General features: G+C 71.2%; 57 protein-coding genes, 1 tRNA gene and 2 riboswitches (1 of these 60 running past the window's edge). Of the genes, 21 read left to right on the top strand and 37 right to left on the bottom strand.

The features are described from left to right. A protein-coding gene (locus ACF08F_RS14245) for a hypothetical protein (RefSeq protein WP_392298776.1) crosses the window boundary here: on the top strand, nt 1-36 show its 3' portion. Its footprint begins 264 nt before the window's first position; only the last 36 of its 300 coding nucleotides appear in the window; its start codon lies beyond the left edge, outside the window; it ends in the stop codon at nt 34-36. A 62-nt stretch (nt 37-98) separates the two neighbouring features. On the opposite strand, the gene ACF08F_RS14240 is transcribed toward ACF08F_RS14245, so the two are convergent. From ACF08F_RS14240 to ACF08F_RS14225, 4 genes are read right to left on the bottom strand one after another with little or no spacing between them, the layout of a single operon-like run. Continuing rightward, a complete protein-coding gene (locus ACF08F_RS14240; protein WP_392298775.1) occupies nt 99-1,367 on the bottom strand; it encodes a DUF445 domain-containing protein in 1,269 nt (422 codons plus the stop codon). A 22-nt stretch (nt 1,368-1,389) separates the two neighbouring features. Beyond that, nucleotides 1,390-2,370: an ATP-binding cassette domain-containing protein gene (locus tag ACF08F_RS14235; protein ID WP_392298774.1), complete on the bottom strand. Its 981-nt coding sequence runs from the start codon at nt 2,368-2,370 to the stop codon at nt 1,390-1,392. 4 nt (nt 2,371-2,374) lie between these two features. After that, entirely contained in the window at nt 2,375-3,235 is an 861-nt protein-coding gene (locus ACF08F_RS14230) for an ABC transporter permease (protein WP_392298773.1), read from the bottom strand. Then, the gene (locus ACF08F_RS14225) at nt 3,228-4,031 is read right to left on the bottom strand and encodes an ABC transporter permease (protein WP_392299106.1); all 804 of its coding nucleotides are present in this window, start codon (nt 4,029-4,031) and stop codon (nt 3,228-3,230) included. The genes ACF08F_RS14230 and ACF08F_RS14225 overlap by 8 nt, the downstream gene beginning before the upstream one ends. 193 nt (nt 4,032-4,224) lie before the next feature. Here ACF08F_RS14225 and ACF08F_RS14220 point away from each other — a divergent pair, with 193 nt between their 5' ends. Next, nucleotides 4,225-6,579 (top strand): transglycosylase domain-containing protein, encoded by a 2,355-nt coding sequence (locus tag ACF08F_RS14220; protein ID WP_392298772.1) that lies wholly within the window; start codon nt 4,225-4,227, stop codon nt 6,577-6,579. Here ACF08F_RS14220 and ACF08F_RS14215 read toward each other — a convergent pair. From ACF08F_RS14215 to ACF08F_RS14205, 3 genes are all read right to left on the bottom strand, one after another. Beyond that, nucleotides 6,573-6,893: a multidrug efflux SMR transporter gene (locus tag ACF08F_RS14215; RefSeq protein ID WP_028811654.1), complete on the bottom strand. Its 321-nt coding sequence runs from the start codon at nt 6,891-6,893 to the stop codon at nt 6,573-6,575. The genes ACF08F_RS14220 and ACF08F_RS14215 overlap by 7 nt on opposite strands. Nucleotides 6,894-6,926: 33 nt before the next feature. Further along, nucleotides 6,927-7,004, bottom strand: a riboswitch (guanidine-III (ykkC-III) riboswitch). A gap of 42 nt (nt 7,005-7,046) precedes the next feature. Beyond that, a complete protein-coding gene (locus tag ACF08F_RS14210) occupies nt 7,047-7,385 on the bottom strand; it encodes a co-chaperone GroES (RefSeq protein ID WP_017237090.1) in 339 nt (112 codons plus the stop codon). Nucleotides 7,386-7,431: 46 nt separating this feature from the next. Next, nucleotides 7,432-7,752, bottom strand: a complete 321-nt coding sequence (locus ACF08F_RS14205; RefSeq protein ID WP_392298771.1) for a DUF3618 domain-containing protein — start codon at nt 7,750-7,752, stop codon at nt 7,432-7,434. Between the two features lie 142 nt (nt 7,753-7,894). On the opposite strand from ACF08F_RS14205, the gene bcp reads away from it, so the two are divergent. The 3 genes from bcp to ACF08F_RS14190 all read left to right on the top strand — a co-directional run bounded on the left by bcp (nt 7,895) and on the right by ACF08F_RS14190 (nt 9,228). Continuing rightward, nucleotides 7,895-8,368, top strand: coding sequence for a thioredoxin-dependent thiol peroxidase (bcp, locus tag ACF08F_RS14200; protein ID WP_189503648.1), 474 nt, complete (start codon nt 7,895-7,897; stop codon nt 8,366-8,368). A gap of 223 nt (nt 8,369-8,591) precedes the next feature. Then, nucleotides 8,592-9,143, top strand: a complete 552-nt coding sequence (locus ACF08F_RS14195; protein ID WP_392298770.1) for an HNH endonuclease — start codon at nt 8,592-8,594, stop codon at nt 9,141-9,143. Nucleotides 9,144-9,155: 12 nt separating this feature from the next. Then, a tRNA-Leu gene (locus ACF08F_RS14190) sits at nt 9,156-9,228 on the top strand. Nucleotides 9,229-9,281: 53 nt separating this feature from the next. Here ACF08F_RS14190 and rdgB read toward each other — a convergent pair. The 4 genes from rdgB to ACF08F_RS14170 form a co-directional block, all read right to left on the bottom strand. Beyond that, nucleotides 9,282-9,890 carry an RdgB/HAM1 family non-canonical purine NTP pyrophosphatase gene (gene rdgB / locus ACF08F_RS14185; RefSeq protein WP_392298769.1) on the bottom strand — a complete coding sequence of 203 codons (609 nt, stop codon included), beginning with the start codon at nt 9,888-9,890 and terminating at the stop codon, nt 9,282-9,284. 8 nt (nt 9,891-9,898) lie between these two features. Continuing rightward, the gene (locus ACF08F_RS14180) at nt 9,899-10,306 is read right to left on the bottom strand and encodes a hypothetical protein (RefSeq protein ID WP_392298768.1); all 408 of its coding nucleotides are present in this window, start codon (nt 10,304-10,306) and stop codon (nt 9,899-9,901) included. Nucleotides 10,307-10,377: 71 nt separating this feature from the next. Further along, nucleotides 10,378-11,109, bottom strand: a complete 732-nt coding sequence (gene rph / locus ACF08F_RS14175) for a ribonuclease PH (RefSeq protein WP_384564170.1) — start codon at nt 11,107-11,109, stop codon at nt 10,378-10,380. Nucleotides 11,110-11,235: 126 nt separating this feature from the next. Next, nucleotides 11,236-11,508, bottom strand: coding sequence for a glucose PTS transporter subunit EIIB (locus ACF08F_RS14170; protein ID WP_392299105.1), 273 nt, complete (start codon nt 11,506-11,508; stop codon nt 11,236-11,238). Nucleotides 11,509-11,705: 197 nt separating this feature from the next. Between ACF08F_RS14170 and ACF08F_RS14165 the strand changes: the two genes are divergently transcribed. The 5 genes from ACF08F_RS14165 (at nt 11,706) to ACF08F_RS14145 (ending at nt 18,586) form a co-directional block, all read left to right on the top strand. Next, nucleotides 11,706-13,004: a PTS transporter subunit EIIC gene (locus ACF08F_RS14165; RefSeq protein WP_392298767.1), complete on the top strand. Its 1,299-nt coding sequence runs from the start codon at nt 11,706-11,708 to the stop codon at nt 13,002-13,004. A gap of 286 nt (nt 13,005-13,290) precedes the next feature. After that, a complete protein-coding gene (locus ACF08F_RS14160; protein WP_150269855.1) occupies nt 13,291-14,556 on the top strand; it encodes a PTS transporter subunit EIIC in 1,266 nt (421 codons plus the stop codon). Nucleotides 14,557-14,809: 253 nt separating this feature from the next. Further along, a complete protein-coding gene (locus tag ACF08F_RS14155) occupies nt 14,810-15,004 on the top strand; it encodes a hypothetical protein (protein WP_150269853.1) in 195 nt (64 codons plus the stop codon). A 112-nt stretch (nt 15,005-15,116) separates the two neighbouring features. Next, nucleotides 15,117-17,273 (top strand): peptidase domain-containing ABC transporter, encoded by a 2,157-nt coding sequence (locus ACF08F_RS14150; protein WP_392298766.1) that lies wholly within the window; start codon nt 15,117-15,119, stop codon nt 17,271-17,273. Further along, nucleotides 17,270-18,586: a glycosyltransferase gene (locus ACF08F_RS14145; protein ID WP_392298765.1), complete on the top strand. Its 1,317-nt coding sequence runs from the start codon at nt 17,270-17,272 to the stop codon at nt 18,584-18,586. The genes ACF08F_RS14150 and ACF08F_RS14145 overlap by 4 nt, the downstream gene beginning before the upstream one ends. Here the strand turns inward: ACF08F_RS14145 and ACF08F_RS14140 are convergent. Then, the gene (locus tag ACF08F_RS14140) at nt 18,574-19,326 is read right to left on the bottom strand and encodes an MBL fold metallo-hydrolase (protein WP_392298764.1); all 753 of its coding nucleotides are present in this window, start codon (nt 19,324-19,326) and stop codon (nt 18,574-18,576) included. The genes ACF08F_RS14145 and ACF08F_RS14140 overlap by 13 nt on opposite strands. Nucleotides 19,327-19,529: 203 nt before the next feature. Here ACF08F_RS14140 and ACF08F_RS14135 point away from each other — a divergent pair, with 203 nt between their 5' ends. Beyond that, a complete protein-coding gene (locus tag ACF08F_RS14135; RefSeq protein ID WP_392298763.1) occupies nt 19,530-20,003 on the top strand; it encodes a type II toxin-antitoxin system PemK/MazF family toxin in 474 nt (157 codons plus the stop codon). 15 nt (nt 20,004-20,018) lie between these two features. Here ACF08F_RS14135 and ACF08F_RS14130 read toward each other — a convergent pair whose 3' ends face one another. From ACF08F_RS14130 to clpS, 10 genes are all read right to left on the bottom strand, one after another. Then, complete coding sequence (locus tag ACF08F_RS14130) at nt 20,019-20,969, bottom strand: PLP-dependent cysteine synthase family protein (RefSeq protein ID WP_392298762.1); 951 nt, start codon at nt 20,967-20,969, stop codon at nt 20,019-20,021. A gap of 5 nt (nt 20,970-20,974) precedes the next feature. Next, nucleotides 20,975-21,253 (bottom strand): MoaD/ThiS family protein, encoded by a 279-nt coding sequence (locus ACF08F_RS14125; RefSeq protein ID WP_392298761.1) that lies wholly within the window; start codon nt 21,251-21,253, stop codon nt 20,975-20,977. A 90-nt stretch (nt 21,254-21,343) separates the two neighbouring features. Then, nucleotides 21,344-21,460 carry a putative leader peptide gene (locus tag ACF08F_RS14120; RefSeq protein ID WP_317852193.1) on the bottom strand — a complete coding sequence of 39 codons (117 nt, stop codon included), beginning with the start codon at nt 21,458-21,460 and terminating at the stop codon, nt 21,344-21,346. A gap of 44 nt (nt 21,461-21,504) precedes the next feature. After that, nucleotides 21,505-22,290 (bottom strand): ABC transporter ATP-binding protein, encoded by a 786-nt coding sequence (locus tag ACF08F_RS14115; RefSeq protein ID WP_392298760.1) that lies wholly within the window; start codon nt 22,288-22,290, stop codon nt 21,505-21,507. After that, nucleotides 22,287-23,261 (bottom strand): FecCD family ABC transporter permease, encoded by a 975-nt coding sequence (locus ACF08F_RS14110; RefSeq protein WP_392299104.1) that lies wholly within the window; start codon nt 23,259-23,261, stop codon nt 22,287-22,289. The genes ACF08F_RS14115 and ACF08F_RS14110 overlap by 4 nt, the downstream gene beginning before the upstream one ends. Before the next feature lie 92 nt (nt 23,262-23,353). Further along, nucleotides 23,354-24,334, bottom strand: coding sequence for an ABC transporter substrate-binding protein (locus ACF08F_RS14105; protein ID WP_392298759.1), 981 nt, complete (start codon nt 24,332-24,334; stop codon nt 23,354-23,356). 39 nt (nt 24,335-24,373) lie between these two features. Continuing rightward, a riboswitch (cobalamin riboswitch) is annotated at nt 24,374-24,506 on the bottom strand. Nucleotides 24,507-24,521: 15 nt separating this feature from the next. Next, nucleotides 24,522-24,950, bottom strand: a complete 429-nt coding sequence (locus ACF08F_RS14100; RefSeq protein WP_392298758.1) for a Mov34/MPN/PAD-1 family protein — start codon at nt 24,948-24,950, stop codon at nt 24,522-24,524. Between the two features lie 76 nt (nt 24,951-25,026). Continuing rightward, nucleotides 25,027-26,463, bottom strand: coding sequence for an amino acid permease (locus tag ACF08F_RS14095; protein WP_392298757.1), 1,437 nt, complete (start codon nt 26,461-26,463; stop codon nt 25,027-25,029). A gap of 362 nt (nt 26,464-26,825) precedes the next feature. Continuing rightward, a complete protein-coding gene (locus ACF08F_RS14090) occupies nt 26,826-27,407 on the bottom strand; it encodes a DUF2017 domain-containing protein (protein WP_392298756.1) in 582 nt (193 codons plus the stop codon). Beyond that, the gene (gene clpS, locus ACF08F_RS14085; RefSeq protein WP_055643244.1) at nt 27,407-27,712 is read right to left on the bottom strand and encodes an ATP-dependent Clp protease adapter ClpS; all 306 of its coding nucleotides are present in this window, start codon (nt 27,710-27,712) and stop codon (nt 27,407-27,409) included. The genes ACF08F_RS14090 and clpS overlap by 1 nt, the downstream gene beginning before the upstream one ends. Nucleotides 27,713-27,813: 101 nt before the next feature. Here clpS and ACF08F_RS14080 point away from each other — a divergent pair, with 101 nt between their 5' ends. Together ACF08F_RS14080 and ACF08F_RS14075 are read left to right on the top strand one after the other, a co-directional pair. Continuing rightward, entirely contained in the window at nt 27,814-29,142 is a 1,329-nt protein-coding gene (locus ACF08F_RS14080; RefSeq protein ID WP_392298755.1) for a nicotinate phosphoribosyltransferase, read from the top strand. A 112-nt stretch (nt 29,143-29,254) separates the two neighbouring features. Next, nucleotides 29,255-29,851: an isochorismatase family protein gene (locus ACF08F_RS14075; protein WP_392298754.1), complete on the top strand. Its 597-nt coding sequence runs from the start codon at nt 29,255-29,257 to the stop codon at nt 29,849-29,851. Between the two features lie 128 nt (nt 29,852-29,979). Here ACF08F_RS14075 and ACF08F_RS14070 read toward each other — a convergent pair whose 3' ends face one another. After that, on the bottom strand, nt 29,980-30,291 hold the full coding sequence (locus ACF08F_RS14070) for a hypothetical protein (protein ID WP_189503603.1): 312 nt from the start codon (nt 30,289-30,291) through the stop codon (nt 29,980-29,982). Between the two features lie 123 nt (nt 30,292-30,414). Continuing rightward, nucleotides 30,415-32,823, bottom strand: coding sequence for an immune inhibitor A domain-containing protein (locus ACF08F_RS14065; protein ID WP_392298753.1), 2,409 nt, complete (start codon nt 32,821-32,823; stop codon nt 30,415-30,417). Between the two features lie 381 nt (nt 32,824-33,204). On the opposite strand from ACF08F_RS14065, the gene ACF08F_RS14060 reads away from it, so the two are divergent. Beyond that, a complete protein-coding gene (locus ACF08F_RS14060; protein ID WP_392298752.1) occupies nt 33,205-33,504 on the top strand; it encodes a hypothetical protein in 300 nt (99 codons plus the stop codon). A gap of 9 nt (nt 33,505-33,513) precedes the next feature. Here ACF08F_RS14060 and ACF08F_RS14055 read toward each other — a convergent pair whose 3' ends face one another. Both ACF08F_RS14055 and ACF08F_RS14050 read right to left on the bottom strand, forming a co-directional pair. Next, nucleotides 33,514-34,275 carry an RDD family protein gene (locus ACF08F_RS14055; protein WP_392298751.1) on the bottom strand — a complete coding sequence of 254 codons (762 nt, stop codon included), beginning with the start codon at nt 34,273-34,275 and terminating at the stop codon, nt 33,514-33,516. A gap of 122 nt (nt 34,276-34,397) precedes the next feature. After that, nucleotides 34,398-35,993, bottom strand: coding sequence for an RDD family protein (locus tag ACF08F_RS14050; protein ID WP_392298750.1), 1,596 nt, complete (start codon nt 35,991-35,993; stop codon nt 34,398-34,400). A gap of 366 nt (nt 35,994-36,359) precedes the next feature. Here ACF08F_RS14050 and ACF08F_RS14045 point away from each other — a divergent pair, with 366 nt between their 5' ends. Continuing rightward, nucleotides 36,360-36,851: an SsgA family sporulation/cell division regulator gene (locus ACF08F_RS14045; protein WP_392298749.1), complete on the top strand. Its 492-nt coding sequence runs from the start codon at nt 36,360-36,362 to the stop codon at nt 36,849-36,851. Between the two features lie 89 nt (nt 36,852-36,940). On the opposite strand, the gene ACF08F_RS14040 is transcribed toward ACF08F_RS14045, so the two are convergent. After that, nucleotides 36,941-38,308 carry an FAD-binding oxidoreductase gene (locus ACF08F_RS14040; protein ID WP_392298748.1) on the bottom strand — a complete coding sequence of 456 codons (1,368 nt, stop codon included), beginning with the start codon at nt 38,306-38,308 and terminating at the stop codon, nt 36,941-36,943. Between the two features lie 98 nt (nt 38,309-38,406). Between ACF08F_RS14040 and ACF08F_RS14035 the strand changes: the two genes are divergently transcribed. Continuing rightward, the gene (locus tag ACF08F_RS14035; RefSeq protein ID WP_392298747.1) at nt 38,407-40,029 is read left to right on the top strand and encodes a tetratricopeptide repeat protein; all 1,623 of its coding nucleotides are present in this window, start codon (nt 38,407-38,409) and stop codon (nt 40,027-40,029) included. Nucleotides 40,030-40,141: 112 nt separating this feature from the next. Here ACF08F_RS14035 and hppD read toward each other — a convergent pair whose 3' ends face one another. Beyond that, nucleotides 40,142-41,287, bottom strand: coding sequence for a 4-hydroxyphenylpyruvate dioxygenase (gene hppD, locus ACF08F_RS14030; RefSeq protein ID WP_392298746.1), 1,146 nt, complete (start codon nt 41,285-41,287; stop codon nt 40,142-40,144). 121 nt (nt 41,288-41,408) lie between these two features. On the opposite strand from hppD, the gene ACF08F_RS14025 reads away from it, so the two are divergent. The 4 genes from ACF08F_RS14025 (at nt 41,409) to ACF08F_RS14010 (ending at nt 44,314) form a co-directional block, all read left to right on the top strand. Next, nucleotides 41,409-41,876 (top strand): Lrp/AsnC family transcriptional regulator, encoded by a 468-nt coding sequence (locus ACF08F_RS14025; RefSeq protein ID WP_390486898.1) that lies wholly within the window; start codon nt 41,409-41,411, stop codon nt 41,874-41,876. Between the two features lie 215 nt (nt 41,877-42,091). Then, nucleotides 42,092-42,673, top strand: coding sequence for an ArsR/SmtB family transcription factor (locus ACF08F_RS14020; RefSeq protein ID WP_392298745.1), 582 nt, complete (start codon nt 42,092-42,094; stop codon nt 42,671-42,673). Nucleotides 42,674-42,743: 70 nt separating this feature from the next. Continuing rightward, on the top strand, nt 42,744-42,938 hold the full coding sequence (locus ACF08F_RS14015) for a hypothetical protein (RefSeq protein WP_392298744.1): 195 nt from the start codon (nt 42,744-42,746) through the stop codon (nt 42,936-42,938). After that, nucleotides 42,935-44,314 carry an MFS transporter gene (locus ACF08F_RS14010; protein ID WP_392298743.1) on the top strand — a complete coding sequence of 460 codons (1,380 nt, stop codon included), beginning with the start codon at nt 42,935-42,937 and terminating at the stop codon, nt 44,312-44,314. The genes ACF08F_RS14015 and ACF08F_RS14010 overlap by 4 nt, the downstream gene beginning before the upstream one ends. Here ACF08F_RS14010 and ACF08F_RS14005 read toward each other — a convergent pair. Further along, nucleotides 44,247-45,029 carry a PDZ domain-containing protein gene (locus ACF08F_RS14005; protein WP_392298742.1) on the bottom strand — a complete coding sequence of 261 codons (783 nt, stop codon included), beginning with the start codon at nt 45,027-45,029 and terminating at the stop codon, nt 44,247-44,249. The two genes, ACF08F_RS14010 and ACF08F_RS14005, sit on opposite strands and share 68 nt — an antisense overlap. A 9-nt stretch (nt 45,030-45,038) precedes the next feature. Next, complete coding sequence (locus ACF08F_RS14000; RefSeq protein WP_392298741.1) at nt 45,039-46,178, bottom strand: alpha/beta hydrolase family protein; 1,140 nt, start codon at nt 46,176-46,178, stop codon at nt 45,039-45,041. Between the two features lie 86 nt (nt 46,179-46,264). Between ACF08F_RS14000 and ACF08F_RS13995 the strand changes: the two genes are divergently transcribed. Then, nucleotides 46,265-47,275, top strand: a complete 1,011-nt coding sequence (locus ACF08F_RS13995; RefSeq protein ID WP_392298740.1) for an ArsR/SmtB family transcription factor — start codon at nt 46,265-46,267, stop codon at nt 47,273-47,275. Nucleotides 47,276-47,355: 80 nt separating this feature from the next. Here ACF08F_RS13995 and ACF08F_RS13990 read toward each other — a convergent pair whose 3' ends face one another. The 7 genes from ACF08F_RS13990 to ACF08F_RS13960 all read right to left on the bottom strand — a co-directional run bounded on the left by ACF08F_RS13990 (nt 47,356) and on the right by ACF08F_RS13960 (nt 54,646). Next, nucleotides 47,356-47,997, bottom strand: coding sequence for an IclR family transcriptional regulator (locus tag ACF08F_RS13990; RefSeq protein ID WP_017237054.1), 642 nt, complete (start codon nt 47,995-47,997; stop codon nt 47,356-47,358). A 515-nt stretch (nt 47,998-48,512) separates the two neighbouring features. Continuing rightward, on the bottom strand, nt 48,513-50,306 hold the full coding sequence (locus ACF08F_RS13985) for a DEAD/DEAH box helicase (RefSeq protein WP_392299103.1): 1,794 nt from the start codon (nt 50,304-50,306) through the stop codon (nt 48,513-48,515). A 120-nt stretch (nt 50,307-50,426) separates the two neighbouring features. Next, nucleotides 50,427-50,798, bottom strand: a complete 372-nt coding sequence (locus tag ACF08F_RS13980) for a type II toxin-antitoxin system death-on-curing family toxin (RefSeq protein WP_392298739.1) — start codon at nt 50,796-50,798, stop codon at nt 50,427-50,429. Further along, entirely contained in the window at nt 50,795-50,992 is a 198-nt protein-coding gene (locus ACF08F_RS13975) for an Arc family DNA-binding protein (RefSeq protein WP_392298738.1), read from the bottom strand. Before ACF08F_RS13975 ends, ACF08F_RS13980 begins: the two co-directional genes overlap by 4 nt. Nucleotides 50,993-51,025: 33 nt before the next feature. After that, nucleotides 51,026-52,522, bottom strand: a complete 1,497-nt coding sequence (locus ACF08F_RS13970; RefSeq protein ID WP_392298737.1) for an MFS transporter — start codon at nt 52,520-52,522, stop codon at nt 51,026-51,028. Between the two features lie 203 nt (nt 52,523-52,725). Continuing rightward, complete coding sequence (locus tag ACF08F_RS13965) at nt 52,726-53,511, bottom strand: ABC transporter permease (protein ID WP_392298736.1); 786 nt, start codon at nt 53,509-53,511, stop codon at nt 52,726-52,728. Between the two features lie 160 nt (nt 53,512-53,671). Further along, nucleotides 53,672-54,646, bottom strand: coding sequence for an ATP-binding cassette domain-containing protein (locus ACF08F_RS13960; RefSeq protein WP_392298735.1), 975 nt, complete (start codon nt 54,644-54,646; stop codon nt 53,672-53,674). Nucleotides 54,647-54,866: the final 220 nt, after the last annotated feature.

Raw genomic sequence — 54,866 nt, 5'->3', positions numbered from 1 at the left:
GCCGCCGCCTCCTGGGCCGTCACCCGCGGGAAGTAGAGGCCCCCGGCACGCGAGCCCCGGGCCCGGCGACCCCCTGCACGCGTGCCCCGACCCTCCGTTCAGCCGCCCAGCGCGTGGCTGAACGTGTAGATCAGGAGGCCCGCCAGGGCGCCCACCACCGTGCCGTTGATGCGGATGAACTGGAGGTCGCGGCCGATGTTGGCCTCGATCTTCTTCGAGGTCTGGGTGGCGTCCCAGCCGGCGACCGTGTCCGTGATCAGGGACGTGATCTCGTGGCGGTACGTCGTGACCACGTAGGCCGCCGCGTCCTCCGCCCAGCCCTCGACCTTCTCCTGGAGGCGGGTGTCCGTCGCCAGGCGGTTGCCCAGGGACATCAGTGAGGCGCGGGCGCGCAGGCGGAGCTGGCTGCGGTCGTCCTCGGCCGCCGCGATGATGAGGTTGCGGATCGAGGACCAGGCCGAGGCGATGATGTCCTGGATCTCCGGGCGGGCCAGCAGGTCCGACTTCAGGCGCTCGACGCGGGCCCTCGTGTCCGTGTCGCCCTGGAGGTCGGTCGCGAAGTCCGTCAGGAAGCGGTCGATCGCGCCGCGCGCCGGGTGCGACGGCATGTCCCGCATCTCCGTCACGAAGCGGAGGAGCTCCTTGTAGACACGCTCACCGATGCGCTTGTCCACGAACCGCGGCGTCCAGCCCGGCGCGCCGCCCTGCACCGCGTCCATGACGGACTCGCCGTGGGTGATCAGCCAGTCGTGCGCGCGGGTGCAGACCAGGTCCACCGCCCGGCGGTGCGCCCCGTCCGAGACGATCTTCTCCAGGGTCTTGCCCAGGCCCGGCGCGATCTCCGCCGACTCCGCCCGGCGGGTGATCGCCTCGCCCACGACCGCCTGCACGTCGGAGTCCCGCAGGACCGTCAGCGCGCCGCGCAGCGCCGTCGACGCCTCCGCCGTGACCCGGTCCGCGTGGGCCGGGTCGGCGAGCCACGACCCGAGGCGGCGCCCGATGCCGAAGGCCGCCAGCCGGCCCCGTACGACGTCCGCCGAGAGGAAGTTCTCGCCGACGAACGAGCCCAGCGAGGCACCCAGCTGGTCCTTCTTCGTCGGGATGATCGCCGTGTGCGGGATCGGCAGGCCCAGGGGGTGCTTGAAGAGTGCCGTCACCGCGAACCAGTCCGCGAGCGCGCCGACCATGCCCGCCTCCGCCGCGGCGGCGACGTAACCCGTCCAGGCACCCCAGCCCGCGTTCTCCGCCCAGGTCGCAAGGGCGTAGATCACGGCCACCCCGACGAGCAGCGACGTCGCCAGCGCCTTCATGCGCCGGACGCCTCTGCTCTTCTCCTCGTCAGCCGCCGTGTACGAGAAACTCACCAATGGACTCGACCTCCTACGTCCCTTACATCAGGGACTCCCGGCGCTCGTCCCGAGTTCCCCCGTACATCTTCGCGATCACCGCCTCGATGTCCGGCTCCCGCACCGAGAGGTCGACGAGGGGATACGCGGCGGCCACGGCCGCGACCAGCGGAGCCGCCGAGGCGGAGGCCGGGAACGCCAGGTACTGGCGGGGGCCCTCCGACCGTACGAAGCGGGCGCCGGGCACGTCCTCGATCGGCGGCAGCTCCCGCTCCAGGTCCACCACCAGGAGCCGTTCGCTCTCGCCCACCGCGTGCAGTCCGGCGAGCTTGCCGTCGTACATCAGCTTGCCGTGGTCGATCACCATCACCCGCGAGCACAGCTGCTCGATGTCCGTCAGGTCGTGGGTGGTCAGCAGGACCGTGGTGCCCCGGGAGGCGTTCAGGTCCCGCAGGAACTCCCGCACCCTCGCCTTCGACACGACGTCCAGGCCGATCGTCGGCTCGTCCAGGTACAGCACCTCCGGGTCGTGGAGCAGCGCCGCCGCGATGTCGCCGCGCATCCGCTGGCCGAGGGAGAGCTGGCGGACCGGGACGTCGAGCAGTTCCCCGAGGTCGAGGAGCTCGACGCACCGGTCGAGGTTCTCGCGGAAGCGGGCGTCGGGGATCCGGTACATGCGGTGCACCAGGCGGTACGAGTCCTTCAGCGGCAGGTCCCACCAGAGCGTGGTGCGCTGGCCGAAGACCACGCCGATCCGCCGGGCCAGCCGGGTGCGCTCCCGCGCCGGGTCGATGCCCGCGACCCGCAGCCGGCCGCCGCTGGGGGTGAGGATGCCGGTCAGCATCTTGATCGTGGTCGACTTCCCGGCGCCGTTCGGGCCGATGTAGCCGACCATCTCCCCGCGCTCGATGCCGAAGCTGATGCCGTCGACCGCCCTGACCTCGCGTTTCGACCGCTTCAGCAGGCCCTCCTTGCGGCGGATCGTGAAGGTCTTCTCCAGTGATTCGAGTGCGATGAAGGGCACGGCCTCAGCTTCCTGTCGATCGGTACGAACGGATTCCGGCCCGCCACGCGATCCCCGCCACCGCGCAGCAGGCCGCGGCCACGAGCGGCGAGGCGAACGCCGCCCAGCCCGGCACGCCCGCCGGGGCCGGCCGGTCGAGGAGGTACAGCGCGGGCAGCCAGTTCACGAACGCCAGCGGCACGACGTACACGACCCCCCGCACCAGCTCCTGCGCGAAGATCGTCGGCGGGTACTGGAGCAGCGTGTTCCCGCCGTACGTGAACGAGTTCGTGACCTCGGCCGCGTCCTGCATCCAGAACTGGGCGGACGCCCCCAGCACCATCACCGCCGCGAAGATCACCGCCCCGCTGACCAGCGCCACCGGCAGGAGCAGCACCTTCAGCGGTGTCCACGCCACGTCCAGCAGGACCAGCGCCCACACCAGGACGAACACGCCCTGCGCCACCCGCCCGAACCGGCGCAGCGCGAACTTGTCCGCCGCGACCTGCGCGAGGAGCGGCGCGGGGCGCATCAGGAACGTGTCGAGCGAGCCTTCCCTGACCCGCCTCCCCATCCGCTGGAGCGAGCCCATCGTCAGGTCCGCGAGCCCGAACGACGTGCCCGTCGTCCCGTACAGCAGCGCGACCTCCGCGAAGGAGAAGCCGCCCAGACCCCGCACCTGACCGAACATCAGCAGGATGACGACGAAGTCGAAGAAGGTGACGCAGAAGCTGGTGACCAGGGTCAGCGCGAAGGATGCGCGGTACGTCATCGTCGACCGGATCCACATCCCCGCGACCATCCGGTACGTACGCCAGGAGTCCCCGCCCGTACGGAGCCGGTGCGTACGCCGGGGCTCCCCGGTCGTACGGAGCGTCTCAGCCACCCTGCACCACCACCTTCCGCGTCGCCGCCGCCTGCACGGCCCGTCCCGCCCCGAACAGCACCAGCGCCCAGCAGGCCTGGAAGGCGTACGCCCCCGCGAGCTCGCGTCCGCCCTGGTACTTCCCCAGGTAGACGTCGGCCGGCACCTGGAGCAGCGAAGCCCACGGCAGGACCCGCGCCAGCTCGCCCAGCGCGCCCGGGAAGACGGTCAGCGGGAGCAGCATCCCCGAGAAGAACAGGCCGCCCAGCCAGGCCACCTGTACGACGCCCTGCCCGTCGAGCAGCCAGAACGCGCTCATCGCCACGAGGTACCAGATCGCGAAACTGACCGTCGAGCCGAGCACCACCGCCACCAGGAACGCGAGCCACGCCCCGGGGCCCGACGGCAGGGTGAAGCCGAACCAGAGCGCGCCGATCGCCATCGGGACGACCCCGCGGCCGAGCAACTGGTAGGCCGAACGGCCGAGGTTGGCCGAGAACCACCAGGCCTGGAGGTCGGCGGGGCGGTAGAGGTCGACCGCGATGTCCCCGGTCCTGATCCGCTCGATCAGCTCGTCCTCGAAGCCGCCGCCCATCAGCCCGCAGACGGTGATCAGCGCCTGGCCGATCCACACGTAGGCGAGGGCGTCGTCCATGGAGTAGCCGCCGAGCTGCGGCCGCTCGTCCCAGAGGGCGATGTACGTGTACGACAGGATGAAGCCGAAGACGGTGTTGGTGAACACCCCCGCCGCCGTCGCCACCCGGTAGGTGGCATGGCGCCGGAAGCCACCCGCGGCCACCGTCGCGTACAGCCGCAGCATGCGTGTCCTTCCTCTCCGCGGCCGGCGCGCCGGTAAGCGCCGAAAAATGCCGAAGCGCACGACCTTAGCGACGCCCGCCGCACACGGCGAGCGATTTTTTCGTCACCGCATGTGATCCAGCCCTGTCGATTCGTGTCGGTTTCGGGTCGTATTCCGGAGTTTCGTCGCTTTCCAGGCAATATGAGGTGCCATGCCCCCTTCCTCCGGTACGAGCGACACCCCTCGGCCATCCCTCCCGGGCTGGGAGCCGAGGGACCCCACCCTCTCCGCTCCGCCACCACCCGCGCGGAAGCGTCCCCCGCGCGCCCGGCGCCTCCGCCGCGTCCTGCGGACGCTGTTCGGCCTCGGGCTCCTCGGCGCGCTGCTCCTCGGCGGGGCCTTCGTCGCGGGATACCTCCTCGTGGAGATCCCGCCGGCCAACGCCGCCGCCCTCGCCCAGTCCAACGTCTACCTCTACCGCGACGGCAGCCCCATCGCCCGGGACGGCGAGGTCAACCGGGAGAACGTCCGGCTCGACCAGGTCCCCCTGGGCGTCCGCCGGGCCGTCCTCGCCGCGGAGGACCGCGACTTCCACACCTCGCGCGCCGTCGACCCCAAGGCGATGGTCCGCGCCGCCTGGAACACCGTCACCGGCAAGGGCCGCCAGTCCGGCTCCACGATCACCCAGCAGTACGTCAAGAACTACTACCTCGGCCAGGAGCAGACCCTCAGCCGCAAGGCCAAGGAGTTCTTCATCGCGATCAAGCTGGGCCGTGAGAAGACCGAGGAGGAGATCCTCCAGGGCTACCTGAACACCAGCTACTTCGGCCGGAACGCGTACGGGATCCAGGCCGCCGCCCGCGCCTACTACGGCAAGGACGTCGAGCGGCTCGACACCGCCGAGGGCGCGTACCTCGCCTCCCTCCTCAAGGCCCCCAGCGCCTACGACGTCACCACCCACCCCGAGAACCGGGGCAAGGCCGTCGCCCGCTGGAACTACGTCCTCGACGGCATGGTCGGAGAGGGCTGGCTCGCCCGCGCCGAACGCGCCGCCGCCCGCTTCCCGATCCCCCAGACCGCCCGCCCGGCCACCGGCCTCTCCGGGCAGCGCGGCTATCTCGTCCAGGCCGTCGAGGAGTACCTGACCGGCCACGGCGTCCTCGACGAGAAGACCCTCGCGGGCGGCGGGTTCCGGATCACCACCACCCTGGACCGCACCAAGCAGGAGACGCTCGCCCAGGCCGTCGAGGACCAGGTCATCTCCCGGCTCGACCCGGACCGCGACCCCGCCGACCGCTACGTACGGGTCGGGGCGGCCGCCGTGGACCCGGCGACCGGCAAGGTCCTCGCGATGTACGGCGGCATCGACTACACCCAGCAGTACGTCAACAACGCCACGCGCCGCGACTACCAGGTCGGCTCCACCTTCAAGCCCTTCGTCTTCACGGCCGCCGTGCAGAGCGGGGCGCAGACGCAGCACGGCCTGCCGATCACCCCCTACACCCTGTACGACGGGACCAACCGGCGCCCGGTGGAGGGCTGGAACGGCGTCCCGTACGAGCCGGCCAACGAGGACGACGCCAGCTACGGGGAGATCCCCGTCGGGGAGGCCACCGACCTGTCGGTGAACGCCGTGTACGCCCAGATGGCCGTGGACGTGGGCCCCGCGCACGTCCGGCGGACCGCCGTCGCCCTCGGCGTGCCCGGCTCCACCCCCGACCTCACCGCCTCCCCCTCGATCGCCCTCGGCCCGGCCACGGCCAGCGTCCTCGACATGGCCTCGGCCTACGCCACGCTCGCCGCACACGGCCGGCACGGCACCCACACGCTCGTCGAGGCCGTCACGAAGGGCGGCCGGTCGGTCGACCTGCCGTCCCGGCCGGCCCGGCAGGCGGTCAGCCGGGAGGCCGCCGACACGACCACCTCGATCCTGCGGAGCGTCGTCGAAGCGGGTACGGGCACGGCGGCACAGGCCGCGGGACGGCCGGCGGCGGGCAAGACGGGCACGGCGGAGGACGACAAGGCCGCCTGGTTCGCGGGCTTCACGCCGGAGCTCGCGACGGTCGTCGCGCTGATGGGCCAGGACCCCGAGTCGGGGCGGCAGGAGCCGCTGTACGGGGCGCTCGGGCAACCCCGGATCAACGGCGGCGGGGAGCCGGCCGAGATCTGGGCCCAGTTCACCCGGGACGCGCTGGCGGGGACACCCCCGCGCGACTTCGACCTCCGGCTGATGCCGGGGGTGGAGGAGATGCCGGCGGTGCCGCCGATGCCGGACGGCCCGGAGAGCCAGGAGGGCCAGGAGGGCCAGGAGGGCCAGGACGGCCGGGAGAACCAGGACGGCCGGGAGAACCAGGTCGGTCAGGCCGGCCAGGAGGACCAGGACCGTCGGGACCGCCAGGAGGGTCAGGACGGTCGGGAGCCCCGGGACGGTCAGGACGGTCGGGAGCCCCGAGACGGTCAGGAGCGCCGGGACGACCGGCTCGGGGATCCGTACCTCACGGGCGAGGCAGGGCCGGGGGCCGAGCTGTCCCGCAGCCCCCTGCCCCCACCCGTACGGGGTCAGTGACCGGAGGTCGCCTTCAGACCCACCACGGCGACCAGCAGCAGACAGACGAAGAAGATCCGGGCGGCGGTCGCCGGCTCACCGAGCACGACCATGCCGAGCACCGCCGCACCGGCCGCGCCGATGCCGACCCACACGCCGTACGCGGTGCCGATCGGCAGCGTCTTGGCGGCGTGCGAGAGCAGCAGCATGGAGGCGACGATCCCGGCGCCGGTGAACACGCTGGGCCAGAGCCGCGTGAAGCCGTCGGTGTACTTCATACCGATCGACCAGCCGACTTCGAGCAGACCCGCGACGACGAGAAGAACCCAGGCCATGACGACGACACCTCCGCAAGACGGAACAACAGGGGTGCGTCGTCTTGTCGTGTGTCCCGGTACGGCGCGTCTCGTCGGGTGTCACCCAGGCTAGCAAAGAACGGGCAAAGGCCCTGGTGACGACGGTCACCAGGGCCCTGGGGAAGCCTTCGGCTACAGATACAGCCCGGTCGAGTCGGTCGCGCCCTGGAAGCGGTCGGCGGCCACCGCGTGCAGGTCCCGCTCCCGCATCAGTACGTACGCGACACCCCGCACCTCGACCTCGGCGCGGTCCTCGGGGTCGTACAGCACCCGGTCGCCGATCTCGACGGTACGGACGTTCTGGCCGACCGCGACCACCTCGGCCCAGGACAGGCGACGGCCGACGGCGGCGGTCGCCGGGATCAGGATGCCGCCGCCGGAGCGCCGCTCGCCCTCGGGGGAGTCGGTGCGGACCAGGACCCGGTCGTGGAGCATCCGGATGGGCAGCTTGTCGTGCGTGTTCTCGCTCACGGTCCGAACCTACCTGCCCGGGCGTGTCGCCCGTGGCAGGGAGGGGTCATCCCTTGTGCTTACGGGACGAGGAAACGATCAGCCCGAGTACCGCGACGGCGACGACCGCCACCGGCACGACCCGCTCCAGGCGGGGCGCGCCGTCCTCGTGGGTGAAGCGGGCCTTCACGTCGGAGACGACCCGGTTGACCGCGACGAAGGCCCGGCCGACGGTCTCGTCGACCGTCGAGGCGACCTTGGCCTTGGCGTCCCCGATGATCGTCTTGGGGTGCACCCGAATGCCGATCTCGTCGAGAGTGACGGCGAGCTGCTCGCGCCGGCGGACGATGTCCGCCTCGATCTGCGCAGGGGTCCTGGCGTCCGACACCGCGCTGCCTCCGTAGTCGTGTATCCGGTCGTTGACGGACAGTGTGTCAGCTCCACCCCCCGTGAGCCGCGTCCGCCCCCCATTGGGCGTCCGCCATTAGGCTCTGGACGCGTACGCGAACACTCCCGAGGAAGAGCGAGCCATGAGCGAGCGACTGCAGCCCGGCGACACCGCCCCCGCCTTCACCCTGCCCGACGCGGACGGCAACGAGGTCTCCCTCGCGGACCACAAGGGCCGCAAGGTCATCGTCTACTTCTACCCGGCGGCCCTCACCCCCGGCTGCACGAAGCAGGCCTGCGACTTCACCGACAACCTGGACCTGCTGGCGGGCGCGGGCTACGACGTCATCGGCGTCTCGCCCGACAAGCCGGAGAAGCTGGCGAAGTTCCGCGAGAAGGAGAACCTCAAGGTCACGCTGGTCGGCGACCCGGAGAAGTCGACCCTGGAGGCGTACGGCGCCTTCGGCGAGAAGAAGCTCTACGGCAAGGTCGTGACGGGCGTGATCCGCTCCACGGTCGTGGTCGACGAGAACGGCAAGGTCGAGCACGCCTTCTACAACGTGAAGGCGACGGGCCACGTGGCCAAGATCATCCGAGACCTGGGCGTCGAGGCCTGACGCCTCCTCCCCCGGAACGGCCCGCACCCCCGAGAGGACGGTGCGGGCCGTTCCGTTTTCCGGTGGTGACCGTCCGATATTCGGCTCGTTACTCCGTACGAGGCCACGAACGGGTGGCCGGATCGGAGGGGGTCCGACGAGGACGAGCGCGTTTACGGAGGAGCGGCTCAAAGCGGCGGCGCGAGGAGCGCGGACGCTGACGGAGGCGCTGGAGCGGCTGGGGGTGGACCCGAAGAGCTCGACGCGAAGGTACGTGCGGGAGCGGATGCAGAAGCTGGGCGTGGACATCTCGCACTTCGAGCGGGAGGGGACACGTTGGACGCGTGAGGTCCTGACGCAGGCCGTAGCCGCCTCGACGAACATGTGCGACGTACTGCGGTGGCTCGGGGTGGACGTCGTAGGAGGTCAGCACACGCACATCAGCCGCCGGATCAAGGCGTACGACATCGACACCTCGCACTTCCGCGCACCGTCCCAGCGGGGAAGGTCCCGGCGCCCCCGGACACCCGAGACCCTGCTCGTCGAGCAGACCGGCCCACAGACCCGGCGTATCCCGAGCGACCGCCTCACATGGGCGATGAAGGAATCGGGAGTACGGATCCAGTGCGCAGCATGCGGTACGGACGCCCAGTGGCGCGGCCGACCACTCCCGCTGGAGGTCGACCACATCGACGGCAACTGGCGAAACAACCGCATCGAGAACCTGCGGTTCCTCTGCCCCAACTGCCATGCGACGACTGACACCTGGTGTCGGGGAGGACGGCAGGTAAAGTAAGGGATCGTGTACGCGCCCGTACGCCAAGGGCTGAGCGGCGATCTTTAGGTGGTCGTGTCTGTCGGTTCGAATCCGACCGGGCGTACCGTACGACGGCCCAGCGGACAGAGCGCCGCTGGGCCGTTCGCATGCAGCCCCTCAGCCCAGCAGCTCCTGCACCACCGGCACCAGTGCGCGGAACGCCTTGCCGCGGTGGCTGATGGCGTTCTTCTCCGCCGGGGTCAGCTCCGCGCAGGTGACCTCGTGGCCCTCCGGCTGGAGGATCGGGTCGTAGCCGAAGCCGTTCGTGCCCGTGGGGGCGTGGCGGAGGGTGCCGCTCATGCGGCCTTCGACGACGCGTTCCGTGCCGTCCGGGAGGGCCAGGGCCGCCGCGCAGGCGAAGTGGGCGGCGCGGTGCTCGTCGGCGATGTCGCCGAGCTGGGCCAGGAGCAGGTCCAGATTGGCCCGGTCGTCGCCGTGGGCGCCGGCCCAGCGGGCCGAGAAGATGCCGGGGGCGCCGTTCAGGACGTCGACGCAGAGGCCGGAGTCGTCGGCGACGGCCGGGAGGCCGGTGGCCTGGGCGAGGGCGTGCGCCTTGAGGAGGGCGTTCTCGGCGAAGGTGACGCCGGTTTCCTTGACGTCGGGGATCTCCGGGTACGCGTCCGCGCCGACGAGTTCCAGGTCGAGACCTGCGTCGGCGAGGATCGCATGGAGTTCGGTGATCTTGCCCGCGTTGCGGGTGGCGAGGATCAGGCGCTGTCGGGTCATGCCCCCGATTATCCCGGGGTGCAGACCTTGGCGACCTCGCTCGCCCCGTCGGTGATCGGCTGGATGTCCGGGGTGGTGTCGCCGTTCTTGACCGCCGTACGGACGGACTCGACGCCCTTGGTGAGGTCGTCGACCGCCTTGGCGAGGTCGGCGTTGTCCGTGGTGTCCTTGAGGTTGCCGAGCTCGGTGGAGATCGAGTTGAGGGACTCCTCGATCTGCGTCGGGTCGTTGGAGGCGTTGGAGACGGCCTGTTCGAGCTTGCTCACGGACGTGGCTATCGCGTCGGCGGTCTTGACGCAGTCCATGGCGGTGTCGAGGGCTCCGCAGCCGCTCAGGACGGTGGTGAGTGCGGCGGCCGTGGCCACGGCGAGTGCGAGACGGCGCTTCAAGGCGGGTCCTCCCCCAGATACGTACATGCGGACGAACGACGGACGGGCGGGCGCACGGAGCTTATCCGTCCGTCCGCCCGTCATGACGCAGCCAGGTGTCAGAGGGTTCCTTCGAGGGCCTTGCGCTGGATCTCCGCGAGCTCGGCGCAGCCGCCGGAGGCCAGGTCGAGGAGGGCGTTGAGCTCCTTGCGGTCGAAGGGCTCGGCCTCGGCGGTGCCCTGGACCTCGACGAAGCGGCCGTCGCCGGTGCAGACGACGTTCATGTCGGTGTCGGCGCGGACGTCCTCCTCGTAGCAGAGGTCGAGGAGGGGGACGCCGTCGACGATGCCGACGGAGACGGCGGCGACGGTGCCGACGAGGGGCTTGCGGCCGGCCTTGACGAGCTTCTTGCCCTGGGCCCAGGCGACGGCGTCCGCGAGGGCGACGTAGGCGCCGGTGATGGCGGCGGTGCGGGTGCCGCCGTCGGCCTGGAGGACGTCGCAGTCGAGGACGACGGTGTTCTCGCCGAGGGCCTTGTAGTCGATGACGGCGCGCAGCGAGCGGCCGATGAGGCGGGAGATCTCGTGCGTACGGCCGCCGATCTTGCCGCGGACGGACTCGCGGTCGCCGCGGGTGTTGGTGGCCCGGGGCAGCATGGAGTACTCGCCGGTGACCCAGCCTTCGCCGCTGCCCTTGCGCCAGCGCGGGACGCCTTCGGTGACGGAGGCGGTGCAGAAGACCTTGGTGTCGCCGAAGGAGATGAGGACGGAGCCCTCGGCGTGCTTGCTCCAACCGCGTTCGATGGTGACGGGGCGGAGCTGTTCGGGGGTACGGCCGTCGATGCGAGACATGGGACGAGCCTAGCCGTAGCGGTGGTGGGCGGGGGCCTGGCGACCGGTTCCTGGTGAGGGGTCGTTCCGGGTGTGACGAAGGGCCCGTTCCCCTGCCGGAACGGGCCCTTCAGCTGATGCGGCTGCTTACATCATGTCTTCGATGTCGGCGGCGATCGGGTCGGCGTCGGTGCCGATGACGACCTGGATCGCGGTGCCCATCTTGACGACGCCGTGGGCGCCGGCGGCCTTGAGGGCGGCCTCGTCGACCTTGGACGGGTCCACGACCTCGGTGCGCAGGCGGGTGATGCAGCCTTCGACCTCTTCGATGTTGTCGATGCCGCCGAGCCCGGCGACGATCTTCTCAGCCTTGGTGGCCATGTGTTTCTCCCTGTCCGTTCTGTTCGCGCGAGCGCGAATCTCGGCGCACCGATGGTCCGCTTTGTCACGGTAACCCACGGTTGGCCCAACTTCGCGAGCGTGTGCCGCCGTTCTGCCGAATGATGACGATCACCGGCGGCCTGTCCTCAGCGGGCTCCCGGGAGCCTACCGCAAGTGGTCTACACCAGTGTGCAACGAGATGCGGACCCGGCTTGTTCCGGGCAGGGAGGTCGCCGATGAGTACCGACAGCGCCGCGGCAGCGCCGAAGAAGTCCGTGTGGGGCGGACTCTTCCAGGGCCTGCAGAAGATGGGGCGCAGCCTCCAGCTCCCCATCGCCGTGCTGCCGGCGGCGGGCATCATCAACCGGCTCGGCCAGCCGGACGTGTTCGGCGCCGAGGGCCTCGGCTGGGACAACGTCGCCAAGGTGATGGCGGGCGCGGGCGGTGCTCTTCTCGACGGCAGTCTCGGCCTGCCGCTGCTGTTCTGCATCGGCGTCTCGATCGGCATGGCGAAGAAGGCGGACGGCTCGACCGCGCTCGCGGCCGTCGTCGGCTTCCTCGTCTACTACACGGTGCTGCGCCAGTTCCCGAAGGACTGCCCCACGGGTACGCAGGACATCGGCGGCGGCTGCCTCGGCGCGGACGACTCCTTCGCCGGCTACACGTACCAGAACCCCGGTGTCTTCGGCGGCATCGTCATGGGCCTGCTCACCGCGTACCTCTGGCAGCGGTACCACCGGACGAAGCTGGTGGACTGGCTGGGCTTCTTCAACGGCCGCCGGCTCGTCCCGATCATCATGACGTTCGTGGCGATCGCGTTCGCGGCGCTCTGCCTGTGGATCTGGCCGCCGATCGGTGACGCCCTGGAGAGCTTCAGCGACTGGCTGGTCGGGCTCGGCTCGTGGGGTTCGGGCATCTTCGGCCTGGCGAACCGGGCGCTGCTCGTCATCGGCCTGCACCAGTTCCTGAACGTGCCCATCTGGTTCCAGTTCGGGACGTACGAGAAGCCGGACGGGACGGTGGTCCACGGCGACATCCCGATGTTCCTGGCGGGCGACCCGAACGCCGGCCAGTTCCTGACGGGCTTCTTCCCGATCATGATGTTCGCGCTCCCGGCCGCCGCGCTGGCGATCACCCACTGCGCCAAGCCGCACCGGCGCAAGGAGGTCGGCGGCATGATGCTGTCGGTCGCGCTGACCTCGTTCGTCACCGGTATCACCGAGCCGATCGAGTACTCGTTCCTCTTCATCGCCCCGGTGCTGTACGCGATCCACGCCGTGCTCACGGGTGTGTCGATGGCCGTGACGTGGGCGTTCGGTGTGAAGGACGGCTTCAGCTTCTCGGCCGGTCTGATCGACTACGTGATCAACTGGAACCTCGCGACGAAGCCGTGGCTGATCATTCCGATCGGTCTCGTCTTCGCGGCCGTGTACTACGCGATCTTCCGGTTCGCGATCACCAGGTTCGACCTCCCGACGCCCGGCCGCGAGCCGGACGAGGTGGGGGACGAGATGGAGCGGGAGAACGTGAAGTGACCGCGCGAGCACCCTTCGGAGGGTGACCGATCCGGGGCTTTCGCCCCCCTCGTAAGGCCTGCGGAAGGCCCCTGGACCTGACGGTCCGGGGGCCTTTTGTCGTGGTTTCCGGGCTATGGCTGAGCGCACAGAATTTGCAGGTTCCTTATCTAAGTCTCACGTGCTAAAACTGGTCTACACCATTCACTGGTGTAGACCACGCGGTCCAGACCACCGCGTTCCACGAGACGTCGCCTCCCCCCGTGTTCACAGCCCTGGCGGCGCCTTGCCTTACTGGAGGAAGTTGATGAGTACGGCCACCGCCCAGGCCGCCGCTCCCGCGAAGAAGCGCGGATCCGGCCTGTTCCAGGGCCTGCAGAAGGTCGGTCGCAGCCTGCAGCTGCCGATCGCCGTTCTGCCGGCCGCGGGTATCTTGCTCCGTCTCGGCCAGCCCGACGTCTTCGGCGCGGAAGGTCTCGGCTGGGACAAGGTCGCCGCCGTCTTCGCCACGGCGGGCGACGCGGTCTTCGCCAACATGCCGCTGCTGTTCTGCGTCGGCATCGCGATCGGCTTCGCGAAGAAGGCCGACGGCTCGACCGCGCTCGCCGCGCTGGTCGGCTTCCTGGTCTACAAGAACGTGCTCACCGCGTTCCCGACCTCCGAGGCCGTCGTCAACACGACCGCGAACAAGGGTGTCGACGTCGCCGCGACGTACAACGACCCCAAGGTCTTCGGCGGCATCATCATGGGCCTGCTCGCCGCGGTCATATGGCAGCGGTACCACCGCACCAAGCTCGTCGACTGGCTCGGCTTCTTCAACGGCCGCCGTCTCGTCCCGATCATCATGGCCTTCGTCGGCACCATCATGGGTGTCGTCTTCGGCCTCCTCTGGGAGCCCATCGGTGGCGTGATCACCGACTTCGGCAACTGGATGACCGGTCTCGGCGCGCTCGGCTCCGGCATCTTCGGCGCCATCAACCGTGGTCTGCTCCCGGTCGGCATGCACCAGTTCGTGAACACCGTCGCCTGGCAGGAGATCGGTTCCTTCACCGACTCCACCGGTGCCGTCTGGCACGGCGACCTGCCGCGCTTCTTCCACGGCGACCCGACCGCCGGCCAGTTCATGTCCGGCTTCTTCCCGATCATGATGTTCGCGCTCCCGGCCGTCGCCCTGGCGATCACCCACTGCGCCCGCCCCGAGCGCCGCAAGGTCGTCGGCGGCATGATGTTCTCGCTCGCCCTGACCTCGTTCGTCACGGGCATCACCGAGCCCATCGAGTTCGCGTTCATGTTCCTGGCGCCGCTGCTGTACGTGATCCACGCGGTGCTCACCGCCGCCTCGATGGTCATCACCTCGGCCCTCGGCGTGCACCACGGCTTCACCTTCTCCGCCGGCGCGCTGGACTACTTCCTGAACTGGACGTACGCCTCCAAGCCGTGGCTGATCATCCCGATCGGCCTCGCGTTCGCGGCGATCTACTACGTGGTCTTCCGCTTCGCGATCACCAAGTTCAACATCATGACCCCGGGCCGCGAGCCCGAGGAGGAGATCGAGGACCTCACCAAGGCGTGAGCCCTCCCGCCTGACGAAACGTCGGCCTTCAGGACCTGATCGTGGTCCTGGAGGCCGACTTTCTTTTTCGGGGTGCATGCCCGAGTCACGGCCCGGGAATTGCCGCCGGGGCGACCTGACAAACTCACCGACAAGATCACGCACATTCCTTCCCCGCTTCATAGGATTAGACCAATCGAAGCCGGGGGAAACCGCTCGGCGCACCATCCCGACGGGCATGACCGGCCCGTCACGACCAGGAAAAGAGAAGCACATGAGCCTCTCCACGCTGCGCGAGATGAACTTCACGACCATGTCCGACAGCGAGACCGACGCCGTTTCCGGCGGCCGCCTCTCCAAGGCGCAGTGCGCCGCGATCTGGGCCAACGCCCAGGCCAACATGCTGGGTTACGGCTGTGGCGGCAGCTACACGGACTACATGGCCATCTACAACCGTGAGTGCCGGTAGCAGACAACGCTGCCGGTAATCACCTGGCAGCACCACGAACGGCGGCGCCTCCTCTCCGGGAAGGAATCCCGGAGGCCGAGGCGCCGCCGATCCGCATCCCAGGGGGCGCACAATGAAATGGCAGGCCTATCACACGCATCAGGAAGGTGATACGGACTGCGGCCCGGCCTGTGTGCGCACGGTCCTGCGGAGACACGGAATACACGTGGATTCCGCGATCCTTCGGGAATCCGTGGGTCTCGGCGAAGGCGGTGCGAGCCTCTTCCGGCTCCAGCAGGTGCTCGACGACTACGGTGTCGCCTCCCAGGCCTTCCGGCTGACCGTGAGCGAGCTGCACCAGGCCGTCACGCTGGCGGGGCCCGCCGTGGCCCTGACGACGGACGAGGGCCTCTCCCACTTCGTCGTCGTCCAAGAGGCCCTGGCCAACGGCGACTTCGTCATCAGCGACCCGTGGTTCTACCGGCCCAGGACCGTGACCGCCGACGAGCTGTCGCAGACCTTCTCCGGTGAGACCCTCGTCTCCGAGACCCCCTCGACCGACGTCGGCCGGTGGGGGCGCTTCCGGCATTCCTGGAAGCAGAGCGTCTTCGTGAACGAGATGCGGGAGAACCGGCGGACGATCACCGGCGTCATCGCCCTGACGCTCCTCGTGGCCGCGCTCTCGATCTCCAGCAGCATATATCTCCAGGTTTCCGTCGACAGATTCCTGCAGTCGGACAGCATCAGCGCCCTCACGTTCACCTCCCTGGCTTTCGTGGGAATGGTGCTGGCCGCCGGAGCTCTCCAATACATACGCGGGCTCATCATCGTCAGGTTCGGGCAACGCGTACAGAGGAACCTGTCCGAGCGCTACGTGGAGAAACTCCTCCGCCTCCCGGTCCGCTTCTACTCGGGCCGCAGAACCGGAGACCTGGCAAGTCGGCTCGATGACGTCCAGGGAATCCAGACACTCCTGACCTCCACCACGATCGGCGTATCGGTGGACATGGCCGTCGTGCTCATCGTCGGCGGCTACCTCGCTTGGTCGAGCCTGCCCCTCTTCGGCATCCTCATGAGTTCCGCATTCATCACGGTCGTGGCCTCCTGGAGTCTCTACCGCGGCATTCGGGAGACATCCGAGGAGGCATTGCAGCGCGATGCCACGCTCAAATCCGAACTGATCAACGTCCTCAATCACCACGAGGTCGTGATCTCCCACGGAAAGCGCGCTTTCGCGGCCCGGCGGATCTCCGACACCTTGTCACGGCGTATCGAATCCGAGACGAGACTGGGGCGCCTCGACAACCTCTCCGCCACGATCCGGCTGGTGACCCACGGCTGCTTCGCCGTCACCGTGACCTGGATCGGACTCCTCGAGGCCCGGAGCGGCCGGATCTCGCTGGGACAGGTCCTCAGCTTCATCTCGCTGTCCGGCTACTTCCTCACGTCGCTGGTGAACATCTCCACCCTGCAGACCACGATCCAGCGGAGCTCCGCCGCGATCGGCCGCTATCGGGACATCATGACCCAGCGTGAGCCCGTCGCCGTCCCGTCTCCCGCGGGCGCCCACGCACGTCCGGACGGCGCGCCCGTGCAGCCGGACCTCCCGCACGAAGCGCCCTCCGCCCTCTCGGCGCGAGGCCTCACGTTCTCGTACCCGGGCTCTGCGCGCCGCGTCGTCGAGGACGTCTCCGTGTCCGTCCCCGCCGGGTGCTCGGTGCATCTGGCCGGGGACAACGCCTCGGGAAAGAGCACCCTCCTGAAGCTCCTGGCAGGCCTGCACACGGCGGACGCCGGGACGGTCTTCCTCGGTGGTGTGCCGCTCGAAAGCCTCGATCCCGACACCGTCCCTCGCAGGGTCCTCTACCTGCCCGAGATCCCGTTGATCGTCAACGCGACCGTCCGGGAGAACCTGACGCTGGGAGCGCACCACTCCCAGGACGAGATCGATCGGGCCTGCGCCGTGGCCCATGCGACATCCGTCGTCGACTCCCTCGACAAGGGCTACGACGAGGTCCTGCGGGAGGACGGCACCCGCCTGTCGCGAGGCCAGCAGCAGAAGCTCGCCCTGGCACGCGCCGTGCTGATCCGCCCCGACGTCTTCCTGTTCGACGAAAGCTTCAGCGGCATCGACCAGGACGCCTTCGTCCAGATCTGGGACTCCCTGGCCACGACGGGAGCCACGCGCGTCCTGGTGGCTCATCGGGAGGTCGACGACCTGCGGTGCGACCTGACCGTGCGCCTGGAAGGCGCCCCCGACCGCGCCGCACTGACGAAGGAACCCGCATGAAGTTCTCCGATGTCCTCGACCAGGCCTGGGCCGAGGATTCCGGCTCACCGACCGCACTCGGGCGGGACCTGCGGCTCGTCCGGGCGTCCGCCCCGGAACTGCTCGCGCTGGACGTCCCGGCCGGCTCGTACGGCGAGCTCGCCGGTTCCTATCGGCCGGAGCAGGCGGCAGGCGCCGTCACCGCCGTCGTACTCACACACGACGAGGAGCGGGTGATCGGTGCGTGTCTGCGCGCCCTGACCGACGACTGCGACCGCCTCCTGCTCGTCGACGCCGAGTCCGAGGACTCGACGCTGCTCACCGCGAGGTCGGCCGTCGCCCACGTGGAACACGTCACCCGCGCATGGACCGATGACTTCGCCGCACAGCGCAACGCGGCGTTCGCGCAGGCCCGCCCGGGCGGCTGGCTCGCCCATGTGGACGCGGACGAGACCCTGTCGGAGGAGAGCAGGGGACGGCTGCGGGCCGTCCTGTCGGCTCTGGACCACGTCCTGCCCGGCGTGGACCTGGTGGTGTCCCCGCGCATTCTCGACACGAGTCGGGAATGCCATACGGACACCCGGCGGATCGTCCGCTCCGACTCGGCCCTGCGGTTCAGAGGGCGCCTCCACGAGCGGCTGTACGACGCACACGGCGGCCGGCCCCCGTCCGTCGAGGTCGACGTGGTCTTCCACCACACCGGCTACGAGCCTGAGGTGATCGAGCGCAGGGGCAAACGGGAGAAGTACGCACGGCTCGTCGAGCTGTGTCTGGCAGAGGAACCGTCGAACCCGAAGTGGCACTTCTACGCGGTGCGCGACGGCCTCGTGGGGCGTAAGCCCGGTCCCGACGAAGCCCTCGCGCTGTTCCGGAGGCTCCGGGAAGCACACGCCCTGTACGACCGGGTTCCGCTGTCCGACTACGAGGCGGAGCGCTGGACGGACAGCCTGGTGCTCCGGTGCGAGCTGGCCCTGGGGTTCGGCGGCGGCAGCGAGATCGCGGAGCTCGCGCCTCTCCTGCACGCGCGGGGACGCCTCCTCGAAGCCTCGTACTACCAGGCGTTCGCCGAGTTCAGTGCGCTGCTCAACCGTTCCTCGCGGCTGCTGGACCAGCTCTCCGAGGCAAGCCGCGACCCGCTCCCGGGCCACCGGCAGCTGGTGGGCCGCAGCTACGACCTCCAGGCCCTGCTGGCACTGACGTGCGGCCGCTACGACGAGGTGTCCCCGCTGTTGGACGAAGCCCGGTCCTGCCAGGCCGGATCGCTCACGACGGCCACCCTGGAATCCCTGGCGGACCGGTTGCCGAGCTGGCGGGACCTTCCTCAGACCTCGTAGACCGCGCCCGGTCTCGCCAGCTCCGACGGGCCCGTGTAGACCTCGCGGGCGTCCGCCAGGTTCTGCTCGCCGTCCGTCCACGGGGGGATGTGGGTGAGGACCAGGCGCCCTACGCCGGCCCGGGCCGCCTGGGCGCCCGCCTCCCGGCCGTTGAGGTGGAGGGCCGGGATGTCCTCCTTGCCGTGGGTGAAGGAGGCCTCGCAGAGGAAGAGGTCCGTGCCGTCGGCGAGCTCGTGGAGCGCCTCGCACACGCCGGTGTCCCCGGAGTAGGTGAGGGAGCGGCCGCCGTGCTCGACGCGGATGCCGTACGCCTCGACCGGGTGGCACACCTTCTCCGTGCGGACCGTGAACGGGCCGAGCTCGAAGGTGGACGACTTCAGCGTGTGGAAGTCGAAGACCTCGCTCATCGAGGTCGGCGAGGGGGTGTCCGCGTACGCCGTGGTCAGGCGCTGCTCGGCACCCTCCGGCGCGTAGACGGGGAGCGCGTCGCAGCGTCCGCCCTCGTGCCGGTAGTAGCGGGCGACGAAATACCCGCACATGTCGATGCAGTGGTCCGCGTGCAGATGGCTGAGGAAGATCGCGTCGAGGTCGTACAGACCGATGTGTCGTTGCAGCTCGCCGAGGGCGCCGTTGCCCATGTCGAGGAGCAACCGGAAGCCGTCGGCCTCGACGAGGTAGCTCGAACAGGCCGAATCCGCGGACGGAAACGACCCGGAGCAACCGACGACGGTGAGCTTCATGGAGCGTGAACCTCCGTGGACGGGTGCGGAAAGCGCGCTGAGGGAGGGGGAGGCTGTGCGGTCTGTCGAGCGTAAGGCGCACCCGGGCCTGTCGCTCCTTCGTGGCGGCCCGTTGTGGGCGAACTCACGGGCTCTGTCACCGGTTCGGATGGATGGCGGGGCGTCACGGCGGAGTGAGGCGCGCGCCGGTACCGTCTTGAGGTATGGACACGTCATGGTGGCCCGCGCTGGCCGCGGTCGTGGTGATCGCGCTGGTCGCGGTGGTCGCCGACGGGCGGAAGCGTTCCTCGCGCCGCCCTCAGGGGAGGCCCTCGGGCCGGACCAGGCCGCCCGGTCGGCCCACCGGGCCGCGGAAGGCTCCGTCGCGGCTGCCGCGGGCGGGTGAGATCTGGTGGGCGGACGTGCCCTTCGAGGACGGGCCCGGGTCGAAGGACCGGCCCTGTCTCGTGCTCACGGTACGGGGGGACAGCGCGCTCGTCGCCAAGATCACCAGCAAGTACCACGACGAGCGGCCGGGGGTGATCGCGCTGCCGCCGGGGGCGGTGGGCGACGCGCAGGGGCGGCCGAGCTTCCTGGAGACGGACGAGCTGCGGGACGTGCCGGTGACGGGCTTCCGCCGGAGAGCGGGAACGGCGGACCCGGTCGTGTGGGACCAGGTCCGCCATCTGGCGCGCTGAGGGAGCCGTGGAGGCTCAAGCCCAGAGCTGGCCCTGGACCGTTTCGATCGCCTCTTCCGTCGTCGCGGCCGTGTAGAGGCCGGTCGACAGGTACTTCCAGCCGCCGTCGGCGACGACGAAGGCGATGTCGGCGCTCTCGCCGGCCTTCAGCGCCTTGTTGCCGACGCCGATGGCCGCGTGGAGCGCGGCCCCCGTGGAGACGCCCGCGAAGATGCCCTCCTGCTGGAGGAGTTCGCGGGTGCGGGTGACGGCGTCCGCGGAGCCGACGGAGAAGCGGGTGGTGAGGACGGAGGCGTCGTACAGCTCGGGGACGAAGCCCTCGTCGAGGTTGCGCAGGCCGTAGACGAGGTCGTCGTAGCGCGGCTCGGCGGCGACGATCTTGACGTCGGGCTTGTGCTCGCGGAGGTAGCGGCCGACGCCCATGAGCGTGCCCGTCGTGCCGAGGCCGGCGACGAAGTGGGTGATCGAGGGGAGGTCGGCGAGGATCTCCGGGCCGGTGGTGGCGTAGTGGGCGCCCGCGTTGTCCGGGTTGCCGTACTGGTAGAGCATCACCCAGGACGGGTTCTCGGCGGAGAGCTCCTTGGCCACGCGTACCGCTGTGTTCGATCCGCCCGCCGCGGGGGACGAGACGATCTCCGCGCCCCACATGGCGAGCAGCTGGCGACGCTCCTCGCTGGTGTTCTCGGGCATGACGCAGACGATGCGGTAGCCCTTGAGCTTGGCGGCCATGGCGAGCGAGATGCCCGTGTTGCCGCTGGTCGGCTCCAGGATGGTGCAGCCGGGCGTGAGCCGGCCGTCCTTCTCCGCCTGCTCGATCATGTGGAGCGCGGGGCGGTCCTTGACCGAGCCGGTCGGGTTGCGGTCCTCCAGCTTCGCCCAGATCCGGACGGAGTCCGAGGGCGAGAGCCGGGGGAGGCGGACGAGCGGCGTGTTGCCGACCGCCGCCAGCGAGGAGTCGTAGCGCATGTGGATCAGACCATGCCGCCGGCGACGGCCGGCAGGATCGTGACGCTGTCGCCGTCGGAGAGCTTGGTGTCGATGCCGTCGAGGAAGCGGACGTCCTCGTCGTTCAGGTAGACGTTGACGAAGCGGCGGAGCTTGCCGCCGTCCACGATGCGGGCCTCGATGCCGTTGTGGCGGGTCTCCAGGTCGGCGAAGAGGGCGGCGAGGGTGTCACCGCTGCCCTCGACGGCCTTCTCGCCGTCGGTGTAGGTGCGGAGGATGGTCGGGATGCGGACCTCGATGGCCATGACGTGGGCTCCTGTCGGAAGTGGCGTGGTGGGCGCGCTGCTGGGGCCCCGCGCGGAGGGGGGTCGTACGGAAGGCGCTCGGCCGGTAGCTCAGAGCGCAGCGCGGGACGTACACATCGCGCTGGCGAGGCGGCACAGGTCGACGTGCAGGCGTGCCACGAGCAGGGGTGTGCCCGGAGTCTCTTCGCTCACGTCGTGGGAAACCATGGGCTCATCGTATCGATTCCCGGTCCGGGTTCCGGAATGTGATCTCACATGGTGGATAGTTTCTGACCGCCCACCGGACTGTGCAGGTAGACGACGGTCGGGCTGCCGGTCCTGGGGTGCGGGATGACCTCGGCATCGACCCCGTAGACGGCGGCGAGGAGCTCGGGGGTGAGGACCTCGGCGGGGGTGCCTCCGGTGACGACCCGGCCCTCCACCATGACGTAGAGGCGGTCGCAGTAGGCCGCCGCGAGGTTGAGGTCGTGCAGGGCGAGCAGGTTGGTGGTGCCCAGGGTGCGGACGAGGGCGAGGACGTCGAGCTGGTGGCGGATGTCCAGGTGGTTGGTGGGCTCGTCGAGGACGAGGAGGGCCGGGTCCTGGACGAGGGCGCGGGCGACCAGGGCGCGCTGGCGCTCGCCGCCGGAGAGGGTGGGGAAGGGGCGGTCGGCGAGCTCCGTGAGGCCGACGCGGGCGAGGGCGGTGTCGGCGCGCTCCCGGTCGGCGCCGGTGTCGCCCTCCCAGAAGCGCTTGTGCGGGGAGCGGCCGAGGGCGACCAGTTCGCGGACGGTGAGTTCGAACTCGGTGCCGCTGTCCTGCGGGACGGTGGCGACGCGGCGGGCGCGGGCCTTGGGGCCGAGGGCGTGGAGGTCGTCGCCGTCGAGCGCGGCGTGTCCGGCGGTGGCGGTGAGGGTCCCGTAGACGCAGCGCAGGAGGGTGGTCTTGCCGCTGCCGTTGGGGCCGATGAGGCCGACGGTCTCGCCGCTGCGGACGGTGAGGTCGGCGGAGCGGAGGCGTCTTCCGTACGAGAGTCCGTGGAGCCGCAGCTCGGTCACAGGGGTGCTCCTTCGGGGCGGCGGCGCATCAGCCACAGGAAGAACGGGCCGCCGATGAGTGCGGTGAGGACGCCGACGGGGATGTCCTGGGGCGCGGCAACGGTCCGGGCGGCGAGGTCGGCGAGGACGAGGGCGAGCGCCCCGCCGAGGGCGGCGACCGGGAGGAGGCGGCGGTGCGGGGCGCCGACGGCGAGCCGGGCGGCGTGCGGGGCCATGAGTCCGACGAAGCCGACGGCTCCGCTGGCCGCGACCATGACGGCGGTGACGAGGGAGGCGAGGACGAAGACGGCGGCGCGGAAGCGGGCGGTGTCCAGGCCGAGGACGGTGGCGCCCTCCTCGCCGACGAGCAGCAGGTCGAGCGGGCGGGCGAGGGCGACGAGAGCGCCGACGCCGAGGACGAGGACGGCGGCGGGCAGGAGGAGGGTGTCCCAGCGGGCGCTGCCGAGGCCGCCGAGGGACCAGTACAGCGCCTCCTGGAACTGCTCGGGCCGGCCGGCGACGACGAGGAGCAGGGTGGCGAGGGCGGAGAGCACGTACGAGACGGCGACCCCGGCGAGGACGAGCCGGGCGCCGGTCAGGGTCCCGCCGCGGCGCGCGAGCCCGTAGACGAGGACGAGGGCGAGGAGCGCGCCGGCGAAGGCCGCGCCGGGCAGGGCGATCGTGGTGGTCACCCCTCCCCCGATGCCGAGGACCAGCACGAGGACGGCTCCGGCGGAGGCGCCGGAGGAGATCCCGAGGAGGAAGGGGTCGGCGAGCCGGTTGTCGACGAGGGCCTGGAGGACGGTGCCGACGACGGCGAGCCCGGCGCCGACGACGACGCCGAGCAGGACCCGGGGCAGCCGGACGTCGAGCACGATCGTCCGGTACGGGGAGGGGGCCGCCCGCCCGGTCAGGGCGTCGAGCACCTGGCCGGGCGGGATGCGGACGGAGCCGAGGGCGAGCGAGGCGATGCCGGCGAGGGCCAGGGCCAGGGCGAGTCCGGCGACGACGAGGACGTACCGCGAGGTCCCGGAGGCGGGTGCGCTCCTCTCCGTCGGTGTCCCGGCCCTGTCGAGGACCGTGCTCACCGGGCCGGGTGGAGCTGGGCGGCGAGCTTGTCGACGGCGGCGGGGACCCGGACGCCGAGGACGGTGTCGGAGAGCGGCATGACGGCGAACCGGCGGTTCTTGATCGCGGGGACGTCCTTCAGGACGGGGTCGTCGAGGAGCCGCTTCTTCTTCTGCTCGACGGTGGTGGTGCCGTAGTCGTAGATGACGATGACCTCGGGCCGGCGGTCGACGACCTGTTCCCAGGTGGCGTCGCCGAAGGCCTTGTCGAGGTCGGAGAAGACGTTCTTGCCGCCCGCCCGGGTGATGAGCTCGTTGCCGATGCCCTTGCCGCCCGCCGTGAACGCGGTCTTGTCTCCGCTGTCGTAGACGAAGACGGAGACCGGCGGGGTGCCCTTGAGGCGCTTCTCGGTGGCGGCGAGGGTGGTACGGGCCTCTCGGGTCCATGCCTCGGCGCGGGCGCCGACGTCGAAGGTCCGGCCGATCTCGCGGACTTCGCGGTAGAGGTCGTCGACCGAGGTCGAACCGGACGGGCAGTACTCGATGTTGAGGCGGGTGGAGATGCCGGACTTCTTGAGGTCGTCGCGGCCGCGGCCGTCCTTGGCGTCGAAGGCGGAGGCGTAACCGCCGTAGACGAAGTCGGGGTTCGCGGCGAGGAGGGCCTCCTTGGAGGGGTACTCCTTCGCGAGGACGGGGACGGAGTCGTAGGCCTGCTTGTAGGCGGGGAGGACCTCGTCGTCGAGGTAGGCGGTGCCGACCAGCGACTTCTCCAGGTCGAGGGCGAGCATCACCTCGGTGACGTGCTGGTTCATGGTGACCACGCGCTTCGGCGGTGCCTGGTACGTGGTCTTCACGCCGCAGTTGTCCACGGTGTACGGGAATCCCTGCGCGGTCCCTCCGGGCTTCGCGGAGGACGCGGGCGGGGTCGCCGGTGACGAGCAGGCGGCGAGCAGCGGGACGAGGGCGAGCGCGGGCAGCAGCGGACGGCGCCAGGACATGACGGTCGAGCCTCCTCCGGGGATTTCCACGTCCCCGATCGGTGGTGAGAGGCGGCAGGTCAGTTCCTGGCTCACGCCTCCCGAGGAGGCGGTCACAGTGGCGGGACCGCACCGGATTCGCACCGGTTTCCTGGTTCCTGCCGCCCGTTGGTCCCGGACAGTCTCTCACTGGGACCGGGTCGGGGCGCTACTCCGCGTAGGCCTCGACGATCTCGACGTCCTCCTCGGTCACGACGCCCTCGACGATGGTGAAGGAGCGGAACTGGAAGGGGCCCGCGTCGTCGGTGTCGGCGGTGGAGACGAGGACGTAGTGGGCCTGGGGCTCGTTCGCGTACGAGATGTCCGTGCGGGACGGGTAGGCCTCGGTCGCGGTGTGCGAGTGGTAGACGATGACGGGCTCCTCGTCCCGGTCGTCCATGTCGCGGTAGAGCTTGAGCAGGTCCGCGGAGTCGAACTCGTAGAACGTGGGCGAGCGGGCGGCGTTCAGCATGGGGATGAAGCGCTCGGGGCGGCCGCTGCCGGCCGGGCCCGCGACCACGCCGCAGGCCTCGTCGGGGTGGTCCGCGCGGGAGTGCTCCACGATCTGCTCGTACAGGGCCCGGGTGATGGTCAGCATGCCGACAGGATAAGCAGACGGGCCGTTCCGTACCGAGGAGTGGTACGGAACGGCCCGGATGCTGAGACCCGGCAGGTCAGGAACGCTTGGCGAAGGCGGCGCCCTCGGGGTTGCGGGCCTTGAGGACCAGGTAGGAGACGGCGAGGACCAGGCCCCAGACCGGCGCTCCGTAGAGCGCGACCCGGTTGCCCTCGTCCATGCCCATGGTCACGAGGACCAGCGCGAGGAACGCCAGGGCGAAGGCGCTGAGCCAGATGCCGCCGGGCGCCTTGAAGGAGGACTCGGGCAGCTCGCCGCGGTCGGCCTTGGAGCGGTAGCGGATGTGGCAGATCAGGATGGCGATCCAGGCCCACATGCCGGAGATGGTCGCGAAGGAGACGACGTAGTTGAACGCCTCACCGGGCCACTGGTAGTTGATCCAGACGCCGACCATCATCAGCGCGGCCGAGAACGTGGTGCCGATCAGCGGGGTGCCGGAGCGGGTCAGCTTCGTGAAGACCTTCGGGCCCTGGCCGTTGAGCGCGAGGTCGCGCAGCATGCGGCCGGTGGAGTACATGCCCGAGTTGCAGGAGGAGAGCGCGGCCGTCAGGACGACGAAGTTGACGATGGCGGCACCGACGCCGAGGCCCATCTTCTCGAAGGCCGCGACGAACGGGGACACGCCGGGCTTGAACTCGGTCCACGGGACGACCGAAAGGATCATGATGAGCGCGCCGACGTAGAAGACGGCGATGCGCCACGGCACGGTGTTGATGGCCTTGGGCAGGACGGTCTTCGGGTCCTTCGACTCACCGGCGGTGACGCCGACGAGCTCGACGGCGAGGAAGGCGAACATGACCATCTGGAGGGTCATCAGGGTGGAGTAGATGCCGTCCTTGCCGGCGAAGAAGCCGCCGAGGTCCCACAGGTGGGTGACGGAGGCGGTGTCGCCCGCGTCGGAGAAGCCGAGGGTGAGGATGCCGGCGCAGATGAGGATCATGCCGATGATCGCGGTGACCTTGACCATGGAGAACCAGAACTCGAGCTCACCGAAGAGCTTCACCGAGATCAGGTTGGCACCGTAGAGGATGACCGTGAAGACGAGGGCCGAGAGCCACTGCGGGATGTCCCACCAGTACGTCATGTAGGTGGCCGCGGCCGTGACCTCGGTGATGCCGGTGACGACCCAGAAGAGCCAGTACGTCCAGCCGGTCACGAAGCCCGCGAAGGGGCCCATGAACTCGCGGGCGTACTCAGAGAAGGAGCCCGAGACCGGGCGGTACATGAGGAGCTCGCCGAGCGCCCGCATGATGAAGAAGATGACGAGTCCCGCGGCGGCGTACGCGAGGATCAGACTCGGCCCCGCGATGGAGATGCCCTTGCCCGCGCCGAGGAAGAGGCCGGTGCCGATGGCTCCGCCGATCGCGATCATCTGGATCTGGCGTGCACCGAGTGCCCGGTGGTAACCCTCGCCCGAGACGGTGTCCGCGGCCTCGTCGCCGTCGTGCTGCTTGTCGACCTGCACTGAGGTCATGGTGGTGCGCCTTTCTCCATACTGATCCGCGCGACTGCGAGTGCGTCTGCCGCGGATCAGATCCTGATCCCCCCGGATGTGGATGGAGTGCCACCGGCGGTCAGCCGGTCAAAGCGCCCTCGGGAACAGGGGTGGCGTCCCCGAGCGGTCGTGAAGATTTATCACGCGGCGGGGGCCGGTCGACGGGGGTGCGTGTGGCGCGCGCCACACGGAAAGGTGCAGAAAAGGGACCTTACGGAGCAAAGGCGGGCGCCCTGATAACGCATTCGTTATCCGGATTTGAGCGTCCGCTGAGCGAACATCGGCGCCCCGGGGTGGCCTCGGGAAGCCCTGCGGCATCCCGAGGGTGACCGCGGACAGCCCTACGGCATCAGCGTCTCGACGAGGGACTCCTGGAGCGCCCCCAGCCAGAGGTAGGCCATCACCATGGGCTTGCGCGGGTCGGAGTCCGGCAGCCGGTACAGCTGCTCGCTCTCCTCGTCCTTGACCTCCAGGCGGGTGCCGATCGTCAGCCGGAGGTCGTTGAGCGTGCCGAGCCAGGCCCGGGAGTCGTCCGGGCTCAGCTTCAGGACGGCGCCGCCCTCGCCCGCCGACTCGCCGGAGAGCGAGTCCAGGGCGCGCACGACGACGAGGGCGTCCTCGCGCTTGCGGGCGCGCAGGTCGTTCTCGGTGTAGCGGCGGAAGTCCGCGGCGGACGCCCGGAGCTCCGCGCTCTCGTCCCCGTACGCGTCGGGGAAGAGGCGCCGGAGGGCGGGGTCGGACGGGGGCTCGCTCGGGCCCTCGGCGAAGAGGGCGGCCAGCGGGTCGGCATCGGCCGCGGGCTCGTCGCCGGGGCCGATCAGCTCCATCAGCTGGACGGCGAGGGAGCGGAGGATGGAGATCTCGACCTCGTCGAGCGCGACGGCCGCTCCGCCGCCGGGCAGGTTCTCGAAACGGCCGGCCATCAGAAGCGGTCCTGGGAGAGGGTCGCCCAGAGGCCGTAGCCGTGCATCGCCTGCACGTCCCGTTCCATCTCCTCGCGGGTGCCGGCGGAGACGACGGCCTTCCCCTTCTCGTGCACGTCGAGCATCAGCTTGTGCGCCTTGTCCTTGGAGTAACCGAAGTACGACTGGAAGACGTAGGTCACATAGCTCATCAGGTTGACCGGATCGTTGTGCACGAGGGTCACCCAGGGCACGTCGGGTTCGACGACCGCGGAGACCTCCTCGGCCGATTCCGTACGTTCGATCTCAATAGGCGCGACGCTCACTCACCCCATGCTGCCACCCCGGGGGGCCCATCGCACAAACAGGTCACCCACACCGACCCCCTATTCGTCACTTTGACGATTTCTGCGCTAGCATCGCTGACATGAACGCTGCGGACCTTGGGCTGCCGGTGGACGTGCCGTCGACCGCGCTCTTCACCGATCAGTACGAGCTGACCATGCTCCAGGCGGCCCTCAGGGCCGGCACCGCCGACCGTCACTCGGTCTTCGAGGTCTTCACCCGGCGGCTCCCCGAGGGGCGCCGCTACGGCGTCCTCGCGGGCGTCGGCCGGGTCCTGGACGCCGTCGAGAACTTCCGATTCGACCCCGCCGTCCTCGGCTTCCTGCGCGAGCGCGGCATCGTCGACGAGCCGACCCTCGAATGGCTGGCCGGATACCGCTTCTCCGGAGACATCTGGGGCTACCCCGAGGGCGAGGTGTACTTCCCCGGCTCGCCCGTCCTGCGCGTCGAGGGCTCCTTCGCGGAGTGCGTGCTCCTGGAGACCGTGATCCTCTCGATCCTCAACCACGACTCGGCGATCGCCGCCGCCGCCTCCCGCATGTCGGCCGCGGCCGGCGGGCGCCGCCTGATCGAGATGGGCGCCCGGCGCACCCACGAGCTCGCGGCCGTCGCCGCCTCCCGCGCCGCGTACGTCGGCGGCTTCGAGGCCACCTCGGACCTCGCGGCCGGATTCCGCTACGGCATCCCGACCGTCGGCACCTCCGCCCACGCCTTCACCCTGCTCCACGACAGCGAGCGGGACGCCTTCCGGGCCCAGGTCGACAGCCTGGGCCGGGGCACGACCCTGCTCGTCGACACCTACGACGTGGCCGAGGCCGTCCGCACCGCCGTGGAGGTGGCCGGGCCCGAGCTCGGAGCCGTCCGCATCGACTCGGGCGACCTGCTGCTCGTCGCGCACCGCGTCCGGGCGCAGCTGGACGAGCTGGGCGCGCGCGACACGAAGATCGTCGTGACCTCGGACCTCGACGAGTACGCCATCGCCTCGCTCGCGGCGGCGCCGGTCGACGCGTACGGGGTGGGCACGCAGCTGGTCACCGGCAGCGGCCACCCGACCTGCTCGATGGTCTACAAGCTGGTCGCCCGGGCCCGCACGGCCGACCCCAAGGCGCCCCTGGTGCCGGTCGCGAAGAAGTCCGTGGGCGGCAAGGCCTCGGTCGGCGGCCGCAAGTGGGCGGCGCGCCGCCCCGACGCGTACGGGGTCGCCGAGACGGAGGTCGTGGGCACGGGACCGGTCCCGCCGGAGCTCGTCGGCCACCAGCTCCTGGTCGAGCTGGTCAAGGGCGGCGAGGTGGTGGCCAGGGAGCCGCTGGAGGCCGCCAGGGCCCGGCACATCGCGGCCCGCGCCGGGCTGCCGATGTCGGCGATCCAGCTCTCGCGCGGCGAGCCGGTGCTGCCGACGGAGTACGTGTAGCACCACGCGTTCGCGAACGCGCAAGGCACAACGCCGGGGACGCCCCCTCCCCCGGGGAGGGGGAAGTCTCTAGGCTCGAACCCACCCATCCGACGCGCTAAGGACACCCGCCATGCACCGCGCATTGATCGTTGTGGACGTTCAGAACGACTTCTGCGAGGGCGGCAGCCTCGCGGTGACGGGCGGCGCGGACGTCGCCGCCGCCATCACCGACTTGGTCGGCCAGACGGCGGGCACCTCCTACCGGTACGTGGTCGCCACCCGCGACCACCACGTCGACCCGGGCGGGCACTTCGCCCCGGAGGGCGAGGATCCGGACTACGTCACCTCCTGGCCGGTGCACTGCGTGGCCGGCACGGAGGGCGTCGGCTTCCACCCGAACTTCGCCCCCGCCGTCGCCAGCGGGGCGATCGACTCCGTCTTCGACAAGGGCGCCTACGACGCCGCCTACAGCGGCTTCGAGGGGCTCGACGAGAACGGGCGGACGCTCGCGGAGTGGCTGCGGGAGCGGGACGTCACCGAGGTCGACGTGGTCGGCATCGCCACCGACCACTGCGTCCGGGCCACGGCCCTGGACGCGGCCCGGGAGGGCTTCCGGACCCAGGTGCTGCTCGACCTGACGGCCGGGGTCGCGAAGGCGACGACGGCGAAGGCCCTGGAGGAGCTCGGCGCGGCGGGCGTGGAGCTGACCGGCGCGCCGGTGGTCTAGGGCGTGTTGCGAGAGTAGCGCCGGCCGCCCGAAGGGCGGGCCCGACGGCGTCTGGAGCGTGCGTGCCAGGCGCCGTCGGGCAGGCGGGACTTTCGCAACACGCTTTAGGAAGCCCCTGGGGTGCGTCGCTACGCCGCGGGCGCCTTCGGGAGGGTGCGGGCCGGGTGCCAGAGCTCCTGGGCCGCGCCGGGCGCGGATCTCCAGAGCAGGCCGTCGGGGTGGTGCAGGACGGCCGTGATCTCGTCCGGGGTGGGCGGCTCGCTGTTCCCGCGGAGGTAGACCGCGCGCAGACCGAGGTTCCGCAGCCTGGTGAGGGCACGGGCACGGTTGGCGGCGTGGACCAGGAAGCGGACCGAGGCCCCGTCGCGGGCCGGGCTGGGCAGCCCTATCGCGACGACCACGCTGCCGCCCGGCAGCTTGCAGAACCCTCCGTTGGGCATGCGGAACCACTCCCCCGTGGATCAGATGTCAATAAGAACTGCGGTCAGACGCACCTAAACACGATCGGCCGCCGCCCGCTAGGGGGCGACGGCCGATCATGATCTGACCTGCAGTTTTACCGACTACTTGGTCGACGGGCCAACCTGGACCGTGATCGTCTGGCCGTCCTTCGGCTCCTTGACGACCTGGATCTTGGTGTTGGTGTCAGTTACCTTGACGCCGGCCCGCGGGGTCTCGGCGAACCAGTAGGTGCCCTTGCGGTCGTCGAAGACCGGGTTACCGGCCTGCGACGGGACCCAGGTGCCCACGCCCGCCTTGTGCAGCTGGAAGCCGTCCGTGCGGGAGAGGCTGAAGGGGGCGTCGTACGACTGGACGCGGTTGCGCATCAGCGTGCCGTCGGACCACTTCAGCGGGCTCGGGTGCGCGTCGATCGGGAGGACTCGACCCACGCCCGGGTGCTGGGAGGTGTTGTTGTCCTTCTGGGACAGGTCCCACTTCCAGATGAGCAGACCGTTCTGGTACGGGTAGTGCTCGACCCAGCCGGCCTTGTCGCCCGTGAAACCGAAGTTGTACGGGCCGACCTTGAGGGTCGCGTCGTACGAGACGTACTGGCGGTTCTCCGCGATGTAGTACTGCTCGTAGTCCTTCGAGAAGCCCTTCGCGATCCGCGAGAAGCCCTTCGAGACCCAGCCGTTGTCACCGTTCTCGGCGCCGTCCGAGAAGACGTTGGCGCCGTCGGCGGTGAGGGTGATGGCGTCGGCGGTGAAGCCCTTGCCGCCCGCCCCGCCGTCCGTCTGGTAGCGGAAGCGGAGGTCGAACTTCTTGCCCGCGTAGGCGTCGAGGCCGTAGACGAGCTTCTTGTGCCCACCGGAGACGTCCGTCAGCGACGGGGAGCCGGCGGCGTCGCGCGGGAGCGCCACACCGTTGGCGGTGCCGTCGAGCGGGGTCCAGTTGGCGCCGCCGTCGGTCGAGACCTCCGCGTAGAGGAAGTCGTAACCCTTCTCGATGTCCCACCAGCCCTGGAGCTCCAGGGAGGCCGCGGACTTGCCGGTCAGGTCGACCGGGCGGGTCAGGGTGTTCTTGAGGTCGTCACCCATGTTGCTCCACCACTGGGTGGCACCCTCGGCGGGGGCCACGACCTCGGTGGCGACCGACTTCTTCGGCAGCTCGACGACGAGCGCCTGCGGGTTCTTGGTGTTGTACTCCGAGACGCCCAGCTTGTGGGTGGTCTTGGTGCCACGCTGCCAGTCGTTGACCTTGGCGTAGTTCAGCCAGCCCAGCTGGAGCTTGTCCCAGGAGGTCATGTCGCCGGGCAGGTCGCCGATGGCGTCCTTGCCCTCGCCCAGCCAGGAGCCGGACGACATGAGGGTCCAGAACCCGGTGGAGTTCTCGCCGCCCGCGGTGTCGTAGTGGTCCGGCAGACCGAGGTCGTGGCCGTACTCGTGCGCGTAGACGCCGAGGCCGCCGTTCTCCGGCTGCATCGTGTAGTCGCCGACCCAGATGCCGGTCTCGCCGATCTGCGTACCGCCGGCCTTGTTGTTCGCCGGGCCGGTCTTGCCGGCGTTGGTGCCGTACGCGTACCAGCGGTGGGCCCACAGCGCGTCGGTGCCCTGGGCGCCGCCACCGGCCGACTCGTCCTCGCCCGCGTGGACGATCTGGAAGTGGTCGATGTAGCCGTCGGGCTCGTTGAAGTTGCCGTCGGCGTCGAAGTCGTAGCGGTCCCACAGGTCGTACTGGGCGAGTTCGGCCTTGATCTGGGCGTCGGTCTTGCCCTGGGCCTTCTGGCCGGCCGCCCACGCGGTGACGCCGTCACGGACGGTGTCCCAGACGTTGGGGCAGTTGGTGTCGCCGCAGTAGTTCGAGCCGTAGCGGGCCTCGTTGTAGTCGACCTTGACCCAGTCGGAGACGGCGCCGTCGACCGAGTAGCGGCCGGACGAGGTCTTCTCGAAGTAGGTCTTGACGGACTGCTTCGGCTTGCCCTTGGCGTCCTTGCCCGTACCGAAGTACAGGTCCTGGAAGTGCTTGCGGTTGTAATCCGCCTGCCAGGCCGTGGAGTTGTCGTTCGCACGGTCCGGCTTGGCTATCTGGTTGTGCAGGGGACCGGGCTGGCCGCCGTACATCGGCTTGAGCTCGGTCGTGTCGTCGTCCTCGCGGTCGACGAGGGTGGTGGTGTCCACCTTGTCGCCGAACTCGACCAGGATCGTGAAGATCTTGTCGGTCTTCTCGCGGCCGAGCTCGACGTACTTCTTGCTGTCGAGCTTGACGACCTGCGAGCCCCCGCGCTTCTCGACCTTGGCCTCGCCGTTGAGCACCTGCTCCAGGGCAGCCTTGCGCTGCTGCTCCTGCTTCTTGCTGAACGGACCGTCAAGGTCGTGGTCGACCGTCGTCTTGTCGACGGTCTGGATGCCCGCCGGCGCGACGTTGCCGTCGCTGCCTGCCCAGGCGGTGGAGAAGGTCGAGGCGGTGGCGGCGGTGGCCGCGAGCGCCACGACGACTGCGGACGCTCTGATCGCCCGTCGTCTGTTGGTCACTTGATGTAGTCCTCCCCGGCGCCCACGCACCCGGACCGAAGGTGGGGTGTCCGTCCTGCGGGGTCGCGCGTCACAAGTGACGACATTTGACCGGAGTGGCGCCAGAAAAGACAGATCTTGACTTGCACAGACCAACTGCACTATGTGGGAGCGGATTTCCGATAATCGGGCACCCAACGGGCCTCCCTCGCCCATGTGTCCCGCTTGCCCGGTTCGCACCACCGGCCGGCAGGCGCATCCCGGCGGTTCACGGGTGGGCCGTGTGACTCCGTGCGCCCCCCGTGCACCGGCACGGTGGGTTAGGTCACGCTTACCACGGGTTCCCTCCGGGCATCCACCGTCATAGAGTCGAACCGATGTCCTGAGGGGGCGGTACCTGTCATGCAGCGACCGAACGCCGCACAACTCGCCTACGGTTCGGCCACCGTCGCCCTCGCGACCGTCGCCCTGCTGTTGCTCTCCCGTACGACGACGACCCTCGGGATCGCGGCGATCTGCGCCGCGGGCCTGCTGCTGGGCGTTCTCGTGGCGGTGACGATGCCGGTACGGACGAGGTCCGTCAAGACCTCCGCGGCCCCTGTTCCCGCCGCTCCCCCCGCTCCTTCGTCCCTCGGGAACGAAGAGATCCGGATACCGGCTCCGCGCGTGGGCGCGGGTGCCGATACCCGGATCGGTTCGTGACGCTGCGTCCTACTGGGCGGTGACGACCACCGTCTTCGCCGCCTTGTCGTGCAGACCCTGCTTGTAGGGCTTGTCGACCAGGATGAGGATGAGCAGGAGCAGCGGCCACAGACAGGCGCAGCAGACCAGCGCGGGCAGCCACAGGACGATGGCCCTCAGCAGCGACTGGCTCATCGGGGGCGTCGAGCCGTCGTTGAGCATCGCGGTCCGCAGCTTCATCAGCTTCTTGCCGAGCGTCTGGCCGTTCTTGGCCGTCATCACCGTGTCGTAGGCGACGTACGCGACGATCGTGATGAGCTGGAAGACCAGCTGGCTGCCGCCGTTGAGGCTGTTGATCGTGTCCCCGAAGTCGTTGTCGTCCCGGGTCGCGCGCTCGTAGATGTCGAACGGGATGCCGATGATCGCCAGCGGCACCGTGACGATCACCCAGTCGATCAGACGGGCCAGGATGCGGCGGCCGGACTCGGCGAGCGGCGGCATCCCGGAGAGCGGATCGGCCCCGCCGTAGGCGCCGCCGTAACCACCGCCGTACGGGGGCGGTGGCGGCGGCATGTTGTCGTACGGGGATCCTGACGAGGGCCCGTACGGGTTCCCCGGCGGGGGCCCGCCCGGGGGCTGCCCGGGCGGGGGCTGCCCGCCCGGGGGCTGCCCGGGCGGGGGCGTTCCGTCCGGCGGCGGCTGGCCGGCGGAGGGCTGTGCGGGCTCCTGGGGCCTCTTGAGGAACGGGTCCTCCTCGGGCGGCTGGCCGGGCGGCGGCTGGTCGGTGCTCATGGGGGCAGTGCATCCCGGGGGCGCCCGCCCCGCACGAAATCAACGCCCGTTCGGGGGACCGCCCCTTCGGTTCACGGGCGGACCCGGCCGGGCGACCGGGCCGCCCGCGCGCTCGCCTCCGCTCAGCGTGCGACGAAGGTGCGAGCCGCCTTGTCGTGCCAGCACTGGCGCCACGGGCGGTCGAAGAGGCACCACAGGACGTTGAGGACACCGATGACGAGGAGCCCGAGGACGCTGTAGACGAGCCAGCGGCGCAGCGCCGCGCCGAACCGGGGCGGCTGGTGCGCCTCGATGTCCCGCACCTCGATCCCGCACAGCTTCTTGCCCAGGGTCCGCCCCCACTTGGCGGTGGGCAGCGCCTCGTACAGGACGCCGATGACGAAGAGCGAGGCCAGCGCGATGCCGAACTGCACGGAGGTCGTCGCGTCCAGGAGCCAGACCTGGACGGTGGTGCCGGACTGCTTGGCCGCCTCGATCTTGCCGTCGATGTGGTCGAGGGCGGCGGTCACGAAGGGGAAGGCCGCGGCGCCGACGAGGGCACCCAGGACGACCGTGTCGATCAGCCGCGCCAGCAGGCGCCTGCCGAGACCCGCGGGGCGGGCGGCGGCCTGGGCGCGGGCCGCCTGCTGGAAGACGTCCTCGACCGGCGGCTTCCACGGCACGACCGGCGGCTGCTGCTCCTGCTGTTCGTGAGGCTGGGGCTGCGACTGGGGTCGGGACTGGACCTGCGGCTGGGCCTGGGCCGGAGCCTGTGCCTGGGCCTGCTGGGCTTGTGCCTGGGCCTGCTGGGCTTGTGCCTGGGCCTGCTGGGCCCAGGAGGGCGTGGAGGGTACGGGGGCGGGGGCAGCGGGCTCGGGGGCCGGCCGCGGCTGCGGGGCCGGGGCGGGCGTGACGGGCATTCCGCCGAGCCGCGCCGCTCCCCCGGTCGGCCGGGGGTCCGGCGCGGGGGCCGGGGCGGGTGCGGGCGCGGGGGCTGGGGCGGGGGCCTGGGCTGCCGCGTGGGGCTCGGCCGGCTCGCTCGCGCCCGCGACCGGCCACTCGGCAGGGGTCCGGGGGTCGGGGACGACGGGGGCCCGCCGCTGCGGCTGAGGCTGCGCAGGAGGCTCGGGCTGCTGCTCCTGGGGCGCGCCCCAGGCGACCTTCTGGTCGCGCTCGCCGCCGAAGCCGGTCTGGCGGGCCGTGTCCGCCTGCCAGGCCGAGGAGGGTTCCGGCGTCACCGGCCCCTCCTCGAAGTCGTCGAAGAAGACGGGCCCCGTCTCCTCGACCGCCGGAACGGCGGCCGCGGGAAGGGCCGCAGGGACGGGCGCCGGGGCCAGGGCCGGGCTGAACCCCGGGTTCTGGTCGGCGATCCGGGCCGGACTCTGGGCGGTGTTCCGGGCCGGGTGCGGCTCGGGGGCGTGGCTCTGCGCCGGCGCGAGGTTCTGCGCCGCGGCCGGGTGCTGCGCGGGCACAGGGTGCTGCGCCGGGACCGGCTGCTGAGCGGCGACCGGGTGCTGTGCGACCACCGGTGCGGGCGCCGGGCCGGAGGCCAGGATCGGACCCGCGGGGATCGCCCCGGCGGGCGGGTTCGGCGTGCCCTCGCCGTCCTTGGGGGCCGGCCGGCTCGTACCGGGCACCCAGGCGCCCCCGTTCCAGTACCGGATGTATCCGGGAATGGACGGGTCCGGGTAGTACCCCGCCTGCGGTACCTCTCCGCCGCCTCCAGGAGGAGTAGCCACTGCCCCGACTCCGTTCAGTCACAACGCCTTTGATCCCACGGCCGCTCCCCCCGGCGAGCCGCGCCCAAGGAGGACAGTAACGAAGAACGTCCCCGAGGGAAGAAAGAGCCCACGAGAAAGACCGCCTTCGGGCGACAGAAAACGGAATCGATCACTCATGGTGATGTTCGGGCCGATGCCTCGGGTCCGACGGTGCTCTGCGCCCGCCTCGCCGGTCCGCTCCTCCGGCCTCCGCTCCGGCTCCCCTTCCAGGTTCCTCGAAAACTCTCCGAAAAAACTTCCCGAAGTCGCGTAATGAACGGCGTGGACCCCGCTCTCTCCAGGTGAAGGCCCGCCCGGGGCCCCTTCGCGAGAGGACGTACGACCATGCAGAACACCGACAACACCACCGTCGAGCGCGAGCTGGAGCTCAAGCTGGTGCTCTCCCCCGAGCGCGCCGTCCCCGTCCCCGCCCGGCTCGCCTACCGCACCGACGACCCGTACGCCGTCCACATCACCTTCCACGTCGGCTCGGACCACCCGGTCAACTGGACCTTCGCGCGCGAGCTGCTCGTCGAGGGCGTCTTCCGGGCGTGCGGCCACGGCGACGTCCGCATCTGGCCGACGAAGGTCGAGGGCCGCGGCGTCGTCCTGATGGCGCTCTCCTCCCCCGACGGTGACGCCCTCCTCGAAGCCCCGTCCGCGCAGGTGTCCGCCTGGCTGGAGCGGACCCTGCGCGCGGTGCCGCCGGGCACCGAGTCCGAGCGCCTCGGCATGGACGACGGGCTCGCCGAACTCCTGGCGACCACCGTGATCGCCGACGAGCTGTGGCTGCGCGACCCGTGGCCGTCGGACGAGACGCAGGACGGCGAGCTGTGAGCCGCGTGTCCCGTCGCGGCCACCTGACCCTCGTACCCGCCGTACCCCCCGTACCGCTCGTACCGCTCGTACCGCTCGTACAGGAGGCCTCAGAAGAGCTTTCCGGGGTTGAGCAGCCCCAGCGGATCGAAGGTGTGCTTGATCCCGCGCTGGAGTTCGAGACCGACCGGGCCCAACTCCCTGGCCAGCCACTCCTTCTTGAGGACGCCCACGCCGTGCTCGCCGGTGATCGTGCCGCCGAGGGCGAGCCCGAGCGCCATGATCTCGTCGAAGGACTCCCGCGCCCGGCGCGACTCGTCCTCGTCGACGTGGTCGAAGCAGACGACGGGATGGGTGTTGCCGTCCCCCGCGTGCACGCAGACGCCGATGGTCAGGTCGTACTTCTCCGCGATCGCCGACGTGCCGTCGAGCATCGCGGCCAGCTTCGTCCGCGGCACGCACACGTCGTCGATCATCGTCGCGGACTTGATCGTCTCCAGGGCCGTGAGGGAGAGCCGACGCGCCTGGAGGAGGAGTTCGGACTCGGCGGTGTCCGCGGCCGGTACGACCTCGGTGGCGCCCGCCACCGTGCACAGCTCCCCGACGGCTGCCAGATCGGCGGCCGGGTCAGGGGTGTCGAAGGCGCACAGGAGGAGCGCCTCGGTGGTGTCGGGCAGCCCCATGTGCGCCAGTCTGTTGACGGCCTGGACGGTGGTGCGGTCCATCAGTTCGAGCAGCGACGGGGTGTGGCCGCGCTCCATGATCGAGCAGACGGCCTCGCAGGCGGCGGCCGCGGAGGGGAACTCGGCGGCGAGCGCGAGCTGGGCCGGGGGCTGCGGCCGGAGCGCGAGCACGGCCCCGACGACGATGCCGAGGCTGCCCTCGGAGCCGACGAAGAGCCTGGTCAGGTCATATCCGGCGACGCCCTTGGCGGTGCGGCGGCCGGTGGTGAGGAGCCGGCCGTCGGCGAGGACGACGTCGAGGCCGAGGACGTACTCGGCGGTGACGCCGTACTTGACGCAGCACAGGCCTCCGGAGGCGGTGCCGATGTTCCCGCCGATGGTGCACGTCTCCCAACTGGAGGGGTCCGGCGGGTAGTACAGGCCGTGTTCGGCGACGGCCCGTGACAGCACCGCGTTGACGACACCCGGTTCGACGACGGCGATCCGGTCGACCGGGTTGATCTCCAGGATGCGGTCCATCTTGACCAGGGAGAGCACGATGCAGCCCTCGGAGGCGTTGGCGCCGCCGGACAGGCCCGTGCGGGCTCCCTGGGGGACGACGGGGACACGCAGTTCGGTGGCGGTCCGCATCACGTGCTGGACCTGTTCGACGGTGCGCGGGAGCACGACGACCGCGGGGGTGCCGGCCGCGCAGAAGCTCGCCATGTCGCGGGAGTAGGAGGCCGTGACGTCCGGGTCGGTGAGGAGCGCCTCGGCGGGGAGCCCGGCGCGCAGCCGCGTCAGAAGATCGTCCATACATCCAGCCTGGCACCCGGGGCCATCGGTGTGAACCCGCCGGAGCGGGCGCTTCGTGTGCTCTTCGTACAGGCGCGGACGGGCGCACAGTGAGCGCCATGAAGACCCAGAACGTGTCGAGGACGGTCCTGGCGGCGGGCGTGGGCGCGGTCCTCGCCGCGACGGCCCTGCTGTACGTCCCCGAGCTCGTCGGCCAGGGGCCGCCTCCCCCGCCCGGCCCGGCGGAGCGGGCGACGATCGCGGCGCACGCCGGCGCGCAGGCCTCGCTGCCGGACCTGGCCGCACTGATCACCGACCGGGAGAAGTGGCTGCGCGCCCACCCCGAGGACGACGCCTCCTGGGCGGCGCTCGGCGCGGCGTACACGGAGCGCGGGACGCGGCTCGGGGACGCACGGGACTACCCGAGGGCCGAGCGGGCGCTGAAGCGCTCCCTGGCCGAGCGGCCCGCCGCCCGGGGCAACGTGGACGCGCAGCTGGGTCTCGGGGCGCTCGCGGGGGCGCGCGGCGACTGGAGGTCCGCCAAGGAGTGGGGCGAGCGGGTGCGGAAGGCGGAGCCGGGGCGCTGGCCCGCGTACCCCGTCCTGATCGACGCGTACAACGGCCTCGGCGACTACGAGGCCGCCCGGAAGGCGGCGGACAAGTTGGAGGAGCTGCACGCGGGCGCGGTCGTGCGCGCGCGCGTCTCGCAGGCGTTCCGGAACCGGGGCTGGCGCGAGGACGCCGACGCGGCGGCCCTGGACGCGGCGGCGCTCGCGGAGACGGACGCGGAGAAGGCGGCGTCGCTGGGGCGGCTCGGGGACCTGGCGTGGGAGCGCGGCGAGGCTGCGGAGGCCCTCGCCCGGTACGGCTCGGCGCTGCGGCTCGTCCCGGACCACGGGCCGTCGCTGGCGGGGCGTGCGCGGGCGCTCGCGGGCCTGGGCCGGACGGACGAGGCGCTGCGCGACTGGCAGGCCGCGCTGACCCGGCTGACGCTGCCGGAGTACCTCCTGGAGGCCGGCGAGCTGTACGAGGCGGTGGGCCTGGAGGGGGAGGCGCGGGCCCTGTACGAGCGGCTGCGGAAGGGCGACTGGGTGCGGGGCGAGGTGGCTCTGGGGCTGCTGGACGCGGACCACGGCGCGCCGGCGGCGGCGGTCACGCGGCTGCGCGCGGAGTGGGCGCGCGGGCACCGCTCGGTGGCGGTGGCGGACGCGCTGGGGTGGGCGCTGTACCGGGCCGGGGAGCCCCAGGAGGCGCTGGGGTACGCGAAGCGGGCCACGGACGAGGGGCTGCGGAGCGCGCTCTTCACGTACCACCTGGGCGAGATCGAGCGGGCCCTGGAGCAGCCCGGCCCGGCCCGCCGGCACCTGGCGGAGGCGCTGCGGATCAACCCGGAGTTCTCCCCGCTGCACGCCCGGAGGGCGGAGCAGGCCCTGACGGCCCTCGGCGAACTGCCGGACGAGCTGCCGAAGGAACTCCGGCCGGAGGCGCCTGCGGCCGGGTCGAAGGAGACGGCGGCGGGTGCCGCGGGGGCGGACGGCGTCGACGCGAAGGCACCGGGCGCGGGCGCGTCGGGCGCGGGCGCGTCTGAGGCGGGCGCGTCTGAGGCGGGCGCGTCTGAGGCGGGCGCGGCGGCTTCGGGCTCGGGCTCGGCTGCGTCGGGCTCGGCGGTCTCGGGCTCGGCGACGTCGGGCGCGGCGGCTTCGACCTCGGGCTCGGCGGCGGCGGGCACGCCGCGCGAGTAGCGCGGGTGCCGCCGTCGGAGGTGCTACCGGCCCACCCCCCGTAGTGGGCCGGGAACACAGGCGTGAGGGCCCCGGGGCCGGGCCCCGGAACCCTCACGCACGGCGGTGGCGGCTAGAGGTTGCCGCGCTTCTCCTGCTCGCGCTCGATCGCCTCGAACAGGGCCTTGAAGTTGCCCTTGCCGAAGCCCATCGAGCCGTGGCGCTCGATCATCTCGAAGAAGACGGTCGGGCGGTCCTGCACCGGCTTGGTGAAGATCTGCAGCAGGTAGCCGTCCTCGTCGCGGTCGACGAGGATCTTCAGCTCACGCAGGATCTCGACGGGCACGCGGGTCTCGCCGGCCCACTCGCCGAGGGTGTCGTAGTACGAGTCGGGGGTGTCGAGGAAGGAGACGCCCGCGGCGCGCATCGCCCGCACGGTGGCGACGATGTCGTTGGTGGCGAGGGCGATGTGCTGGACGCCGGCGCCGCCGTAGAACTCCAGGTACTCGTCGATCTGCGACTTCTTCTTCGCGATCGCCGGCTCGTTGATCGGGAACTTCACCTTGAGGGTGCCGTCCGCGACGACCTTCGACATCAGCGCCGAGTACTCGGTCGCGATGTCGTCGCCCACGAACTCCTTCATGTTCGTGAAGCCCATGACCTTGTTGTAGAAGCCGACCCAGTCGTTCATCTTGCCGAGCTCGACGTTGCCGACGCAGTGGTCGATCGCCTGGAAGGTGCGCTTGGCCGGCGGCTCGACGATCGGGTTCACGGAGACGAAGCCCGGCAGGTACGGGCCGTCGTAGCCGGAGCGCTCGACGAGGGTGTGGCGGGTCTTGCCGTAGGTGGCGATGGCGGCGAGGACGACGGTGCCGTTCTCGTCCTTCAGCTCGTACGGCTCGGTGATTCCGGTGGCGCCGTGCTCGACGGCGTAGGCGTACGCGGCACGGGCGTCCGGCACCTCGATCGCCAGGTCGACGACGCCGTCACCGTGCTCGGCGACGTGGTCGGCGAGGAAACGGCCCCGGTCGGTCGAGACCTTGATGACGGAGGTGAACACGAAACGCGCGGCGCCGTTGGTGAGGACGTAACTGGCGGTCTCGCGGCTGCCGTTCTCCGGTCCGGAGTAGGCGACCAGCTTCATGCCGAAGGCCGTGGAGTAGTAGTGCGCGGCCTGCTTGGCGTTGCCGACGGCGAAGACGACCGCGTCCATTCCCTTGACCGGGAAGGGATCGGCCTTACGCGCGGTGGAGGGGGTGTGATCGATGGTCTCAGTCATGGCGTCAATGTCCCGCCGTTCGGCAAGGTGCGCAAGAGTTTGTTGTTCTGCTGGTCAATCTGCACAGCGACAGGCGAGTATGGCCGTGCGACTTGTACATCCTGACTACGGGGAGACCGTTGTGGCGATCGATCATTTGGACGGCCGGCTGATCACGCTTCTCGCACGCGAGCCGCGCATAGGGGTCCTGGAGGCCTCGCGGCGCCTCGGGGTGGCGCGCGGGACGGTGCAGGCGCGCCTCGACCGGCTCCAGGCGACCGGTGTGATCTGCGGCTTCGGTCCGCAGGTGGACCCGGCGGCGCTGGGCTATCCGGTGACGGCCTTCGCGACCCTGGAGATCAAGCAGGGGCAGGGGGCGGATGTGCGGGGGCATCTGGCGACCGTGCCGGAGGTGCTCGAACTGCACACGACGACGGGCCACGGCGACATGCTCTGCCGGCTGGTCGCCCGCTCCAACGCCGACCTCCAGCGGGTGATCGACAAGGTGGTGGGCATCGAGGGGATCGTGCGCGCGTCGACGGCGATCGTGATGGAGAACCCGGTGCCGCTGCGGATCATCCCGCTGGTGGAGCAGGCCGCACAGGAGTAGACGGGCACGCCCACGGAGACACGCCCACGGAGACACGGCCGCAGAGACGCGGCCACGGAGACACGGCCACGGAGGCACGTCCACGGAGACCGGGCACGCCCTCAGGGGTCACGCGAAGGGATCGCTGCAAAGAAATCACTGCAGAAAGGTCTCTGCAAAGAAGAGGTTGCAAAGAAACCCTTGCAACCTCTTCTTTGCAACTCTAGGCTTGAGTCATGTCCGAGCCCGAGAAGCACCTGAGCCGCACCCTGGACCCGCGCTCCCTGCGCGGTCTCGCCCACCCGCTGCGCATCCAGCTGCTGCGTGCCCTCCGGCGGTACGGGCCGGCCACGGCCTCCCAACTCGCCGAGCGGCTCGGCGAGTCCAGCGGGGCGACCAGCTACCACCTCCGCCAGCTCGCGGCCGTGGGCTTCGTCGAGGACGACCCGACGCTTGGCAAGGGCCGGGAGCGGTGGTGGAGATCGGCCCAGCAGGGGACGTCCCTGGACGAGACGCTCCACAAGAACCAGGACCCCGAGGTCCAAGGCGCGCTCGAGGTCTACCTGTACGAGGTGGCGACCATCCACACGCAGGAGCTGAACACGTACCTCGGCACCCGGCACGACTGGCACGAGGACTGGCACGGCGCCTCGGACATGAGCGACTTCACGCTGAGACTGCCCACCGAGAAGCTGCGTGAGCTGACCGGGAAGCTCCACGAGCTGATCGACAGCTACCGCGACACCGCCGACACGGAAGCGCCGGGTGCCGAGCGCGTGCGCGTCCATCTGCACGCCTTCCCGCAGCAGGACGACTGACCGCCGCACCGCCCCCGCTCCCACTTCGGCTTCGACTTCGACTTCGACTCCAACGAAAGGAACCCGCACCGTGCACGCCGACATCCACCTGCAGTTACACGCACTCGCCGCGACCGAGCTGCGGCACGCGGCCGCCGCTGCCCGCCGGCGGGCCGAAGGGCAGCCCGCCACCGCGCCCCTCCGGGTCCAACTGGGTTGGAAGCTCGTCGAGCTGGGCCTGCGGATGGCCGTGCCGACGAACCGACCGCCCCTCCTGACCGCATGACCGTTCCGGGGGGAGAGAAGACCGCCGCAGACACGGGTGCGGCGAGGAAGAACGCCCGAGGCCCACTGGCCACCGTCCTCACGGCCAACGCCGTCTCGATCACCGGCAATTCACTCACACTGATCGGCGTCCCCTGGTTCGCGCTCGACACCACGGGAAGCCCCGGCAAAGCGGGGTTCGTCGCCTTCTGCGCGGCCCTCCCCGTCCTCCTCTCCACGCTCGCCGGCGGACCGCTCATCGACCGCCTGGGCCGCCGCCGGATCAGCATCGCCTCCGACCTGGTCTGCGGGCTCGCGCTCGCCACGATCCCGCTGCTGCACCACCTCGGCGTCCTGGAGTTCTGGATGCTGTGCGCGCTGATGGCGGTCACCGGCCTGTGCCACGCGCCCGGCGAGACCGCCCGGCACGTCCTGGTCCCCGACCTCGCCCAGCAGGCCGGGACCGCGCTGCCCCGGGCCGCGAGCCTGTACGACGCGGTGGCCCGCGGCGCGCGCATGACCGGCGCCGCCGTCGCCGGACTGCTCGTCGCGTTCCTGGGCGCCGACACGGTCCTGCTCCTCGACGCGGCCACCTTCGGGCTGTCCGCACTGCTCGTCACCGCGGGCCTGCGCGGGGTGCCCTCGGCGGAGCCGATGCGCGACGGGCCCCGGCTCTCCCCCGCCCGCTACCGGGCCGACCTCCGCGAGGGCTACGCCTTCCTGTTCCGGTCCCGGCTGCTGCTCGGCATCATGGTCATGGTGATGGTCACCAACGGCCTCGCGCAGAGCTGGAGTTCGGTGCTCCTGCCGGTCCACGCCCGGGAGGAGCTGGGCGGTCCCGCCGCCCAGGGCCTGCTGGTCTCGGTCTTCGCCGGCTGCGCGCTCGCCGGTGCGCTGCTGTACGGGGCGGTCGGGGTGCGGTTCCCCCGCCGGGCCGTGTTCGCGGCGGGCTTCCTCGTCGGCGGCGCCCCGCCGTACGTGGTGGCCGCGCTGACCGACACCACGGCGCCGCTGCTCCTGACGCTGGCGGCGGCCGGTCTCGGCGTCGGGGTCCTCAATCCGATCCTGACGACGGTCATGTACGAGCAGGTGCCGGACGCGCTGCGCAGCCGGGTCGTGGGCGCGAGTACGGCCGGGGTGCTGCTCACGACCCCGCTCGGGGGTCTGGCGGCCGGTTTCCTGGTGGAGCGGGTGGGGCTGACGCAGACGCTGCTCGGGATCGGCGCGCTCTACTTCCTCACGACCCTCGCCCCGCTGGTCTTCCCGGCCTGGCGAGGCATGAACGCCACTCCTGCCGCGCCCCCGGCGGACATACCCGGGGCCGGACCGGTCAGCAGCTCGGGACCTTCGACTCCTGCCCCTGTTCCAGGGCCCGGAGCGACGCGACCGCGTCGCTGAGCTCGGTGACGGGGACGAGCCGCAGGCCCTTGGGCTGCTCTGCCTGGGCGTCGGAGCACTCCGCCTTCGGCACGAGGAAGACGGTGGCCCCGTCCCGCGCCGCGGCCTGGGTCTTGAGGGAGACGCCGCCGACGGCGCCGACCGTGCCGTCCGCGTCGATGGTTCCCGTACCGGCGATTGTCTTGCCGCCGGTGAGGTCGCCGTCGTCGAGCTTGTCGACGATGCCGAGGGAGAAGAGGAGCCCGGCGCTGGGGCCGCCGATGTCGGCGAGGTGCAGGGTCACCTTGACGTCCTCGGGGTCGAGCTTGAGGTAGTCGAGGGCGGCGAGGGTCGCCGCGTCCTGGGACTGCTTCATCTGGCCGAGGTTGCGCTTCTCGATCTCGGCGTCGGACTTCCCCGACGGGTACACGGACTCGCGCGGCAGGACGGCCCGGTCGGTGCGGAACCAGGCGTCGGCCACGTCCCCGAGGTCGACCTCGGTGGACGGCCCCGTGGCGAGGATGGTCGTCATCCGCAGCTGCCCCTCGGTCGGCCGGACCGGGGCGCCCGTGATGGTGATGACCTCGCGTCCCTTGTCCTTGCCGAGCACGTCGGCGGTCGTGCCGGGCTGCGCGATCGCGTACGGCAGCGGCGCGAGCCCGGCGACGGCGAGGAGCGCGACCACGGGCAGGGCGCAGAGCGCGAGGGCACGGTGACGAGGAAGGGTGGAGAGCACGCATCCAATCTACTGGGACGCGCGCCTCCCCCGGGCCGGGGGCACGGGCGCCGGCAGACGGCGGGCGAAGAAGGCCCGCACCCCGCGCCGCAGGGCGTGGACGGCCACCGCCGGGTCGGCCGGCCCGATCAGCGCGGCCCGCGCCTCGGGGGTGACGAGCCCCGCGGCCTGGAGCCGGGGGACGAGGAAGGCGTGGTCGGAGAAGATCCAGTGGTCGCTGCCGGGCAGGGTGACGCGCCGGGCGCGGAGCCGCTCCCAGGAGCGTTCGATGCGGTCGGCGCCGTCGAAGCCTTCGGTGCGGAACATGAGGAGCGGCCGGTCGAAGCCGTGCAGCGGGTCCAGGTCGAGGTACCCCTCCAGGTTCACGGCGGCGGCGATCCGGTCGTCGGCGGCCAGCGCGTGCACGGCGGCGGTGCCGCCCGCCGAGTGCCCGTACACACCGATCCCGCTGAGGTCCGTGCCGGGCGCGGCGGAGGTGAGGGGCAGCCCGCCGAGGCTGTCGAGGACGAAGCGGATGTCCGCGACACGGGTGTCGATCATGGTGCGGAAGGTCGCCGGGTCCGGGTCCCCTCGCAGGACGGTGACGCGCACGCCGCCGGGGAGCTCCACCTGGCTCGCGTCGCCGGGGTGGTCGATGAGGACGACGATCCGGCCGTGGCTCGCGAGGTCCTCGGCGAGGGTGGTGCCGAGGGTGCGGGAGTCGCCGCCGCCGGGGCTGTACAGGAGGCCGGGGCGGCGACCCGGGAGGGCGGGCGCGTTCAGGTGTCCGTGGGTGAGGATCGCGGCCCAGTCGACGCCCGAGGCGGGCAGCCCGGGGCGGACCCTGGGGGCGAGCTCGGTGAAGTACAGGGCTTCGGCGGGGGTGAGCTGCGGGGTGCGCGGGCAGCCGCGGACGGTGCGGGCCGGGTAGAGGACGGTGATCTTCACCTCGCGTGCGCCGGTGCCGGGCGCCCAGGGGTCGTCGCGGGAGGTGTCGGTCAGGACGAGGGTGCGCAGGCCCACGGGGTGGGGGCCGGTCGGCGCGGGCAGCCGGGGGACGACGGGTGCCGGGGTCGCGGCCCGGGCGGTGGGGCCGAGCAGGGTGGCGGCCGCGGCGAGGAGGGCGCCCTTGGCGACGGTGCGGCGGGTGAGTGCGGTGTGCTGGGTCATGCACGGCATCCTTGGGCGGGACCGGGTCGCGCGCGAAGGTTCAGGCCTGACCCGAAAGGCAGGCGGACGTCGAGGAGTTCGGACAGGTGCTGCGGATCCACCTCACCGTGGACGACTTCGCGCGGGTGCGGTTCGCGCCGCGGCCGTCGCCCGTGCCGGAGCTGCACGCGGCCCTCATGATGCTGGGCGCGCCGCACGAGGAGCTGCTCTTCGGGCGCTGGCGGGGCAGGCTGTCGCGCGCCCTGCCGGCGGCGGCCGGGCCGCTCGCGGACCTGGTGCCGGGCGGAGTGGCCCCGTACTTCCTCGACGTCCTCGGCGGGACGCGGGAAGAGGGCTTCGCGCTGATCCGCGCGAGCGGGCCGGAGTTCGTCCGGTCGGAGCTGGAGCGGGTGTACGCGGGCGGGGGCCCGGTGCCGTCGTGGGTGCACGCCCTGCACGGCGGGGACGCCGGGGCGTGGCGCACGCTGGACCGGGCGCAGGCCGCGGCGTACGAGACGGTCCTGGCCCCGGTGTGGCCGCTGGTCCAGGACCTGCACCGGGCGGAGTTCACCCGGCACGCGCTGGCGGTCGCGGAGCAGGGGCTCGGTGCTGCCCTGACGGCCGCGGCCCCGGGCTCGGAGCTGCGGGACGGGGTGTGGGAGTGGGGAGCGGCGGGAGGGAGCCCGGGGTCCGGTTTCCCGGCGGGCCCCGGCGTGCCGGGCGGGCGGTGCGTGCGGCTCGACGGACGGGGGCTCGTGCTGCTGCCGACCTTCCACTGGCGGGGCGGGCCGCTCGTCCAGGACCTGCCGGGGCGCCCCGTGGTCCTCGCCTACCCGGCGGGCCGGGGCCTGCCGCTCGCCCCGGACGGCGACGGCACGCGTGAGGAGGCCCTCACGGCGGTGCTGGGCAGGACCCGGGCCGAGCTGCTCCGCGTCCTGGACGAGGCCAGGACGACGACGGGCCTGGCCCGCAGGCTGGGCGTCAGCAACGCGACGGCCTCGGCCCACGCCCAGGCCCTCCGCGCGGCGGGCCTGATCACGACGACCCGCACGGGCAGGTCGGTCCAGCACGCCAGGACACCCCTGGGCGCGCTGCTGATCGCCCCGCAGGCGCCGTAGCGCGGGGTGTAGGCACCCGCCCCTGCAGGCGCCCCGGCGCGGGGGTGTCGGCACCCTCGCCCCACAGGCGCCTCAGCGCCCTAGCGCAGGGCGTCGGCGACCTCGCGGGCCGCGTCGACGACGCGGGGGCCCACGCGCTCGGGGACGGCGTCCGCGAGCATCACGACGCCGACGCTGCCCTCCACGCCCGTGACGCCGACCAGCGGTGCGGCGGCCCCGCTCGCGCCGGCCTCCAGCTCACCGTGGGTGAGGGTGAAGCCGGGTTCGATCAGGGAGCCCTGGCGGGCGGCGAGGATCGCGCGACCCGCCGCGCCCCGGTCGAGCGGGTGGCGAAAACCGGCCCGGTAGGCGACGTGGTAGTCGGTCCAGGTCGGTTCGACGACCGCGACGGCGAGCGCCTCCGCCCCGTCGACGAGCGTCAGGTGGGCGGTGGCCCCTATGTCCTCGGCGAGCGAGCGCAGCGCGGGCAGCGCGGCCTCCCGGACCAGGGGGTGGACCTGGCGGCCGAGCCGGAGCACGCCGAGGCCGACGCGGGCCCGCCCGCCGAGGTCGCGGCGGACCAGGGCGTGCTGTTCGAGCGTGGCCAGCAAGCGGTAGACCACCGTCCGGTTGACCCCGAGTTTGTTGGACAACTCGGTGACGGTCAGGCCGTGGTCGGTGTCGGCGAGCAGTTTGAGGACTCTGAGTCCCCGGTCGAGCGTCTGGGAGGTTTCCGCGGTCACGACGCCCTCTCCTTCGGAGTGAGTGGCGGCGGGCTCTCACGGGATCGCGACGCCGGTCCCGTCGGCGACGCACGTCAGAGGCCGCCGGCAGGAAGGGGTACACCGGCTGCGCTCCGCGGCGGCGCTGCCACGGGGCGATTGCTTTTGAGCCGGGACAGTAGCGACCCGCTCCGCTCAGCGGAAGACCTCGTCCAGAATCCGGGCGCCGGGGACCGGATAGAGACGGTTCGGGACCTTCGTCGGCCGGACGAGGGACTTTGGCTGACAAGACGGGCTATGTCGTGCCTCTAGCGTGGAAGGTGCTCGGAGGCGGCCGTGGGGGCCTGCCTCCGGGCCGGGTCCCGCCGCCGCGGGACGCGTGAGGCCCGTACGCGCAGACTCGTACGGGCCTCATTGACATCCTGACCGCCGTTGGCGATCCGGCAACCGGCGACCGGCGACAGTGCGCCGGCATCCGGCATCCGGCATCCGGCATCCGGCATCCGGCGACGGTGTGCCGGATGCCGGGGCGGGGCTCACCGCATGCGGGTGGCCCACTCCTGGACCTTCTTGATCCGCTCGCGGATCTGCCCGGCGGTCGCCTCCGCGCTCGGCGGCCCGCCGCACACCCGCCGCAGCTCGGTGTGGATCACGCCGTGGGGCTTGCCGGTCTGGTGGACGTAGGCGCCGACCATCGTGTTGAGCTGCTTGCGCAGCTCGAGGAGCTCCTTGTGGGAAACGACAGGGCGCCGGTCGGCGGGGAGTTCGAGCAGGTCGGCCTCTTCGTCGGGCCGCTTGCGGCTGTGCGCGATCTGCCGGGCCTGGCGCTTCTGCAGCAGCAGCTGGACCTGGTCGGGTTCGAGGAGTCCGGGGATGCCGAGGTAGTCCTGCTCCTCGGCGCTTCCGGGGTGGGCCTGCATGCCGAACTCGGCCGCGTTGTAGAGGACGCGGTCGAAGACGGCGTCGGACTCCAGCGCCTCGAAGGGCAGCATGTCCTGCTCGCCGGTGTCCTCGTCCTGCTGGCGCTCCGCCTCCGCGAGCTCCTTCTCGGACTCGGCGTACGGGTCCTCCTCGCCCTGCTTCTTGGGCTTGTCGAGGACGTGGTCGCGCTCGACCTCCATCTCGTTGGCGAAACCGAGGAGGCTGGGAATCGTCGGAAGGAACACGGAGGCGGTCTCGCCGCGCCTGCGCGAACGCACGAATCGGCCGACGGCCTGTGCGAAGAACAAGGGGGTCGAGATGGTCGTCGCGTACACGCCGACCGCGAGCCGCGGGACGTCGACGCCCTCGGACACCATGCGGACGGCGACCATCCAGCGGTCGGTGTTCCCGCTGAACTCGTCGATGCGGTTCGAGGCGCCGGTGTCGTCGGAGAGGACGACGGTGGCCTTGGTGCCGGTGATCTCGCGGATGAGCTTGGCGTACGAGCGGGCCGAGTCCTGGTCGGAGGCGATGACGAGCCCGCCGGCGTCCGGGATGGACTTCCGGACCTCGGTGAGCCGCTGGTCGGCGGCGCGGAGCACGTTCGGCATCCAGTCGCCCTTCGCGTCCAGCGCGGTGCGCCAGGCCTGCGAGACGGCGTCCTTGGTCATCGGCTCGCCCAGGCGGGCGGCGATCTCGTCGCCGGCCTTGGTGCGCCAGCGCATGTTGCCGCTGTAGGAGAGGAAGATGACGGGCCGGACGACGCCGTCGCCGAGGGCGTTGCCGTAGCCGTACGTGTAGTCCGCCGAGGACCTGCGGATCCCGTCGTTCCCCTCCTCGTACGTCACGAAGGGGATGGGGTTGGTGTCGGAGCGGAAGGGGGTGCCGGTGAGGGCGAGCCGCCGCGTGGCCGGCTCGAAGGCCTCCAGACAGGCCTCGCCCCAGGACTTGGAGTCTCCGGCGTGGTGGATCTCGTCGAGGATGACGAGGGTCTTGCGCTGCTCGCAGCGGTTGCGGTGGAGCATGGGCCGGACTCCTACGCCGGCGTAGGTGATGGCGACCCCGTCGTACTCCTTGCTGAGCGGCCCGGCGCTGTAGTCCGGGTCCAGCTTGATCCCTATGCGCGCGGCGGCGGCGGCCCACTGCTTCTTGAGGTGCTCGGTGGGCGCGACGACGGTGACCTGCTGCACCACGTGGTGGTGCAGCAGCCAGGACGCGAGGGTCAGGGCGAAGGTCGTCTTGCCGGCGCCGGGGGTGGCGACGGCGAGGAAGTCTCGGGGCTGCTCCTGGAGGTACCTGTCCATGGCGCCCTGCTGCCAGGCTCGCAGCTTGCCGGCGGTACCCCAAGGGGCCCGGCCGGGGAAGGCGGGAGAGAGGTGATGGGAGGAGGTGGTGGTAGTAGTCACGATCTCCGGGTTCGACGCTCGTCCAGATATGACAACCGGGCCACCTTACCGGTGAGGCTGTGGCGAACGGGGCCGGACGAGGCCGTGACCTCGTCCGGTGCGGCGGTTGTCACACCTGCCGGATCAGCGTGCGAACCCCGGTAGCCGCGCTGCGATCTTGGGCACGTCGAGCGCCCCCTGGCACACGTCCAGGACGAACATCTCGGCCTCGTCGACGTCGAACGCGGGGTCGAGCGGATGGCCGTTCATGTGGAGGAAGACCCAGGTCGCGTACCAGGCGATGCGCTTGTTTCCGTCGACCAGGCCGTGGTTGCGCGCGAGCGACTCCATCAGCGCCGCGGCCTTCTCCCAGATCTCGGGATAGGCGTCCTGGCCGAACACGCTCGTCTGCGGGCGGGCCAGGGCGGACTCCAGCAGACCGTAGTCGCGGACCTCACTCGCCCCGAGGCGCCCCGCAAGGTTCAGGAGCTCCGGGAGCGTGAGGAAGTACGTCACGCAAGCCTCCGGTTGAGCTCCGCACTGGCCTTCAGGACGTGCTCGGCGGCCTCGTCGAACAGCCGGGAGTGTTCGTTTATCGCCTTGATCACCGCCTCGTGCGCGAAGGACTGCATGCTGCGGCCCTCCGCCTCGGCACGCTCACGCAGCGCGTCCAGCTCTTCCTGGGTGAACCTCACGTTAAGACCGGCCATGTACCACACGGTACCGAGTGGTACCGCGTGGTGTCACGCGTTCTTCGGCTCGCCCAACCGCGTAGCGACCCACGCCCCCGCCGCCGCCACCCCCGCCATCGGCAGGAACACCGCCGCGAAGGCCGCCGGGTGGGAGCCCGTCGACGCGTGGGAGTTCACCGCGTGGCCGACCGCGCCGCCGCCGAGCGCCGCGAAGGCCGCGCCGCCGACCGCGAGGAGCAGGACGTTCGAGAGGCCGTCCGAGATCTGGAGGGCCGCCGAGTTCGCGCCCGCCTCCTCCGGCGCCGAGAGCTTCAGGAGCAGCACGCTCGTCGAGGAGATCACCGCACCCATGCCGAGGCAGCCGAGGCCCCAGGCCGCCGCGACCACCCACACCGGGACCGCCGTGATCAGCACGCTCGGCGCCGCCGCGATCGCGAGGGCGACCAGGACCATCCCGAGGACGACCAGGCGTTCGCGGTACGGCTCCGTCCACGGCCGGGCCTGGATCCACGAGCCGAGCGCCCAGGTGAGGCCGCCGGCGGCGAGGGAGAGCCCGGCCAGGGTCACGCTCAGGCCGCGCTGGGTGACCAGCATCAGCGGGACGAAGGACTCGGCCGCGATGAACGACCCGGCGGCGATGCCGCGCAGCAGGATCACCGAGGGCAGGCCGCGCGCCGCCCGGACGGTGCCGCGCGGCAGGAGTCCGCGCACGGCGGGCACGAGGAGCGCGAGGCCCGCGGCGGCCGGCAGCAGGGAGAGCCAGCGCAGCTCCTGCCCGGCGTACTGGAGCAGCGCCGCGCCGGCCGAGATCGCGAGCGCGAGCCGGATCCGCCGCCGGTCCCAGGGGGCGACGGGCGCCTCGGGGTCCGCGGGGCCCGAGGCGGTCCGGCGTATCGCGGGAAGGGCGAGGGCGAGCGGGAAGACGACGAGGGCGGGGATGCCGACGAAGACCCAGCGCCAGCCGAGGTGCTCGGTGATCGTCCCGGAGGCGAGCGGTCCGACGACGGAGGGGATGACCCAGCTCGCGGCGAACGCGGCCATGATCGCGGGCCTGAGGTGCTCCGCGTACGCCCTGCTGACCACCACGTACAGCGCGACGATGACGAGGCCGCCGCCCAGTCCCTGCACGGCTCTGCCGAGGATGAACAGCCACATCGTGCCGGCGGTCCCGGAGAGCACCAGCCCGGCGGCGAAGGCGCTCATGCCGGTGGCGAGGGAGGCGAGCGGGCCGCTCCGGTCGGACCACTGGCCGGCCAGGACCATCCCGAAGAGGCTGGTGGTGAAGTACGAGGAGAAGGCGAAGGCGTAGAGGGAGACGCCGTTCAGCTCGCGGGCGGCGACGGGCATCGCGGTGCCGACGGCGGTGGCCTCGAAGGCGATGAGCAGGACGACGGCGACGATGCCGACGCTGAGCGCCCGGTGGTCGCCGTCGAGGACGGACCCCTTGGTGTCGGCGTGTGCGGCACGGGGTCCGGGGCTGTGGGCGGGGCCGTCGGTGACGTCGACGTCGACGTCTGCGCCGGCCTCGCGGGGTTCAAGGGCGCTCATCCCCCCAGAGTAAGAGGTCAACCCGCGAATGACCCCTGTCAGAGGCACCGGTCTTTGGTCCTCGGTCTCTGGTCCCGTCCCCGCCTCGGACGGGTCTCGTCCTGGCCGGGAAAGCCGACGGGGCGGCGTACTCCGACGCGCTGTCGGTGTACGCCGCCCTCGGGCGGTACGGGTGCGGGAGCGGGCCCGCGGCGGCACGGCGGTTACTTCGCGTCGCCGTTGAACTTCGAGGTCGACCAGAAGTAGCCGAGGACCGTGAGACCCACGCACCAGGCGACGGCGAGCCAGCCGTTGTGGCCGATCTCGGTGCCGAGGAGGAGGCCGCGGAGCGTCTCGATGGCCGGGGTGAAGGGCTGGTACTCGGCGATCGGCTGGAACCAGCCGGGCATCGAGGCGACGGGGACGAAGGTGCTGGAGATGAGCGGCAGGAAGATCAGGGGCATCGCGTTGTTGCCGGCGGCCTCGGCGTTCGGGCTGATCAGGCCCATGCCGACGGCGATCCAGGTGAGCGCGGTGGCGAAGAGGACGAGCAACCCGAAGGCGGCGAGCCACTCCAGGGGGGTCGCGCCGGTGGACCGGAAGCCGATCGCGAGGGCGACGGCGCCGACGAGGACCACGCTCATCACGCACTGCAGGACGCTGCCGACGACGTGTCCGACGAGGACCGAGGGGCGGTGGATCGCCATGGTCCGGAAGCGGGCGATGATGCCCTCGGTCATGTCGTTGGAGACGGACACCGCGGTGCCGATGGTCGTGCTGCCGATCGTCATCAGGAGCAGGCCCGGGACGAGGTACGCGATGTAGTCGGCGCGGTCGCCGCCGCCGATGCCCGCGCTCATGGTGTCGCCGAAGATGTAGACGAAGAGCAGCAGGAGCATGACCGGCGTGAGCAGCAGGTTCAGCGTCAGGGACGGGTAGCGGCGGGCGTGCAGGAGGTTGCGGCGCAGCATCGTGGACGAGTCGCGCACGGCGAGGGAGAGGGAGCTCATCGGACGTTCTCCTCGAACTGGTTCGGCGGGGTGGGCTACGTGGAGCGGGCGGGCGGGGCCGGGCGGGCTGAGCCGGCAGGGCTTGGCGAGTCGGCCGAGCTTGCCGAGTCGGCCGAGCGGACCCGGTGGGCCAGGCGGCCCTGGTGGGCGACGACAGGGCCTAGGCGGACCGGGCGGGCTGAGTGGGCTGAGTGGACTGCGCGGGCACCTTGGAGCCGGTGAGGGCGAAGAACACGTCGTCGAGGTCGGGGGTGTGGACGGTCAGCTCGTCCGCCTCGACGCCGGCGGAGTCCAGCCGGTCGAGGAGGGAGCGCAGTTCGCGCTGGCTGCCGTCGCTGGGGATCCGCAGCGAGAGCGACTCGTCGTCGCCGGACCCGCCGCCCGGGGCGAGGGCGAGGACGGCACGCCGGTACGCGGCCGGGTCGGTGAAGCGGAGGCGTACGTGCCCGCCGGGGACGAGCCGCTTGAGCTCCTCGGCGGTGCCTTCGGCGGCGACCTTTCCGTCGTTGAGGACGGCGATGCGGTCGGCGAGTTCGTCGGCCTCCTCCAGGTACTGGGTGGTGAGGAAGACGGTCACGCCGCCGGAGACGAGCTCGCGGATGATCTGCCACATGCTGTGGCGGCTGCGCGGGTCGAGGCCGGTGGTCGGTTCGTCGAGGAAGATGATCCGCGGGCCGCCGACCAGGGTCATGGCGATGTCGAGGCGGCGCTTCATGCCGCCGGAGTAGGTGGAGGCGGGCTTCTTCGCGGCCTCCGTCAGGTCGAAGCGCTGGAGGAGTTCGGCGGCGACCCGCCGCCCCTCGGTCTTCGAGAGGTGGTGCAGGTCCGCCATGAGGAGCATGTTCTCCTCGCCGGTGATCAGGCCGTCGACCGCGGAGAACTGGCCGGTGACGCCGATCGCCGCCCGGACCGCCTGCGGGGCGGTGGCGAGGTCGTGGCCGCCGACGCGGATCTCGCCGGCGTCGGCGCGGACCAGGGTGGAGAGGATCTTGACGGCGGTGGTCTTGCCGGCGCCGTTCGGGCCGAGCAGGGAGAAGATCGTCCCCTCGGGGACGGCCAGGTCGACGCCGTCGAGTACGAGCTTGTCGCCGTAGGACTTGCGCAGCCCGTTCGCCGCGATGGCCAGGTCGGTCATGGGAGTGCTCCTTCAGGGACTTGAGGGCTCAGGGACGTCAGGGGCTTCAGGGGCTTCAGAGGCTGGGGACGATCAGAAGGCGGGGACGATCGGAGGGCGCGCGCGGGGCGGGTGAGCCGCCGTCGTCAGATGCTGCGGGCGGTGATGTCGCCGTACGCGGTGGTGGCCTGGATGTTCAGGCCGGCCTTGGCGCCCTCGTTGTTCTGCAGCGTGTTGCGGA

This window comes from Streptomyces sp. NPDC015130 (assembly GCF_043080005.1).
GTDB lineage: Bacteria > Actinomycetota > Actinomycetes > Streptomycetales > Streptomycetaceae > Streptomyces.
This window is presented reverse-complemented; position numbering and strand designations above follow the sequence as displayed.

Excerpts from the sequence above, each read along its gene's own strand:
- ACF08F_RS14220 (WP_392298772.1), top strand. The coding sequence starts at position 4,225 with ATGCCCCCTTCCTCCGGTACGAGCGACACCCCTCGGCCATCCCTCCCG.
- ACF08F_RS14215 (WP_028811654.1), bottom strand. The coding sequence starts at position 6,893 with ATGGCCTGGGTTCTTCTCGTCGTCGCGGGTCTGCTCGAAGTCGGCTGG.
- bcp (WP_189503648.1), top strand. The coding sequence starts at position 7,895 with ATGAGCGAGCGACTGCAGCCCGGCGACACCGCCCCCGCCTTCACCCTG.
- rdgB (WP_392298769.1), bottom strand. The coding sequence starts at position 9,890 with ATGACCCGACAGCGCCTGATCCTCGCCACCCGCAACGCGGGCAAGATC.
- ACF08F_RS14180 (WP_392298768.1), bottom strand. The coding sequence starts at position 10,306 with ATGTACGTATCTGGGGGAGGACCCGCCTTGAAGCGCCGTCTCGCACTC.
- rph (WP_384564170.1), bottom strand. The coding sequence starts at position 11,109 with ATGTCTCGCATCGACGGCCGTACCCCCGAACAGCTCCGCCCCGTCACC.
- ACF08F_RS14165 (WP_392298767.1), top strand. The coding sequence starts at position 11,706 with ATGAGTACCGACAGCGCCGCGGCAGCGCCGAAGAAGTCCGTGTGGGGC.
- ACF08F_RS14160 (WP_150269855.1), top strand. The coding sequence starts at position 13,291 with ATGAGTACGGCCACCGCCCAGGCCGCCGCTCCCGCGAAGAAGCGCGGA.
- ACF08F_RS14155 (WP_150269853.1), top strand. The coding sequence starts at position 14,810 with ATGAGCCTCTCCACGCTGCGCGAGATGAACTTCACGACCATGTCCGAC.
- ACF08F_RS14150 (WP_392298766.1), top strand. The coding sequence starts at position 15,117 with ATGAAATGGCAGGCCTATCACACGCATCAGGAAGGTGATACGGACTGC.
- ACF08F_RS14145 (WP_392298765.1), top strand. The coding sequence starts at position 17,270 with ATGAAGTTCTCCGATGTCCTCGACCAGGCCTGGGCCGAGGATTCCGGC.
- ACF08F_RS14140 (WP_392298764.1), bottom strand. The coding sequence starts at position 19,326 with ATGAAGCTCACCGTCGTCGGTTGCTCCGGGTCGTTTCCGTCCGCGGAT.
- ACF08F_RS14135 (WP_392298763.1), top strand. The coding sequence starts at position 19,530 with ATGGACACGTCATGGTGGCCCGCGCTGGCCGCGGTCGTGGTGATCGCG.
- ACF08F_RS14130 (WP_392298762.1), bottom strand. The coding sequence starts at position 20,969 with ATGCGCTACGACTCCTCGCTGGCGGCGGTCGGCAACACGCCGCTCGTC.
- ACF08F_RS14125 (WP_392298761.1), bottom strand. The coding sequence starts at position 21,253 with ATGGCCATCGAGGTCCGCATCCCGACCATCCTCCGCACCTACACCGAC.
- ACF08F_RS14120 (WP_317852193.1), bottom strand. The coding sequence starts at position 21,460 with ATGGTTTCCCACGACGTGAGCGAAGAGACTCCGGGCACACCCCTGCTC.
- ACF08F_RS14105 (WP_392298759.1), bottom strand. The coding sequence starts at position 24,334 with ATGTCCTGGCGCCGTCCGCTGCTGCCCGCGCTCGCCCTCGTCCCGCTG.
- ACF08F_RS14100 (WP_392298758.1), bottom strand. The coding sequence starts at position 24,950 with ATGCTGACCATCACCCGGGCCCTGTACGAGCAGATCGTGGAGCACTCC.
- ACF08F_RS14095 (WP_392298757.1), bottom strand. The coding sequence starts at position 26,463 with ATGACCTCAGTGCAGGTCGACAAGCAGCACGACGGCGACGAGGCCGCG.
- ACF08F_RS14090 (WP_392298756.1), bottom strand. The coding sequence starts at position 27,407 with ATGGCCGGCCGTTTCGAGAACCTGCCCGGCGGCGGAGCGGCCGTCGCG.
- ACF08F_RS14080 (WP_392298755.1), top strand. The coding sequence starts at position 27,814 with ATGAACGCTGCGGACCTTGGGCTGCCGGTGGACGTGCCGTCGACCGCG.
- ACF08F_RS14075 (WP_392298754.1), top strand. The coding sequence starts at position 29,255 with ATGCACCGCGCATTGATCGTTGTGGACGTTCAGAACGACTTCTGCGAG.
- ACF08F_RS14070 (WP_189503603.1), bottom strand. The coding sequence starts at position 30,291 with ATGCCCAACGGAGGGTTCTGCAAGCTGCCGGGCGGCAGCGTGGTCGTC.
- ACF08F_RS14060 (WP_392298752.1), top strand. The coding sequence starts at position 33,205 with ATGCAGCGACCGAACGCCGCACAACTCGCCTACGGTTCGGCCACCGTC.
- ACF08F_RS14055 (WP_392298751.1), bottom strand. The coding sequence starts at position 34,275 with ATGAGCACCGACCAGCCGCCGCCCGGCCAGCCGCCCGAGGAGGACCCG.
- ACF08F_RS14045 (WP_392298749.1), top strand. The coding sequence starts at position 36,360 with ATGCAGAACACCGACAACACCACCGTCGAGCGCGAGCTGGAGCTCAAG.
- ACF08F_RS14040 (WP_392298748.1), bottom strand. The coding sequence starts at position 38,308 with ATGGACGATCTTCTGACGCGGCTGCGCGCCGGGCTCCCCGCCGAGGCG.
- ACF08F_RS14035 (WP_392298747.1), top strand. The coding sequence starts at position 38,407 with ATGAAGACCCAGAACGTGTCGAGGACGGTCCTGGCGGCGGGCGTGGGC.
- hppD (WP_392298746.1), bottom strand. The coding sequence starts at position 41,287 with ATGACTGAGACCATCGATCACACCCCCTCCACCGCGCGTAAGGCCGAT.
- ACF08F_RS14020 (WP_392298745.1), top strand. The coding sequence starts at position 42,092 with ATGTCCGAGCCCGAGAAGCACCTGAGCCGCACCCTGGACCCGCGCTCC.
- ACF08F_RS14010 (WP_392298743.1), top strand. The coding sequence starts at position 42,935 with ATGACCGTTCCGGGGGGAGAGAAGACCGCCGCAGACACGGGTGCGGCG.
- ACF08F_RS14000 (WP_392298741.1), bottom strand. The coding sequence starts at position 46,178 with ATGACCCAGCACACCGCACTCACCCGCCGCACCGTCGCCAAGGGCGCC.
- ACF08F_RS13975 (WP_392298738.1), bottom strand. The coding sequence starts at position 50,992 with ATGGCCGGTCTTAACGTGAGGTTCACCCAGGAAGAGCTGGACGCGCTG.
- ACF08F_RS13970 (WP_392298737.1), bottom strand. The coding sequence starts at position 52,522 with ATGAGCGCCCTTGAACCCCGCGAGGCCGGCGCAGACGTCGACGTCGAC.
- ACF08F_RS13965 (WP_392298736.1), bottom strand. The coding sequence starts at position 53,511 with ATGAGCTCCCTCTCCCTCGCCGTGCGCGACTCGTCCACGATGCTGCGC.
- ACF08F_RS13960 (WP_392298735.1), bottom strand. The coding sequence starts at position 54,646 with ATGACCGACCTGGCCATCGCGGCGAACGGGCTGCGCAAGTCCTACGGC.